The following is a 53,482-nucleotide window of genomic DNA, read 5'->3' on the forward strand; positions in this document are numbered from 1 at the left end:
CGGTGAAGTGTTCGAAGTGCGTCCCGACGCCGGCACGGCGCTGGTGCGCGGCATCAACATGGTCAAGCGTCATCAGAAGCAGACGCAGGCCCAGGAGGGCGGCATCATCTCGAAGGAGTCGCCGATCCAACTGTCCAACATCGCGTATGTCGGCAAGGACGGAAAGCCGACCCGCGTCGGATTCAAGATTCTGGCGGACGGCAAGAAGGTCCGCATCGCCAAGAGCTCGGGAGCTGAGATCGATGGCTGAGGCCGCTTACACGCCGCGCCTGCGCGCGGAATACGATGCGAAGATCCGCACGGCCATGACCGAGAAGTTCGGTTATGAGAACGTCATGCAGGTTCCGCGTCTGGACAAGGTCGTGCTGAACATGGGCGTTGGCGATTCCGTCAACGATCGCAAGAAGGCCGAGACCGCCGCTGCCGAGCTGACCCAGATCGCAGGCCAGAAGGCCATCGTGACCTATTCGCGTATCGCGATCGCGACCTTCAAGCTGCGTGAAAACCAGCCGATCGGCTGCAAGGTCACGCTGCGCAAGGCCCACATGTACGAGTTCATCGATCGCCTGGTGACGGTCGCGCTGCCGCGCGTCCGCGACTTCCGCGGCCTGAACCCGAAGAGCTTCGACGGCCGCGGCAACTACTCGCTCGGCATCAAGGAGCACATCATTTTCCCCGAGATCGACTTCGACAAGGTCACGGAAGCCCGCGGCATGGACATCACCGTCTGCACCACGGCCAAGACCGACGAAGAGGCGAGGGCCTTGTTGACCGCTTTCAATTTCCCGTTCCGGCAGTGAGACGCTGACCTAAAGCCTCTCAAACGCGGATACCCAGGAGCCAAGCATGGCAAAGAAGAGTTCAGTCGAGAAGAACAACCGGCGCAAGCGGATGGTGAAGAACGCCGCCGCCAAGCGCGAGCGGTTGAAGGCGATCATCGCCGACAAGAAGCTGCCGATGGAGGAGCGTTTCGCTGCGACGTTGAAGCTGGCGGAAATGCCGCGCAACTCGTCGGCAACCCGCATCCGCCTGCGTTGCGAGCTGTCGGGTCGCCCGCGCTCGAACTACCGCAAGAACAAGCTGTCCCGTATCGCGCTGCGCGAACTTGGCTCCAAGGGCATGGTCCCGGGCCTCGTGAAGTCCAGCTGGTAAGGAGGGTCGTTTAGATGTCTACGCACGATCCAATCAGCGATCTGATCACCCGTATCCGCAACGCGCAGATGCGCTCCAAGACCAAGGTCTCCACGCCTGGCTCGAAGATGCGCGAGAACGTGCTCGAGGTCCTCAAGTCCGAGGGCTACATCCGCGGTTACGCCACGCTCGAGCATTCCTCGGGCCGCAGCGAGATCGAGATCGAGCTGAAGTATTTCGACGGCGAGCCCGTCATCCGCGAGATCGAACGTGTTTCCAAGCCCGGGCGTCGCGTCTACGCCTCGGTGAAGAACCTGCCGCGGGTCAACAACGGGCTCGGCATTTCGGTGTTGTCGACGCCGAAGGGGATCATGGCCGACCACAGCGCGCGCGACGCGAATGTGGGCGGTGAAGTCCTCTTCACGGTGTTCTGAGAAGGATTTTTGATCCATGTCACGTGTTGGCAAAAGGCCTGTGGCGGTGCCGTCGGGTGTTACCGCGACCGTCGATGGGCAGACCGTCAAGATGAAGGGGCCGAAGGGCCAGCTTCAGTTCGTCGTTCATGACGACGTCGAGGTGAAGCTCGAGAGCGGCCAGATCAAGGTCAAGCCGCGGCTCGAGACCAATCGCGCGCGCGCGCTCTATGGTACCGCTCGCGCCCAGGTCGCGAATCTGGTCGAAGGCGTCACCAAGGGCTTCGAGAAGAAGCTCGAGATCACCGGCGTCGGTTACCGCGCCGCGATGCAGGGCAAGAACCTGCAGCTCGCGCTCGGCTACAGCCACGACGTGATCTACACGATCCCCGAGGGGATCACGATCACCGTGCCGAAGCCGACCGAGATCACGGTGGCGGGCAGCGACATCCAGCGCGTCGGCCAGGTTGCGGCCGAGATCCGCGGTTATCGCCCGCCGGAGCCCTACAAGGGCAAGGGCGTGAAGTATGTTGGCGAATTCATCTTCCGCAAGGAAGGCAAGAAGAAGTAACGGAGCCGGTCATGTCCAAAGCCAAGGTTACCAATGCCCGGCGCAAGCGGAGTGTGCGGCTGAAGCTGCGCCGCTCCGGTGGTGGTCGTCCGCGTCTGTCGGTGTTCCGCTCGTCCAAGCACATCTACGCCCAGGTCATCGACGACCTCAAGGGCGAGACGCTGGCCTCTGCCTCGTCGCTCGAGAAGTCGATGCGCGACGGCGGCAAGACCGGCGCCGACATCGATGCAGCGAAGGCGGTCGGCAAGCTGCTGGCCGAGCGCGCCGCCGAGAAGGGCGTCAAGGAAGTCGTGTTCGATCGCGGCAGCTACCTCTACCACGGGCGCGTCAAGGCTCTTGCCGACGCGGCGCGTGAGAGCGGGCTGAGCTTCTAACAGAATTTGAGGATTGAGGCGCAAGCCTCTGAAGGATTGGAAAAATGGCAGAACGCGAACAACGTGGTGGACGCGATCAACGCGGCGGCGGCGGACGTGAACGCAGGGAGCGCGAGGAGCGCGACAGCGAGTTCGTCGACAAGCTCGTCCACATCAACCGCGTGGCCAAGGTCGTCAAGGGCGGCAAGCGCTTCGGTTTCGCAGCGCTGGTCGTGATCGGCGACCAGAAGGGCCGCGCCGGCTTCGGTCACGGCAAGGCGCGCGAAGTGCCGGAAGCGATCCGCAAGGCCACCGAGTCCGCCAAGCGCAACCTGACCCGCGTCTCGCTGCGCGAGGGCCGCACGCTCCATCACGACATCGCCGGCCGTCATGGCGCGGGCCGTGTCTACCTGCGTGCAGCTCCCGCCGGTACCGGCATCATCGCCGGCGGCCCGATGCGCGCCGTGTTCGAAACGCTCGGCGTCCAGGACGTGGTCGCCAAGTCGATCGGCTCGTCGAACCCCTACAACATGGTTCGCGCGACCTTCGACGCGCTGAAGCATCAGGATTCGCCGCGTTCGGTCGCAGCCCGCCGCAACATCAAGGTGTCCACTCTGCAGTCCCGCCGTATCGGTGGTGATGCCGAGGCGGCCGCCGACTAACGGAAGCTCTGGAGTAGACTCCCATGGCCAAGGCCAGCAAGACGATCAAGCTCGAGCAGACCGGCAGCGCGATCCGCCGCCATCACTCGCAGCGCTCGACGCTGATCGGGCTCAAGCTCAACAAGATCGGTCGCACCAGCGAACTGCAGGACACCCCGGCGGTCCGTGGCATGATCGAGAAGGTTCACCATCTCGTCCGCATCGTCGACGAGAAGTAAATAAGGAGAAGGGCGATGAAGCTCAGCGATATCGCCGACAACGCCGGCTCGCGCAAGAAGCGCATGCGCGTCGGCCGTGGCATCGGTTCGGGCAAGGGCAAGCAGTCCGGCCGCGGCGGCAAGGGTCAGACCGCGCGTTCCGGCGTGCGCATCAAGGGTTTCGAAGGCGGCCAGATGCCGATGCATCGCCGTCTGCCCAAGCGCGGCTTCAACAACATCTTCCGTGTCGAGTTCGCCGAGATCAATCTCGACCGGCTCCAGGAAGCGGTTGACGCCAAGAAGATCGACGCCGGCAGCGTCGTGAACGTCGAGGCCCTGGTGAAGGGCGGCGTGCTGCGCCGCGCCAAGGCCGGCCTGCGGCTGCTCGGCCGTGGCGAGCTCAAGTCCAAGCTCAACATCGAAGTCCACGGCGCCACCAAGACCGCGATCGCCGCGGTCGAGAAGGCCGGCGGCTCGGTGAAGATCCTCGCCCCTGCCAAGGAAGAAGGCGAGGCGGCGTAACAACTGCGTCATTGGCCCGCGGCTAGCGGGCCTTTACGCGTGCGGGACGTGGACTTATCGAAGCCGAGCCCCAGATAATGTCCGGTGTCCGGTATAATGTAGCCCGGCCGCGGGCATGACGGCGCAATAGGCGGCGGGAGAAAGTCCAAGATGGCCTCTGCAGCGGAACAACTGGCAGCCAATCTCAATTTCGGTGCGTTTGCCAAGGCTGACGAACTGAAGAAGCGCATCTGGTTCACCCTGGGTGCGCTGCTCGTTTATCGGCTCGGGACCTACATCCCGCTCCCCGGCATCGATCCCAATATCTGGGAGCAGGTGTTCCGCTCCCAGGCGGGCGGCATCCTCGGCATGTTCAACATGTTCGCCGGCGGCGGCATCCACCGCATGGCGATCTTTGCGCTGAACATCATGCCGTATATCTCGGCCTCGATCATCATCCAGCTCCTCACCACCGTCTCGCCGCAACTCGAGGCGCTGAAGAAGGAAGGTGAGTCCGGCCGCAAGCTGCTGAACCAGTACACCCGCTATCTCACGGTGATCCTGGCCGCGTTCCAGTCCTACGGCATCGCGGTAGGCCTCGAGGGCGCCGGCAACGTCGTCAGCGACCCCGGCCTGTTCTTCCGCCTGTCCACCGCGATCACGCTGACCGGCGGCACCATGTTCCTGATGTGGCTGGGCGAGCAGATCACCTCGCGCGGCATCGGCAACGGCATCTCGCTGATCATTCTCGCCGGTATCGTCGCCGAGCTGCCCGCCGCGCTCGCCAACATGCTCGAGCTCGGCCGTCAGGGCGCGATGTCGACCGGCCTGATCCTGGTCGTCATCATCATGGCGGTCGCCGTGATTGCCTTCATCGTGTTCATGGAGCGGGCGCAGCGCCGTCTCCTGATCCAGTATCCGAAGCGCCAGGTCGGCAACAAGATGTTCGAGGGCCAGTCCTCGCATCTGCCGCTCAAGCTCAACACCTCCGGCGTGATCCCGCCGATCTTCGCGTCCTCGCTGCTGCTGCTGCCGACGACGGTTGCGAACTTCAACGCGGGCAGCGGGCCGGAATGGTTCCAGTGGATCACGACCCAGCTCGGCCACGGCCGTCCGCTGTTCCTGATCATGTACCTGGCGCTGATCGTGTTCTTCGCCTTCTTCTACACCGCGATCGTGTTCAACCCGACCGAGACCGCGGACAATCTGAAGAAGCACGGCGGTTTCATTCCGGGCATCCGTCCCGGCGAGCGCACTGCGGAATATATCGACTACGTGCTCTCGCGTATCACCGTGCTTGGTGCGATTTATCTCGCGATCGTCTGCTTGATCCCGGAGATCCTGATCTCCTACGCCTCGGTGCCGTTCTACTTCGGCGGTACCTCACTGCTGATCGTGGTCAGCGTCACCATGGATACGGTGGCGCAGGTGCAGGGCTATCTGCTGGCGCACCAGTATGAAGGCCTGATCCGCAAGTCGAAGCTGCGCGGCCGCCGTAGATGAGCAGGGAGCTCGCGCGCCGAATCGCTTTCACGATCGGCGCGCTGCTCCTCTTCAGGCTCGGCACCCAGATTCCGGTCGCGGGTGTCGCGGTGCATGGCGGGTTCGCGGCAAACAAGATCGCCCCGCTTTCGATCTTCTCGCTGTCCCTGTTTCCTTATCTGACTGCCGCAATTCTTGTTCAGCTCGTCGCTGTGGTGTGGCGAAGGCTGAGGGCGCTCGAACGATCGGGCGAGGCCGGTCGGCGCAAGCTGGCGCGTATCACCCTGATCCTGACGTTGCTCCTTGCTACGTTTCAGGCCTTTGGCATCGCCTCGACCATGCGGCAAATGCCGGGACTTGTCGTCCATCCCGGCGACTGGTTCGTCTTGAGCGCCACGGTCTCGCTTGTCGGCGGCGTGTTCGTTCTGATCTGGCTCAGTGAGCAGATCACGCGTCGCGGAATCGGCAATGGCCTCGCGCTCGTCCTAACCGTCAGCATCGTGGCTTCGCTGCCGTCCGATGTTGCGACCCTCCTCACCCAGCTGCGACGAGGAGCGATCTCCGGCAATGTTCTGGTGAGCAACGCGGTCTTCCTGATCGTGGTGGTCGCGCTGATCGTCTTCGTCGAGCGCGCGCGGCGTAACGTTCCGGTGCAGTTTGCCGCGCGCCGCGTCGGGGAGCGCTCGCTGCCTTCGCGTTCGGCGGTGCTGCCGCTCAAGATCAACAGCGCCGGTTACCTGTTGCCCGCGACCGTCGCGCCCTGGGCGATCTCGCTGCCAGTGATTTTTGCCGGCTTCATCTTCGGTGCCGATGACGGATCCTGGGTCGAAACCATCAGCGCGCATCTTCAGTTCGGCGAGAAGGCTCACATCGTTTTCGGATCGATCGCGGTATTCGCGCTGGCCTTCGTCTACACGGCCTTTGTCATCGATCCCGATCATGCCGCCGAATCGCTTGCCCGGCAGGGCGGCGTGATTCCCGGCGTCACGCCGGGCGAGGCAACAGCTAGCTATCTCGACCGCGTGGTGTCGCTGACCACCGTGATCGGCGCCAGCTACCTGACTGCGCTTTCGTTGATTCCCGAGGTGTTCTTGGCCTACGGGAATGCGCTAGTTTATAAAATGGGTGGTGGTGCGGCGCTGATTGTGGTTTGCACTATTCTCGATCTTCAAACACAGGTGCGCGAGGTATCGCTCACCAATCCGGGGGGCGTACGCCGATGAGAATTATACTTCTGGGACCGCCGGGGTCGGGCAAGGGGACCCAGGCGCAGCTCTTGGTGCAGCGTTATGGCATCGTCCAGCTCTCGACCGGCGAGATGCTGCGTGCCGCGGTTGCGGCCGGTACGCCGGTCGGGCTGAAGGCCAAAGAGATCATGGCCAGCGGTGCTCTCGTGCCCGACGAGGTCGTGGTCGGAATCATCTCGGATCGGATCGACCAGCCGGATGCCCGCAACGGCTTCATCCTCGACGGTTTCCCGCGCACCGTGCCGCAGGCCGAGGCGCTGGACGAGTTGCTCAAGCACAAGCACCTCAAGCTCGACGCCGTGATCGAGCTCCGCGTCAACGAGAGCGCGCTCCTGAACCGTGTCGAGACCCGCGTCGCCCAGATGCGTGAGCGCGGGGAGGAGGTCCGACTCGACGACACCCCGGAGGTTCTGACCAAGCGGTTAGCCAATTACCGCAACCAGACGGAACCGCTGATTCACTACTATTCCGAGCGGCGGAAGCTTTCGACCATCGACGGTATGATGGCCATCGACGAGGTCACCCGCGCCATCCATCGCCAGCTCCTGGCGCTGGGGGCGGTCGAGCCCAAGACCCACGCCAAAAGCGCAGCCAAGGCGGGCCCGGCCAAGAAGGCCAAGGCGAGCAAGAAGGCGAGCAAGACGGCCAGGAAAACAGCCCAAAAACCGGCCAAAACGACCAAAAAACCCGTCAAATCGGCCAAGAAGGCCGCCAAGACGGCGGTGAGGGGTCCCAAGAAGACGGCCAAGAAAGCCGGCAAGAAGGCCGCCGGGAAGACCGTCAAGAAAGCGGCGAAAAAGGCAGCCCAAAAGACCGCCAAGAAGGCTGTCAAAAAGGGTGCCAGAAAGGCCGCAAAAAAGGTCACGAAAAAGCGAGCTAAGCGCTAGCGGCGGTTGACGAAAGCCCCTGGAATCCCCTAATAAGCCCCGCATCCAAGTCGGATAGTTTCAAACGATGCCGGGCCCCAGGAAGACTAGGGGTGGGCGTCGTGTTCGCGTTTGTGAACACCTGCCCGAGAAACCAAGCACTTAAAGACCGATTCCTGACGAGGGATCGGCAACAGGAGAGAAGGCCGTGGCCCGTATTGCCGGCGTGAACATCCCGACCAACAAGCGCGTGCTGATCGCGCTCCAGTACATCCATGGCATCGGCCAGAAGATCGCCGGTGAGATCCTGGAGAAGGTGAAGATCCCCGTGGATCGTCGCGTCAATCAGCTGAGCGACGCCGAAGTGCTCCAGATCCGCGAAGTGATCGACCGCGACTATCTCGTCGAGGGCGACCTGCGTCGTGAGGTCGGCATCAACATCAAGCGTCTGATGGACCTCGGCTGCTATCGCGGCCTGCGTCATCGTCGCGGCCTGCCGGTGCGCGGCCAGCGCACCCACACCAATGCGCGCACGCGCAAGGGTCCGGCCAAGGCCATCGCCGGCAAGAAGAAGTAAACTGGCGAATCGGGAATGGCGAATGGCGAGTAGGGATTTTCCCTATTCGCCATTCGCTACTCACCATTCGCTTCCACAGGTGTAGCCGCTGGCATTACGGCGGCGTTTGAGATCTTCAGGAAAGGTAATCTATGGGCAAGGAAGCCACCCGCGTTCGTCGTCGCGAGCGCAAGAACATCGCCTCCGGCGTCGCGCACGTGAACTCGTCGTTCAACAACACGACCATCACCATCACCGACGCGCAGGGCAACACGATTGCCTGGTCTTCCGCCGGCACGATGGGCTTCAAGGGCTCGCGCAAGTCGACCCCGTACGCCGCGCAGGTTGCTGCCGAGGACGTGTCCAAGAAGGCGCAGGAGCACGGCATGCGCACGCTGGAAGTCGAAGTCGCAGGTCCCGGTTCGGGCCGCGAGTCGGCACTCCGCGCGCTTCAGGCCGCAGGCTTTACCGTCACCTCGATCCGCGACGTGACCACGATCCCGCATAACGGTTGCCGTCCCCGCAAGCGTCGGCGCGTTTGATCCCGAGTTGCGGGCGCATTGGCGCCCGCAATGACTTTTCTAAGAAGCCGCGGGAATGATCCGCGGCCTTTCTCCAACGCCAGTATTTGAGCTCTCAAATTGACTGGCCTGTATGGGTGAAACAGTGACGATCCAGAAAAATTGGCAAGAACTGATTCGACCGAACAAGCTCCAGGTCACGCCCGGCAGCGATTCGAACCGTTTCGCGACCATCGTCGCCGAGCCGCTCGAGCGCGGCTTCGGCCAGACGCTCGGCAACGCGCTGCGTCGCATCCTGCTCTCCTCGCTCCAGGGCGCGGCGGTGCAGTCGGTGCACATCGACGGCGTGCTGCACGAGTTCTCCTCGATCGCTGGCGTTCGTGAGGACGTCACCGACATCGTGCTCAACATCAAGGACATCTCGATCAAGATGCAGGGCGAAGGCCCCAAGCGCATGGTCGTGAAGAAGCAGGGCCCGGGCGTCGTCACCGCCGGCGACATCCAGACCGTCGGCGACGTCGTGGTGCTGAACCCCGACCTGCAGATCTGCACGCTCGACGAGGGCGCCGAGATCCGCATGGAGTTCACGGTCGCCACCGGCAAGGGCTACGTGCCCGCCGAGCGCAACCGCCCCGAGGACGCGCCGATCGGCCTGATCCCGGTCGACAGCCTTTACTCGCCGGTCCGCAAGGTCTCCTACAAGGTCGAGAACACCCGTGAGGGCCAGATCCTCGACTACGACAAGCTGACCATGACGATCGAGACCAACGGCGCGATCTCGCCGGATGATTCCGTGGCTTACGCCGCGCGCATCCTGCAGGATCAGCTCAACGTGTTCGTCAACTTCGAAGAGCCGCGCAAGGAAGTCGCCCAGGAGATCATCCCGGACCTCGCCTTCAACCCGGCCTTCCTCAAGAAGGTGGACGAGCTCGAGCTGTCGGTGCGTTCGGCCAACTGCTTGAAGAACGACAACATCGTCTACATCGGCGACCTCGTGCAGAAGAGCGAGGCGGAAATGCTCCGCACTCCGAACTTCGGCCGCAAGTCGCTGAACGAGATCAAGGAAGTGCTGGCCCAGATGGGTCTGCATCTCGGCATGGAAGTGCCGGGCTGGCCGCCGGAGAACATCGACGAGCTCGCCAAGCGCTTCGAGGATCATTACTGAGCGAGTTGGGAGTGGCGAATAGCGAATAGGGAAGATCATCCATTCGCTACTCGCCATTCGCTATTCGCGACCTAGGGCGAACGCAGGCAGCCCACCTGAGCAACATGTCCGACGAACCGTCGCGGCAGTTTTTACGTAAGGAATAGTCAAATGCGTCACGGCAAGGTTCATCGAAAGCTCAATCGCACCGCCGAGCATCGCCGCGCGATGTTCGCCAACATGTGCGCCGCGCTGATCAAGCACGAGCAGATCGTCACCACGCTGCCGAAGGCGAAGGAATTGCGCCCGATCGTCGAGAAGCTCGTCACCCTCGGCAAGAAGGGCGGGCTGGCCATGCGCCGCCAGGCCATCTCCGAGATGCGCGACAAGGACCAGGTCAAGAAGCTGTTCGACGTGCTGGCGCCTCGCTACAAGGATCGCCAGGGCGGCTACACCCGCATCATCAAGGCCGGCTTCCGCTATGGCGACAATGCCGCGATGGCCGTGATCGAGTTCGTCGATCGCGACGTCGATGCCAAGGGCCAGGATTCCGGTCCGGTGCAGGAAAAGGAAGCCGAGGCGGCCTAAGCCGATCGGTATTGAATTCAGAGAGCGGCGCCTTCGGGCGCCGCTTTTTTTGTTGGCCGTCGCCGATACCTTATCGGTGCTCGTCTCGTAGTCCCGGGTTTCGCCGTGGTGACGAGCCCGTGTCCTTCTCACGCGTGAGTGAGCGCCAATTGCGATCTCATGTCGAGCGCCCGATATCTCCACCGACATCGATGGAGATGAGACATGAAGGTCGACCTTTCTGGAAAGTCCGCCCTCGTGACCGGCTCGACCGCCGGCATCGGCCACGCCATTGCCAGAGGCCTAGCAGCCTCCGGCGCCAGCGTCGTGATAAACGGGCGCGGCCAGGACAAGGTCGATGCCGCCGTGCGCAAGCTGGAAGGGACGGGCGCGAAGGTGCGCGGTATCGCCGCCGACGTCTCGACCGCAGCGGGCTGCAAGGCGCTCGTTGCGGCGCTGCCCGAGGTCGACATCCTCATCAACAATGCCGGCATCTTCGAGCCCAAGGATTTCTTCGAGATTCCGGACGAGGACTGGAGTCGTTTCTTCGAGGTCAATGTCATGAGCGGCGTGCGGCTGTCGCGGGTCTACCTGAAGGGCATGCTCAAGCGCAATTGGGGCCGCATCGTCTTCATCTCATCGGAGTCCGGGCTCAACATTCCCGTCGAGATGATCCACTACGGCATGACCAAGACGGCCCAGCTCTCGGTCGCGCGCGGTCTGGCGCAGCTCACCCGCGGCACCGGCGTCACCATCAATTCCGTGCTGCCGGGCCCGACCATGTCGGAGGGCGTCGAGACCTTTGTGAAGGATCTCGCCAAGCAGAACGGCCAGTCGGTCGACGAGGCTGCAGCCAATTTCGTCAAGCAGCATCGCCCGAGCTCGCTGCTGCAACGCTTCGCCAGCGTCGACGAGATCGCCAACATGGTGGTCTATGCCGCGTCGAAGGAGGCGTCGGCGACCAACGGTGCGGCGCTGCGGGCCGAGGGCGGCATCGTCAACACCATCGCCTGAGCCGCGCATGACAGCCTATGTGATTTCCGAAGTCGAGATGCGCGATCCCGAGGGGTTCGAAGCCTATCGTGTGCTCGCCGCAGAGACGATCGCGCAGTATGGCGGGCGTTATCTCGTCCGCGGCGGCAAGGCCGAGCTTGCCGAAGGCAACCTTCCAGCGAAGGCCATCGTCATCGTCGAATTCGCGTCGATGGCGCGGCTGAAGGAATGGTACGCCTCGCCGGAATATGCCGAGGCGCTGAAGCTGCGGCAGTCGGCGCTGGAGCGGCGGCTGCTGTTCGTCGAGGGCGCGGCGGAAGCGTAGCTGCGGTAGGGTGGGCAAAGCGTAGTGCCCACCACTCCTGTCCTCGTTGAGCGTTGGTGGGCACGGCGCAAGTGCGCCTTTGCCCACCCTACGAGACCTTCGCCTACCATCCCTCCAGCACGATCTTGCCGCGCGACTTGCCGCTCTCCAAGAGCGCATGCGCGCGCTTGAGGTTGGCGGCGTTGATCGTGCCAAAAGTCTGGTCGAGCGTGGTGCGCAGCACGCCTTTGTCGACAAGGTCGGCGACGTCGTTCAGCAAATGATGCTGCGCGATCATGTCTGATGTCTGGAACGAGGAGCGCGTGAACATCGATTCCCAGTGCACCGAGATCGCCTTGCCCTTGAACGTGCTCATGGTGAATTCAGGGGGGTCGTCGATCAGGCCGAACCGGCCCTGCGGGGCCATGAACTCGACGATCGCCTTGTAATGCTGATCGGTGAAGGTGAGGCTCGCCACCAGCGCGACGGGCGGCAGCTTCAATTTTTCGATCTGCTCCTTCATCGGCTTGCCGTGGTCGATCACCGCATGCGCGCCGAGATCGAGGCACCATTTCTGCGAGTCCGGCCGCGTCGCGGTGGCGAGCACCGTGAGGCCGGTGAGGCGGCGCGCGAGCTGGATCAGGATCGAGCCGACGCCGCCGGCGCCGCCCGTGATCAGCAGCGTGCGCGGATCGACGCTCTTGCCGGGCACCGCGCCGAGCCGATCGAACAGCAATTCCCAGGCGGTGATGGAGGTGAGGGGAAGGGCAGCGGCTTGCGCGAACGACAGGCTCTTCGGCTTGTTGCCGACGATGCGCTCGTCGACCAGGTGGAATTCGGAATTGGTGCCCTGGCGCAGGATCGAGCCGGCGTAAAACACCTCGTCGCCCGGCTTGAACAGCGTGACTTCAGGCCCGACGGCGTCGACCACGCCTGCCGCGTCGTAGCCCAGGATCTTGGTCTCGCCCTCGGGCGGCGCTGCGCGCTTGCGTACCTTGTAATCGACCGGATTGGCCGAGATCGCCTTCACGGCGACGCGGATGTCGCGCCCTTTGGGCTCGGGTTTTGCGATCTCGAAATCGATCAGCGCATCCTGATCCTCGATCGGGAGCGATTTCTTGTAGCCGACGGCCTTCATGGCTTGTCTCCATCAGATGGGGCGCAGCTTGGCATGGGCGCGCCTGACCTGCTAACTGTCGCGCTGGCTCCAATTTGGCAAGTACTGTAAATTCGGGGATATAGTCCCTGTTTGGATACTATTGGGAAAATACGCATGAAACGGCGCGATTTTGCCCGTCGCCCGGGCTGCTCGGTCGAGGCGACGCTGGATCTGATCGACGGCAAGTGGAAGGGCGTGATCCTCTACCATCTGCAGAGCGGCACCCAGCGTTTCGGCGAACTGCGCCGCCGGATGCCCGGCATCACCCAGCGCATGCTGACAAAGCAGCTGCGCGCGCTGGAGGAGGACAAGCTTGTCATCCGCAAGGTCTATGCCGAGGTGCCGCCGCGCGTCGAATATTGCCTCTCCGAGCTCGGCGAGAGCCTCAAGCCGGTGATCGACATCCTGAAGGCCTGGGGCGAGAGCCACCAGCAGCGCCTGTCCTGCGCACCGGCGCCGGTCGTGGTGAAGAAGCCGAAGCGCGCGGCGTGAGTTGGTCGTAAAGCTGGCGCCTCACTCTCGGTGTCATCCCCGCGAACGCGGGGATTCATAACCCCAGGAAGAAATTGTAGCGCGAGCGGCCAACTCTGAGACTTCGCCAAACTACTCCCTGTGGTTATGGGTCCCGGGTTCGCGCTTGCGCGCGCCCCGGGACGACAGCGAGTTTAGAACGCGAACTGGGTGCGCATCGCGACCGCATCGAACTTCGAGCCGACATCTGCGGTTGAGATCGGCGAGGCTTGCCTCGACACCGTGCCGTGCAGATAGTCGAGCATGAAGCGGACGTTGCCGTTGACGTACCAGTTGAGCGCCAGCGTATAGACGGTCTGCCGTCCGCCGGCGATGCCGGTCGCTGTGCCCAACTGATTGTTGAGGTCGACCGTCGAGAAGCGCCCCGCGATCTCCCACGCACCCCAGCCGCCGCCTTCGAGCGAGAACGGATGCGCCGGCTTGACGCCGCTATAGGCCGCGTTCGCCGCGTTGTAGCTGCGGCCTTCCCCCGTCAACACGTAGCCGGCCTGCGCGTAGCCGCCCTGGAATTTCAGGCTGGGTGCGCCGACCAGCGGCACGCCGGTGTTGGCGGTCCGGTCGACATTGTACCAGAAGTACTCGCCTTGAACGATGAGCGGGCCGTAGGTCGCCGCGGCTTCGATGCTGTAGACCTGCGCACCCGAGGCATTGGCGATCGCGCCGGTCGAGATCAGCGTGGTCGGGTCGAGACGCAATTCCGGACGATCGCTGAGCGTGACGGTCTGCGTATTGGCAATGAGATTGCGCGGCGGCTGGATCAGCCACTGGGCGTCGGCGCCGATATGCACCGAATAGTCCTTGCCGCTGATCGGGTTGCCGGCAATGCGCGCCACAGCGCCGTATTGCTCGCTCGTGCCTGCCGGTGCCGCGCTGGAAGCCGAGTGGATCGCGCCGGTCGATGGCCCCGTGACGTAGCCGCCGATCCAGAGCTGGTCGTTGTACCAGCGCGTACCGGCCGCGGAGCGGAAGTCGCCGGCGGCGATATTGGTCGCGATGATGCCGGCCGAGGCGCGCTCCATGAACATGATGTCGTTGGAGCTCGTGGCCTCATCGAGCGTGTAGGGCAGGTCCATGATGCCGGCTTCGATCGCCATCTTGCCGCCGAATGGCTTCAAGCCGGTGTAGCTGAGATAGGCGTTCTCGACGCCGGAGACGCCGCCGCCCGGCAGTGATCCAGGGGCTGTGCCGCCAAAACCGTCGGACGTGCCGCCGAAATCGTAGACCAACGCGAAGTTCCAGTCGTTGAAGAATTTGCCGGTGACGCCGATGCGCGCGCGGCGGACGTTCTGGCCGCTGTCGAGCTTCTGCGGCACGGTCGCTGCCGTGTTGGGACGATAGTCATAGCCGCCGACATCCCAGTGCAGGCGGCTGGTGATGGCGACGCAATTGGCCTGGTCCGCGGTGCAGATGGTCGGCCGGTTGTTCGGCATGGTCACGACGACGCCGGATGCCGGTGCCGGGCCCTTGACCGGGATCGCCGCGTTCGCGTTGGCCACGGCGACCTTCGCCTCCGACCGCGCTTCGGCCTTGGCCTCTGCCTTTGCTTCGGCTTTGGCTTTTGCCGTGGCCGCCGTGTTCGCCGCGGTCTGGCTCTGGAGCTTGTCGAGCTTCTGCTCCAGCATCTTCAGCTGCTGCTTGAGCAGCGCGATCTCCTGCTCGCTGCTGCTTGCTGATTGGGCCTGGGCCTGCGAGGCCGCCAACGCTCCGGCGAGGCCAATCGCCGTGGCTGCAATCCTTGTCCTGCTCACGTCATGACTCCATGGTTTGACCAATTCCCCAAGTCGTAGGCGGTGAGGCTAGGAACGATTGATGACTGCCCCGCGACGACGCGCATCGGTTGCCTGGTTCCCGGTGATGTAAATTCGCCGCAACCGAATCCACCGCGAGCAAGGATGCAAGATGATGCGTGTCATGCCAATCCGCGAGGCAAGACAAATCGCCGTTCCGCACGCTTGGCTTGCAGGCCGTAGACGTCAGACCGAGGCCGAATATTGCCGCCCGGCGCCCTTCTATTGGGGGACGAACGCGCCTATATTCCGGCGTCTTTTCCAAGAGGTAGGAATGTTTCGATCGATCCGGACCGCCGTCGTCACGGCATTGTGCATAGGCTTTTCCGCCCACTTCAACCCGGCTGCTGCTCAGGACCGTCGGGTCCCGTCATCGCCGGCCGAGCTGCGGCTGTCCTATGCGCCGATCGTGCAGCGGGTGCAGCCGGCCGTGGTCAACGTCTATGCCGCCAAGGTGGTGCAGAACCGCAACCCGCTGCTGGACGATCCGATCTTCCGCCGCTTCTTCGGCGTGCCGGGCCAACAGCCCGAGCAGATGCAGCGCTCGCTCGGCTCCGGCGTCATCGTCGATGCGTCCGGCCTCGTCGTCACCAACGTCCACGTCATCGAGGGCGCGGACCAGGTCAAGGTGTCGTTGTCGGACAAGCGCGAGTTCGAAGCGGAGATACTGCTGAAGGACACGCGCACCGATCTTGCCGTGCTACGCCTGAAGGACACCAAGGAGAAATTCCCGACCCTCGATTTCACCAATTCCGACGAATTGCTGGTCGGCGACGTCGTGCTCGCGATCGGCAATCCCTTCGGCGTCGGCCAGACCGTGACTCACGGCATCATCTCGGCGCTGGCGCGCACCCAGGTCGGCATCACCGACTATCAGTTCTTCATCCAGACCGATGCGGCGATCAATCCCGGTAATTCCGGCGGCGCGCTGGTCGACATGGCCGGCAAGCTGGCGGGCATCAACACCGCGATCTATTCGCGCTCCGGCGGCTCGCAAGGCATCGGTTTCGCGATCCCTGCCAACATGGTGCGTGTCGTCGTCGCCTCCGCCAAGAGCGGCGGCAAGGCGGTGAAGCGTCCCTGGCTCGGGGCAAAATTGCAGGCGGTGACGCCCGAGATCGCCGAGAGCCTCGGCCTGCGTTCGCCGACCGGCGCGCTGGTCGCGAGCGTGGTGTCGAACGGCCCCGCCGCGAAGGCCGGCCTGAAGTCCTCGGATCTCATCACTGGGATCGATGGCCAGACCGTGGATGATCCCAACGCCTTCGACTATCGCTTCGCCACTCGTCCGCTCGGCGGCAGCGCGCAGATCGACGTGCAGCGCAGCGGCAAGCCGCTCAAGCTGACGGTGGCGCTGGAGACCGCGCCCGATACGGGACGTAACGAGCTCGTCGTCACCGCGCGTTCGCCGTTCCAGGGCGCGAAGGTCTCGACCATCACGCCGGCGGTCGCCGACGAGCTGCATCTTGACGCCGACACCGAGGGTGTCGTGATCACCGATCTCGGCGGCGACAGTGCGGCCGCAAATGTCGGCTTCCAGAAGGGCGATATCATTCTGGCGGTCAACAACCAGAAGATCAGCAGGACCGGCGACCTCGAAAAGGCGGCCGGAGAGCGCCCGCGGATCTGGCGTATCACGCTGGTGCGCGGCGGCCAGCAGATCAACGTCACGCTGGGCGGATGAGTCCGAAGCGACCACAAACGCCGACGCTCTTTGCCGCGGCGGGGCTCGACCACGACGCTCCGCATCCGCTGCCGGACCGGTTGCGCCCGCGCGCGCTGTCGGAGGTCGTGGGCCAGGACCACATCCTCGGTCCCGACGGGGCGCTGACGCGCATGCTGGAGACGCGCACGCTGGGATCGCTGGTGTTCTGGGGCCCGCCCGGCACTGGCAAGACCACGGTGGCGCGGCTGCTGGCGGATGCGACCGACCTGCATTTCGAGCAGATCTCCGCGGTGTTCTCCGGCGTCGCCGACCTGAAGAAAGCGTTCGACGCCGCGCGCGCCCGCCGCGAGATGGGCAAGGGCACGCTGCTGTTCGTCGACGAGGTGCATCGCTTCAACCGCGCCCAGCAGGATTCGTTTCTGCCCGTGATGGAAGACGGCACCGTAGTGATGGTCGGCGCCACCACGGAGAATCCGTCCTTCGAGCTCAACGCGGCGTTGCTCTCTCGTGCGCGCGTCTTGGTGTTTCGCTCGCTCGATGCCGCCGCGATCGAAAAACTGTTTGCGCATGCCGAGGAGGTCGAAGGTCGCAAGCTGCCGCTCGATGCGGAAGCGCGCGCCGTGCTGGTGCGCATGGCCGATGGCGATGGCCGCGCCTCGCTGACGCTCGCCGAAGAGGTCTGGCGTTCGGCGCGGGCGGACGAGATCTTCAATGCCGCTCAGTTGCAGGAGATTTTGCAGCGCCGCGCGCCGATCTACGACAAATCGGCTGACGGCCATTACAATTTGATCTCGGCGCTGCATAAGTCCGTGCGCGGCTCCGATCCCGACGCCGCGTTGTATTACCTCGCGCGCATGCTCGATGCCGGTGAGGACCCGCTGTTCCTGGCCCGCCGCGTCGTGCGGATGGCCGTGGAGGACATCGGCCTTGCCGATCCGCAGGCGCTCGTCATCGCCAATGCGGCCAAGGACGCGTTCGATTTCCTCGGCCATCCCGAAGGCGAGCTCGCCATCGCGCAGGCCGTCGTCTATCTCGCCACCGCGCCGAAATCGAATGCGGTCTACACCGCCTTCGGCACGGCGATGCAGGTCGCCAAGCAGGCCGGCTCGCTGCTGCCGCCAAAGCACATCCTCAATTCGCCGACCAAGCTGATGAAGTCCGAAGGCTACGGCGCATCTTACGAATACGACCACGACGCCCCCGACGCCTTCTCCGGGCAGGACTACTTCCCGGAAGCCCTGGGCCGCCAAACGTTCTACGACCCGCCCGAGCGCGGCTTCGAGCGCGAGATCAGGAAGCGGCTGGATTACTGGGCCAAGCTGAGGAAGGAGCGGGGCGGCCCGCGCTAAAAACGGCCATTTCGCCGTGACGGGACCCGGCTTTTAGGGTACGCAGGCAACCATGAGCCGCCGCATCAAGAGAATGAACCCGAAGCCCCGTTCGCGTGACGAGCGCGACGATTCTCGCCCGTTCAAGGCACGTAGCGCGTCTAAGGCTGGACCCCGGCCGGGTGGCAAGCCCGGCGGCAGCAAGCCGCCGCGCTTTGCCGGCGAGCGGGCCGAGCGGCGCGCGCCCAAGGCTAGGCTGGAGAAAGCCGAGCTGGAAAGGGCCGCGCCCGAAAAGCCCGTCGAGGCGCTGCTGCCGACCAAGGTGCAGACCGTCAAGGTGACCGCCGACGAGAACAACATGCGCGTCGATCGTTTCCTCGAGGCGCGCTTTCCCGGCCTGTCGTTCTCCCACATCCAGCGTGTCGTGCGAAAAGGCGAGCTGCGCGTTGACGGCAAGCGCGTCGACAGCAAGGACCGCCTGGAGGAGGGCCAGAGCGTCCGCATTCCGCCGCTCAAGCTCGACACGCCGAAGGGCGTCGGCGAGCTCTCGGAAGCCGCCCAGAAGACCCTCAAGGCGCTGAAGGAGATGACGATCTTTGAGGACGACGACGTCCTTGTCCTGAACAAGCCGGCCGGCCTTGCCGTGCAGGGCGGCTCGGGCATGACGCGGCACATCGACCAGATGCTGGAGGTGATGCGCGATTCCAAGGGCCAGAAGCCACGCCTGGTGCACCGTATCGACCGGGAGACGTCAGGATGTCTGCTGGTCGCCAAGACGCGGTTTGCCGCTTCGCATCTGACCGGCGCGTTCCGCTCGCGCTCGGCGCGAAAAGTCTATTGGGCGCTGGTGCCGGGCCTGCCGAAGCCGAAGCAGGGCCGCATCTCGACCTTCCTCGCCAAGGAGGAGAGCGAGGACGACACCATCATGCGCATCGCCCAGCATGGCGACGAGGGCGCCAGCCACGCGGTGACATATTACGCGGTGGTCGAGACCGCCGGCAACAAGTTGACCTGGGTGTCGCTGAAGCCGGTGACGGGACGCACCCATCAGCTGCGCGCCCACATGGAGCATATCGGCCATCCCATCGTCGGCGATCCCAAATATTTCAACATCGAGAACTGGCAGCTGCCGGGCGGCCTGCAAAACCGGCTGCATCTGCTCGCGCGCCGCATCGTCATTCCGCATCCGCGCGGCGGCGTGATCGACGCCACCGCGCCATTGCCGCCGCACATGCAGCAGTCGTGGAATCTGCTCGGGCTGGATGCAAGCCGGTTTGATCCAATCGAGAACGCGCCTGAAGAATAGCCGGGTTGAACGGGGGTGGTAGACCCACGACATATCCTCCATGACACGGCTCTCGATCTATCTTGTGCTGTTGGCCGCGCTATGTGTGGGGCAGGCCACCCACGCGCAATACGTGCTGCCGGACGCTTCACGGCTCGCCCCACCGCTGCCTCAGCCGCCACCGCCGCCGAAGATCGAGGTGCCGCAGGTTCCGCAAGTCGACGCGCCGCCGCGCTACAACTACCAGCCGCTTCCGCGTAACTCGTTCAGCGATCGCGTCACAAAGTGCCTCGACGCCGCCGCAGCTGCGGGACTGGGCCCAGCCGATCGCGGCACTTACGCACGCGCTTGCGCGAACTAGCAGCACTCATGGTCGTGGCGAAGCCATGACGAGACAGGTAATCTGACCGACGACAGGGACCGAAAAAACGATGCGCGAATTGTTCGAAGAAGCAGCAGGGCAACCCCCGCCTGACCCGCGGGAATCGGCGCGCGCGTCCGCGCGCCCGCCGCAGCGCAAGCGCTTCTACAAGGAGGCGACTACGACTGAAGCCGAAGGCGGTTTCGCCATCACGCTCGATGGCAAGCCGATCCGCACGCCCTCCGGCCGCCAGGTGGTGATTCCGTCGCGCGCGCTCGCCGATGCCGTGGCCGCAGAATGGGCGGCTCAGGGCGAGAGCATCGACCCCATGACCATGCCGCTGACGCGGATCGCCAACAGCGTGGTCGAGGGCGTTGTCGATCGCGTCGAGCTCGTCAGCGACGACCTTGCGAAATATTTCGAGTCCGATTTGCTGTTCTATCGTGCCGGCCATCCCGAAGGGCTGGTCGCCCGCGAGGCCGCGCATTGGGATCCCGTGCTGTTCTGGGCCGCGGACACGCTGGGCGCGCATTTCATCCTGTCCGAGGGCGTCATGCATGTGAAGCAGCCCGATGAGGCGGTCGAGGCCGCGCGCGCCGCGCTGCCGGGGGACGCCTGGTCGGTCGCCGCACTCCACGTGGTGACGACCCTGACCGGCTCGGCGCTGCTGGCGCTGGCGCTGGCGCATGGGGCACGCGATGCCGGCGAGGTCTGGGCCGCCGCCCATGTCGATGAGGACTGGAACATCGACCAATGGGGCGTGGACGAGGAGGCCGCCAGCCGTCGGGCCACCCGTCTCAGGGATTTCGAGGCCGCCGTGGCGGTTCTGGCGGCGGCAAAGGCGTCCGCAGCCGAAGGTCCTTAACGAGAGGTTTACGACGGTGGCCTTAGGGTGTGGCCAGCGCTCCATGGGCCCCTGAGATGCCGACGCCGGTCACTTCCATCCTCCCCGTCAGTGCCGCCAGCCCCGTGGCTGATGCGACGACGCCGGACCTCGTGCTGCAGGCCGGCAGCGTCGTCGATGCCAGGGTTGTCAGCGTGATGGCCAACAATCTGGTGCGGATCGCGATCGCCAACCTCTCGATGGACGTGATGTCGGAGGTGGCGCTGACGCCCGGGCAGAATCTCCAGCTGGCGGTCTCGCAGAACGACGGCACCATCAGGCTCTCCGTGATCAACGGGGCAGGCGAGGCCACTGCCGATCAGATCACGCTGACGCCGCGTGCGGCCTCGGTGGTGGAAAGCCCGCCGCTGGCGCCATCCGCAGCCGCGACACGCAACACGCTGACGCCATTGGAGCAGGTCGCCGTCACCGCGGCCTCGGCCGAGGCCGCCACAAAACAGGGCAGCCAGGCACCGCTGTTCGCCAATCTGGCATCCGTCGTCACCGGCAGCGATCTGCCTGCGGGCTTGAAGCAGGCCGTGCTGGACGTGCTGGCGCAGCAGACGCCGCTCAGTCCCGGGCTCGATGGCGCCGATGTCGAAACCGCGTTCCAGAAATCCGGCTTGTTTTTCGAGGCTTCGCTGGCCGCCGGCGCGAGGCCGCCCGCCGGCACGACGCCCGACCTGAAGGCGGCGCTGCTGGTGCTGCGCCAGACGCTGACCACGCTCGAAACCGCCGCGCCACAGGGCGCTGCAACTCCCGCTGCGACGACAGGGACACCGCAGGTCGCCACTGCGCCTGCTCAGGCCGCAGGTGAGGCCGCGCAGTCCGCGTCCGCTTCCGGCCCCGAGATCGCGCAGACGCCGCGCAACGCCAATCTCGCGGCCGCCGTGCTCGCGGACGTCGTCGGAAACGCTCAGCAAGCCGCGATGCCGCGCACCATGTCCGCGGGGCTTGCCGCGAGCCTCCTGCAGGAGGTCACGGAAAACCTGCCGCGCCTGACCGGCAACGTGCCCGGCTCGAACAAAGCCGTGCCCGACGGCCACATCTTCGAAGCAGCCGCACGTGCGACGCCACCGCCGTTCCGTGGTGCATTGCCCTCGCCGCAGGCGATTGCCTCGCCCTCGCTCGCGCCGGACACGCCGTTGTCCGCAACCGTGCATCGCCTGCTCGACGACACCGATGCCGCCATCGCGCGGCAGACATTGTTGCAGGTCGCTTCGCTCCCGGATCGCACCGACGCCTCTGGCCACCGCATCGACCCGGCAATGCCGCAGTGGAATTTCGAGATTCCCTTTGCAACGCCGCAGGGCACCGCGATGGCGCAGTTCGAAATCTCGCGCGATGGCGCTGGCGAATCCTCCGATGCCGCCAAGCGCGCCTGGCGCGCGCGCTTCTCGCTCAACGTCGAGCCGGCCGGCCCCGTGCACGCGCTGATCACGCTGAACGGCGACAAGACTTTCGTGCGGATGTGGGCGGAGCGGCCGGCGACGGTGCAGCAGCTGCGCGCCGGCATCGGCGAGCTCAATCAGGCGCTGACGCGGGCCGAGCTCAGGCCCGGCGACATTCTGGTCCGCGAGGGCACGCCGCCGCAGCCGGCAGCGGCCCGCGCCGGCCACTTCCTGGATCGGGCGACATGAGCGACCCATCCAAGCTCGCCATCGCGCTGCATTACGAAAAGGGTACCAACGCGCCCGTGGTCGTCGCCAAGGGCAAGGGCGCGATCGGCGAAAAGATCGTCGAGATCGCCAGGGCTCACGACATCCCGATCGAGGAGAACGAGGTTTTGGCCGGCGCGCTGTCCAAGGTCGAGCTCGGCGAGGAGATCCCGCCGGACCTTTACAAGGCTGTCGCCGAAGTGCTGGTATTCGTGCTGCGGCTGTCGGGCCGGGGGCGGTAGAGCATGATCTGTCATCGTTTCACCATGGAGCGGCGGCATGGTCGCGATCACTTTCATCGTTTGACGGACATCGCTCTTGCTCACCCGCCGCTCCACTCTCGGCCTTCTCGCCGCATCTGCCATCCTGCCATCGCGCGCGCTCGCCCATGTCGCGCCGCCGCGCAACGAGATCCGCGATAGCCTCGCAAAGCGCTTCACCGACGTCGGCACATCAGGCACCTTCGTCGGCTACAAGGTCGAGGACTATCTGGTCGTCGCCAGCGACAAGGAGCGCTCCGGCGAGGGCAAGCTGCCGGCCTCGACCTTCAAGATTCCGAACTCGCTGATCGCGCTGGAGACGGGCGTCGTCACTGACCCCGACAAGGACGTGTTTCCCTGGGATGGCGTGAAGCGTCCGATCGAGGCCTGGAACAAGGATCACACGCTGCGTAGCGCGATCGCCGTGAGCGCAGTGCCGGTCTATCAGGAGATCGCCCGCCGCATTGGCCAGGAGCGAATGCAAAAGTATGTCGACGAGTTCGACTACGGTAACCGCGACATCGGCGGCGGCATCGACCAGTTCTGGCTGACCGGGAATTTACGCATCGACCCCGTCGAGCAGATCGATTTCGTCGACCGGCTGCGGCGCCGCGCGCTGCCGATCAGCAAGCGCAGCCAGGATCTGGTCGCCGACATCCTGCCGGTGACCAAGGTCGGCGACAGCGTCATTCGCGCCAAATCCGGCCTGCTGGGCGCCGAGCGCGGCGAGCCATCGCTCGGCTGGATGGTGGGCTGGGCCGAGAAGGGCGAGACGCACACGGTGTTCGCGCTCAACATGGATTGCAAGGAGCCGCGACTCGTCGGCGAGCGCATGACACTGACGCAAGCCTGCCTTGCCGAGATCGGCGCGATCTAGCCTGTGAGTGGTGCAATCGTTCTCGTCGAGCGCAGCCGCCGTAGGGTGGGCAAAGGCGCGTAGCGCCGTGCCCACGATCTTTATGCCGTAAGCGACGATTCGTGGGCACGCTACGCTTTGCCCACCCTACGGCACCGGTGCAGGCCGAGATGCCTCTCACCCCAACTTGAACAACACCTGCAAAAACTCCTCCACCGCCTTGCGCGACTCGGCGGCCGTCTTCGGATTGCCGCCGACATGCGGGTTGAGCTCGACGCAGGCAGGGGCGACCGCCTCAGGCGGTGTCGCTCTTCTTCGCCGTCAGCGCCTGGTCGATCGCAAAGCCGCCGATCTCGCTCATCGCCTGCGAGATCACGTCGCCCTTGCGGGCAAACCCTGCGGAGAGGAAATCGAACTGCGTCCGCGCCAGCCGCAGCACCTCGATCGGCACGGAGACCGCGGTCGCGTTGAAGCTGTCGACGGAGGCGCGCAAGCTGTCCAGCTCGGTCGTGAGCTTGCCGATATGGCTCTCGGCATTCTGCATCACGCCGATCAGCTTGCCGCGCTCGGCATCGAAGGCGGCGCGCTCGGCGGCGGCTGCTGCGGTGACCTCGGCAAGCTGCGCCCGCAGCACCTCGATCTGGCCGACCATGGCATCGGAGGCGAGATCGGCGGCCTCGCGCAGCTCGGCGTTACGCGTGCTCGCATCCAGCTGGTCATGATAGAGCCGCTCGGCCGACATGGCCCGCTGCGCCAGCGACTCGATCAGGCTTGCGGCGCGCAGCAGCATCTCGCCGTTCCGCCCCGACACCATGCTGGCCATCCGCCGCAGGAAGTCGATGGTTTGCGACGACGAGTTCGGCGGCAGGGGGACGACCGTCGCGGACATCTCAGTGATGCTTGCGTGATGCTCGAGCCAAGGCGTAATGACCGCCGCCGTACCAACCGAGCTCACGCAACATTCGGCGCCTGATCGCGAGCGCGAAGCAAGCCTGAATCGGCAGGCCCGGTCAACCGGGCCGGGCGACCAAATTCGTGCGCGTCAGGCGTCTTTTTGCCGCCCGATCCGGCCCAGATGGGTGAAGCCGAACCCGGCGGAATATTTCAGGCCATAGCCGAGCGCCCGGTCGATGCCGATATGGGCGAGCCAGATCAAGGCGATGGACAAGGTGAGCGGCGAGCCGAGGCCGAAGCCCAGCGTCAGCAGCGACACCGGCGCCATGTAGCTGTGGGCGGCGTTGTAGACCAGCGCGCCGAATTTGGCGTCGGACAGGTATGCCAGGAAGCTGAGGTCAGGGACGAAGAAGAGCAGGGCAAAGACCAGCCAGGAGCCGTCCCAGGCCCAGTAAAGCATCACCATCCCGATAAACAGGGTGAGCCCCTCCAGCCGCAGCAGGATGTTGACACGGCCTGTCGCCGCACCGGTCTCGGCCATTCTCTCGTTCATGCTCGCCTCCCGGGCAAAACTTTGTAATCTCTCACGCTTTTAGCCCGGACAGGGCAGCCCTGCGGCGCGGAAAGGCGCTTTCCGGTCCGCAAAATGCCGTGTTAGAACCCCGCATCACTTAAGAACTGGCGGGAGCAAATGAAACACATCCTGGACGCCCTTGAAGACCGTCGCGCCGGCGCAAAGCTCGGCGGCGGGGAGAAGCGCATCGAGGCGCAGCACGCCCGCGGCAAGCTGACCGCGCGTGAGCGTATCGAGCTGTTGCTCGATAAGGGATCGTTCGAGGAGTTCGACATGTTCGTCGAGCACCGCTCCACCGAGTTCGGCATGGAGAAGAACAAGGTGCCCGGCGACGGCGTCGTCACGGGGTGGGGCACCGTCAACGGCCGCAAGACGTTCGTATTCGCTAAGGACTTCACGGTGTTTGGCGGCTCGCTATCGGAAACGCATGCGCTGAAGATCACCAAGCTCCAGGACATGGCGATGAAGGCGCGGGCGCCCATCATCGGCCTCTATGACGCGGGCGGCGCCCGCATTCAGGAGGGTGTCGCTGCGCTCGCCGGCTATTCCTACGTGTTCCGCCGCAACGTGCTCGCCTCCGGCGTGATCCCGCAGATCTCCGTCATCATGGGCCCTTGCGCCGGCGGCGACGTCTATTCGCCTGCGATGACCGACTTCATCTTCATGGTGAAGAACACGAGCTACATGTTCGTCACCGGCCCTGATGTGGTGAAGACCGTCACCAACGAGGTCGTCACCGCCGAAGAGCTCGGCGGTGCCTCGGTGCACGCGACGCGCTCCTCGATTGCCGACGGCGCCTTTGAGAACGACGTCGAGACGCTTCTGCAGATGCGGCGGCTAATCGACTTCCTGCCATCCAACAACAGTGACGGCGTGCCGGAATGGCCGAGCTTCGACGACATCGGTCGCGTCGACATGTCCCTGGATACGCTGATCCCGGACAATCCGAACAAGCCTTACGACATGAAGGAGCTGATCCTGAAGGTCGTGGACGAGGGGGACTTCTTCGAGATCGCGGACATGTTCGCCAAGAACATCGTCACCGGCTTCGGCCGCATCGCTGGCCGCACCGTCGGCTTCGTCGCCAACCAGCCGATGGTGCTGGCCGGCGTGCTCGACAGCGACGCATCGCGGAAAGCCGCGCGCTTCGTTCGTTTTTGTGATGCCTTCAACATCCCGATCGTCACCTTCGTCGACGTGCCGGGCTTCCTGCCGGGCACTGCGCAGGAATATGGCGGCCTGATCAAGCACGGCGCGAAACTGCTGTTCGCTTACTCGCAGTGCACCGTGCCGCTGGTGACCATCATCACGCGCAAGGCCTATGGCGGCGCCTTCGACGTCATGGCCTCCAAGGAGATCGGCGCCGACATGAACTACGCCTGGCCGACCGCCCAGATCGCGGTGATGGGCGCCAAGGGCGCGGTCGAGATCATCTTCCGCTCCGACATCGGCGACCCCGACAAGATCACCGCGCGCACCAAGGAATACGAAGACCGCTTCCTGTCGCCGTTCATCGCCGCCGAACGCGGCTACATTGACGACGTCATCATGCCGCATTCGACACGCAAGCGCATCGCACGGGCGCTGGCGATGCTGAAGGACAAGAAGGTGGAAGCGCCGGCGAAGAAGCACGACAATTTGCCGTTGTAGGGAACGTAGCCCGGATGAGCGCAGCGACATCCGGGTTTTTGCAGAGGTTCCGCATGTCGCTTTGCGCATGCGGGATACCGCGTCCTGCTGATTTGGCATCCTCGATCCAATGACCGAAGACGATCCGACCGACGAAATCTCCGATATCGAAGACCGGATCGAGGCTCTTGCCGAGATCGCCGAGCGGTGCCGGAAGTACATCCTGGCGTCCAAGATCGCGATCGGCGGTGGGGCCGCGCTGTTGCTGATCACGATCCTCGGTGTGTTTGGCTTTGGTCAGACCGCGGCCCTCGGATCGATCGCGTTGGTGCTGGGGGGGATCGTGTCGCTGGGCTCGAACGTCAGCACGTTGCGGCAGACGGACGACGCCATTAGTGCTGCGGAGGCACGCCGGGCGGCGTTGATCGGCAGCATCGACCTGCGCGTGGTCGCCGACGCGCCGCTGAAGCTGGTGTGAGGTGTAGGGCGGATTAGCGACAGCGCAATCCGCCAATGTCTTTATCGCCGGATGCAGGCGTTGGCGGATTACGGCTTCGCCTAATTCGCCCTACGAACTACGCGCGTGCCTTATCCGCCGCAGCGAAATGCGCCATCTGGTCGGCATGGGCCTTGATGAAGGCCGGGCGGGCCGTGGCGCGCGCGACGTAGGCGCGGCAGGCAGGACTGTCCGCCAGGCCACCAAAACCATCGACGACGCGCAGCACGTCCGACATCAGGATGTCGGCGACGGAGAAGGAGCCGGCCAGCCATTCGCGGCCGGCCAGCACCGGCTCGAGATGCTTCAGCCGCAGCTTGAGGAAGTCGTCGACGAATTTCCACGCCGCCGTGTCGGTCGGATGGCCCATGAACTTCGACATTCCCCAGGGCAGGCTGGCCATCTCCACCGAATTGAGCGCCGCGAACACCCATTCCGTCGCTTCAGTGCGGCCGCGCGGATCTGATGGCATCAGTTTCTCGCTGAGCCCGCCGAGATGCAGCAGGATCGCGCCGGTCTCGAAGATCGAGAGGTCGCCGTCGGTCAGCCAGGGCACCTGGCCGAAAGGCTGATGCGCGAAATGTGCGGCGCCGCGATCGTCGAATGGGGCGCTTGCGACGCGATAGGGCAGCGCGGCCTCTTCGAGCGCCCAGCGCACGCGAAGGTCGCGCACGAATCCTCGCGGCGGTTCGGGAACCCAATTGAAGGTGGTCAGGGTGAGGTCGGCCATTTGCTGTCTCCGTGTCCTGGTTCGAAACAAAGGACGAGCGAAGGGCGTCCGTTCCGACACCCGCGCCAACTCTTTTTGTCGGCGGCGGCTTATCCGGCTAGGTTCGCGCCAAACAACAGGAGGAAACCCGATGCCCGCTGCCTTCTTCGTCGTTCGCGCCATCGTCACCGATCCCGGCAAGCGCGCCGCTTTTGACCGATGGTACGAGACGGAACATGTGCCCGACGCGGTGAAGGCATTCGGCGTGAGCAAAGCCTGGCGATTCTGGAGCCTGGACGATCCCTCGCTGCATCAGGCGATGTATCAGTTCGATGACGAGGCCAAGCTCGCGGCGATGCTGAAGGGCGATGCGCTCAACCAGCTCGTCGCCGATTTCAACCGCGACTGGCCCGATGTCAGGCGTTCGCGCGAGACGCTGGTGCTGGCGCAGGAGTTTGCGAAGTAGCGAGGTCCATCCAGGCTACGAATTCTCCATCTCACTTCATTTCTGAATCTGAACACAGGATTCAGCCTTGGTTCATGTCGTGACCGCGACACTCCCTCTGCATCACTTGCTCGATAGCCTAGAGGACATGTCATGGAGCGCCGGAACTTTTTGAAACTTGCATTGGGAGTGACGGCGGGCGCCGCCGCCTTCGCCGCGACCGCGCAGGCCGCGCCGTTGTCGCCGCAGCCGGTCGGCGATCCCGCGCGCATGCCGCAAGGCAACCCCGACGCTCATCCTGCCGTCACCACCAGCGAGGAAGCCGCCAAGCTGACGCCGGAACAGGTTCACTGGCATGGCCGCCACCGGGGCTGGGGTCACCGTCATTGGGGCTGGCGTCGCCGGCGCTGGCACCGCCGCCACTGGTGAGCCGCGGCAAGCCGCGAATTGGACGGGGACCGCAGCCGCGGTCCCCGTTTCGATTCCAGGCCGCTCAAAATCCACGGCGGACGATTAGTCGGCGGCAAGCCTGAAAACGAACAAGCCTGAAAACGAAAATGGCCGCGCAGGCTGAACCTGCGCGGCCATCTTTGCGATGCAAAGAGATCAGAACGGGCGGCAGCGGCCGGCGTACCAGCGGAAGCCATAGGGGCACACACGCGCGCGCGGCACGACGACGACTGGCGGAGCGACCACCACCGGGGCGGGGCGCACGACGACCGCGCCGCGCATCGGGCGGCAGCCGCCGTAGGCGCCACGATACCAACCCGGGCCGCAACCCTGCGCGGCGCTGGCGGCCTCGCTGAAACCGACAACCGCGCTGGCGAGCATGGCGGCGGCGAACAGGTATTTCATGTGATCTTCCTTCTCGTCCTTGGGGCAAGTCTTTGGGGGCAAGTCTTTGGAGGCAACTCTCGGGAGGCAGGTCTTTGGAGCAAGTCTTTGGGAGCTTGGCGCTTGCGGCGCACAATGAATCAAAAGACACGATTCGACATGTTAATTTTGCAACATGCCGGCACGGCGCGATCCAAACCTGCCAATCATGACCTGAATGCGGCATGAACGTTCCCGGCATGCGGCTTGGCGCGACAGACACTGGCGTCGGCGGCCGGCCCGGCAGCAATCCTCTACGACGCCGGGGCCGGGAGCATTTGAGGCGCGCACTTCCGGTGTGGCGGCGCGCGGATCAGTCCTTCCCGTCGCCGAACAGCGCGGCAAACTGCTTCTCGCCGGTGCGGGTGAAGTTGACGACGCGGCTGCCGGGTGTGGCGTCGCGCGCCGCCCATTTCAGCTCGGCGAAGCGCTGCATCATGGCGGCCCCCAGTGTGCCGGCGAGATGATGGCGCCGTTCGCTCCAGTCGAGGCAGGCCTTGCACACGGGCCGCCTCGGATGGGTGAGCATGCCGGGCGAGATCTGCAGATGCCTGGCGAGAAAGCGTTCGCCCTCGGCCGTCAGCTCGATGTCCTGCTTCTTCTGCTTGACCAGATGCCGTTCGCGCAGGGAATCGAGCATCTGCACGCCGAGATCGCCGGCGAGGTGGTCGTAGCAGATCCGCGCGCGCCGCAAGGCGGGATCCTTCGGCCCGGTGCGCACGCGCATGTGGCCGGTGCGCGCGGCAAGGCCTGCAAGGCCCTCGAGCACGCTGGCGACGTCGTCGTCGGTGAGGCGATAGTAGCGGTGGCGGCCCTGCTTCTCCGGCTCGACCAGCCCGCCGGCCTCGAGCTTGGCCAGATGCGAGCTCGCAGTCTGCGGCGTGATGCCGGCCTCCTGCGCCAGCTCGCTCGCCGTGAGCGCGCGGCCGTTCATCAGCGCGGTGAGCATGTTGGCGCGCGCGGGATCGCCGACCAGCGAAGCGACCAGGGCGATGTCGGGTCCTGATTTCATGCTTCGATGGTAGCCGAAGCATTGTGGTCGGGCAAGGGCGTAGCGTGTTGCTGCAAACACGTCATTGCGAGGAGCCGAAGCCGTAGGGTGGGCAAAGCGTAAGCGTGCCCACGTTCTGTTGCTATTACGAAGAAATGGTGGGCATGGCGCTGACGCGCCTTTGCCCACCCTACGAGACCGCGCTCGCAGTGACGGAAGAAAACAGGAGCCATCATGTCCGTCACCGTCTTCATCCGCTACCAGATCGACCCGTTCAAGCGCGCGCAGTTCGAGGAATATTCGAAGCGCTGGCTCACCATCATCCCGAAATGCGGCGGTGACCTGATCGGCTATTTCATGCCGCATGAGGGCACCAACAACATCGCCTTCGGGCTGATCAGCTTCGAGAGTCTGGCCGCATACGAGGCCTATCGCGCGCGGCTGCGGCAGGATGCGGAGGGCATGGCGAATTTCCATTTCGCCGAGGAACACAAATTCATCCTCGCTGAAGAGCGCACCTTCCTGCGCAAGGTGGTATTGTAGGCCCGATAGCAGCAGGAGATGCCCATGATCGCCGTGATCTTCGAGGTCTGGCCGAAGCCGGAACACCGCCAGGACTATTTCGACCTCGCAGCCGATCTGAAGCCGATCCTGCAAACCATCGACGGCTTCATCTCGGTCGAGCGCTTCGAGAGCCTGACCGAGAAGGGCAAGATCCTGTCGGTGTCGTTCTGGCGCGACGAGGCGGCGGTGCAGGCCTGGCGCAACACGATGGAGCACCGCCGCACCCAGGCGAAGGGCAGGGCGCAGATCTTTGCCGATTATCATTTGCGCATCGCCAGCGTCGTCAGGGACTACGGCATGAATGATCGCGAGCAGGCGCCGAAGGACAGCCGGGCGGTGCACGACGCGCACTAGCGCTGCCGGGCGCGCACTGGCGCTGCCGTGTTAGCGCGCCTATGTCTGCGCGGCCAACAAGGGAGAAGAAACATGCACGTCACGACCGCGGACAAGCGCGCGACCTTCAAGAAGATGCACGAAAGCGGGTGCTTCATCCTGCCCAATCCGGTCGATAACGGCAGCGCCAAGGCATTGCAGCATCTCGGTTTCAAGGCGATTGCGTCGTCGAGCGCGGGCTTCGCCTGGACCATCGGCAAGGCCGACAACCACGTCAGCGTCGAGGAGGTCTGTCAGCACCTGGCAGCATTGAGCTCGGCCGTCGACATCCCCGTCAACGCCGATTTCGAGGGCGGCTTTGCGGTCGAGCCCGACAGGGTCGCGGACAATGTCGAGCGCTGCGTGCGCACCGGCGTCGCCGGCTTGTCGATCGAGGATTCCACCGGCGACAAGGACAGGCCGCTCTACGATCGCGCACTCGCGGTCGAGCGCATCAAGGCCTCGCGCAAGGCGATCGGCGACAGCGGCACGCTGCTGGTCGGCCGCTGCGAAGCGTATTTGTGGGGCGTGACCGACTTGAAGCTGGTCATCGACCGGCTCACCGCTTACGCCGATGCCGGCGCCGACTGCCTCTATGCGCCGGGCCTGAAGACCCGTGAGGACATCAGCGCCGTGGTGAAGGCGGTGCATCCCAAACCGTTCAATCTTCTGATCGGTGCCTCCGGCCTATCATTGCAAGAGGCCGCCGATCTCGGCGTCCGCCGGATCAGCGTCGGCGGCTCGCTCGCCCGCGCTGCCTGGGGCGGCTTCATGCGCGCCGCAAAGGAGATGGCGGAGAAGGGTACGTTCACCGAGCTCGGCAGCGGTTATCCCGGCGGCGAGCTGAACAAGATGTTCAGCTAGAGGCGACGATCAGCCCAGGAAACGAAAAGCGGCGGGACTTTTTGAGTCCCGCCGCTTACACGCGCTATTGCTAAGTGTTACTTCGCGCCGTCAGACGGCTTCTGCGTATCCGGGGCCGGCTTGCTCGGCGCCGCACCCGTGGTCACGCCCGGCTCGGCGTTGTTGCGCGGTGGCGTCACGTCGCGCATGCCGGGAGGCGCGGCCGGATTGGTGGGCTGCGTCTGTGCCGTCTGCGAGGCCGGTGCGTTGCTGGCCTGGTTGCTAGTGGTGGTATTGTTCAGGCCGTAGAACACGGCACCCAGCACCAGCGCAATCGCAACGGCGAACAACGCAACCTTGCCGCTGGAGGCGGGGCCTTCGCCAAGCTCGGGATCGGCCTGAAGGTCGGCATCCCGGCGCGCCGCGCGAAGATACTCATCGTCGGCGAGGTTCGGGCGGTACGGATCGTTGGGAAAACGGTCGTCAGCCATCGATTCAATCTCCTCGTTGATTGCGCCGTGACAACCCGGGGATGCGAGATTCTGTTCCGCCCGTTTTATGCTTTCGTCGGATGTTGCCCTCCCGGCGGGAATCGGGAACCTGTCTGGCTGGGAACTGGGCGCGGTTCCATGGCCGCGACGAAGGGAACAAGCCGATGTGGAGCCTGCCGCCAACGGATAGCGTGCTGCATCTTCTGGGACTCGTCGCCATCACGGCAGAGGGCATGACGGCGGCACTCGCCGCCGGCCGGCGCAGCATGGACTATGTCGGCGTTTGTCTTCTCGCCTGCGTGACCGCGCTCGGCGGCGGCACGCTGCGCGACCTGTTTCTCGGTCACTACCCGCTGGTGTGGGTGGCGAGCCCAATCTACCTCGCGCTGCCGGGTGGCGCGGCGCTGCTCACGATCCTGATCGCGCGGCTGGTGCATCGGCTGCACCTCGCGTTCATCGTGCTCGATGCCATCGGCCTCGTCGTCTTCACCATGATCGGCTGCAATGTCGGCTGGCAGATGGATGCCTCGCTGCCGATCGTGATCGTGTCGGGCATGGTGACGGGCTGCGCCGGCGGCGTGTTGCGCGACGTGCTCTGCAACGACGTGCCGCTGCTGTTCCGATCCGAACTCTACGCCAGCGTCTCGGTCGTGACGGGACTGTTCTACGCCACCGCCTTCGGCCTCAACCTCAATGCCGAGCTCTGGACCATCCTGACCTTCGTGCTCGGTCTCAGCTTCCGCCTGCTCGCGGTGCGCTACAAATGGGAGATGCCGAAATTCGTGTTCACCGGGGATGAGGAGAGGTGAGCGCCGCGCGCGCGAACGGCGAATAGCGGATAGATCTGGCTATTCGCCACTCCCCATTCGCCCCTGCTTCCTGGCCTTCGCCACCTGCGCCGGCGTCACCAGGGGGGCCGCATTGCCCCAGGCGTTGCGGATGTAGTTCGTCACCGCAGCGATCTCCTCATTGGACAGCCTGTCATAGGGCGGCATCTCGCCGGTGTTGGGCGCGCGCGGGGTGGTCACGGTGTGGGCGCCGTCGAGGATGATGCGCAAGGTGGAGGACGGATTGATCGATTGCAGCAGCGCATTGCCGGGCAGCGGCGGATAGATCCGCTGCGCGCCCGTGCCGTCGGCTTCATGGCATGCGATGCAGAGCTTGGCGTAGACCGCCTGGCCCGCCTTCATCTCGGCATCATCGGGCGGCGTCACGATGGTCTCGCGCCGCGACGGCGGCAGGCTCTTCAGGTACACCGCGATCGCGCGCACATCGGCATCGCTCATCTTCGCGGTCGAGTCGACGACCACCTCCGCCATCAGCCCGCCGGCATGGCTCCTGGCATTGCGCCCGCTCTGCAGATATTCGGCGATGTCCGCCTCGCTCCACGACTTCAGGCCCGTGCGGGAGGCGCCGTCGAGCCTTGGCGCGTACCAGCCGCCGACCTCGTTGCCCGAGAGCGCCTGCGCCGGTTTGTCCGCGCCAAAATAGTTCTTCGGCGTGTGGCAGGCGCCGCAATGACCGAGCCCGGTGACGAGATAGCCACCTCTGTTCCAGGCCGCGCTCTGGCCCTGGTCCGGCTCGAACAGGCCGGGCTTGAAATACATCGCGTTCCAGATCCGCATCAGGCCGCGATAACCGAACGGCCAGCGCAGCTCCGGCGGCTTGTTGCGGCTGACGACGGGCGCAAGCGTGCCGAGATAGGCGCGGATCGCCAGCGTGTCGTCCTTCGTCATCTTCGTGAAGTAGGGATAAGGGAACGCCGGATAGTAGTTTGAGCCGTCGGGCGCGACGCCGGTGCGCAATGCGCGGGTGAAATCGGCATCTTTCCAGGCGCCGATCCCGGTGTCGCGGTCCGGGGTCAGGTTCGGCGCATAGATCGCGCCGAACGGCGTGTCGATGCGCTTGCCGCCCGCGAACGGTTTTGCCGGATCGGCGGTGTGGCAGCCCGCGCAGTCGCCGGCCTCGACCAGCGTCTTGCCGTAGGCGATCAGCTCCGGCGACGGCTCGGCGGCGCGGGCTGCGCTTGCAACCGCACTGCACAACGCCAAGCCGACAACAGCCGCGCCAGCCAGAATCGTCCGCATCGAAAGTCTCTCCTGCGACCAATCGCCCGCATCCCGGCACGACAGGGGCATCAGTTCATTTCGCCACAGTGGGGGTATGGTGACACAAATTGAAAATGCCCAACGTGTTTCAGGCCACGAAATTGCGATTTTTACCCAGGCCTCCCTTTGGTCCAGATTTGTGATGCGGATCGTGAAATATCCGACATAGAGTGGCGAGATTGGTCGGCGCGCCCTAGCTAAAAACAACGGGAAGGCAACGGCTTAAGTCGGAAAGACCTGAAACAGGGCGATAAAGAGGACAGCATGGGAATCAACCAGGGTCCGATCAGTCTCGATCAAAAATACACCCAGGAAACCGGGCACGTCTTCACCACGGGCATCCAGGCCCTGGTCCGCCTGCCTATGGCCCAGATCCGGCGTGACCGCGCCAGCGGCCTCAACACCGCGGGCTTCATCTCCGGCTATCGCGGCTCGCCGCTCGGCGGCTACGACCAGCAGCTCTTTGCCGCCCGCAAGCATCTCGAACAGTACAACATCAAGTTCCAGCCCGGCGTGAACGAGGATCTGGCTGCCACCGCCGTCTGGGGCTCGCAGCAGCTTAACCTCTCGCCCGGCGCGAAATATGACGGGGTGGTCGGCATCTGGTACGGCAAGGGCCCCGGCGTCGATCGCTGCGGCGACGTGTTCCGCCACGGCAATGCCGCAGGCTCGGCCAAGAACGGCGGCGTGCTCTGTCTCGCCGGTGACGACCACGGCGCAAAATCCTCGACGGTCCCGCATCAGTCCGACCATGCCTTCATGTCGGCCTTGATGCCGTATCTCTATCCCTCGAGCATCCATGAGATGATCGAGATGGGCCTGCTCGGCATCGCGATGTCGCGCTATTCCGGCTGCTGGGTCGGCATGAAGGTGATCACGGAGACGGTGGAGACCACCGCCGAGATCGACCTCACCGACGAGATGAAGCCGTTCATCATCCCCACCGATTTCGAGATGCCGCAAGGCGGACTCAACCTGCGCTGGCCCGACGACCGCTTCGAGCAGGACCGCCGCCTGCAGGACTACAAGGGCTTTGCCGCGATCGCCTTTGCGCGCGCCAACAAGGTCAACCGCGTCACCATGGATTCGCCGAACGCCCGCTTCGGCATCATGGCGTCAGGCAAAAGCTATGAGGACGTCCGTCAGGCGCTGCGCGAGCTCGGCGTCACCGAAGAGGTCGCTGCCAAGATCGGCCTTCGCCTCTACAAGATCGGCATGCCGTGGCCGCTGGAGCCGGAAGGCGTGCATGAATTCGCCGTCGGCCTGGAGGAGATCTTCATCGTCGAGGAGCGCCGCGAGATCGTCGAGAACCAGGTCAAGCAGGTATTGTTCAACTGGCGCGACGACGTGCGCCCGCGCATCGTCGGCAAGATGGACGAGCACGACAAGCGCTTTTTGACCTTCGCCGCCGAGCTCAGCGTCGCCTCGCTTGCGACCTCGCTTACCGAGCGACTTCTCAAGCTCGATCTCAATCCTGAGATTGCTTCGATGCTCCGCGCCAAGGCCGACTGGTTCAACGGCCGTCAGGCCACCCAGATGCAGGCGGTCGCACCTGTCTCCCGCACTCCGTATTTCTGCTCCGGCTGTCCCCACAACACCTCGACGAAGGTCCCCGAAGGCAGCCGCGCGCTCGCCGGCATCGGCTGCCACTTCATGGCGCTGTGGATGGACCGCTCGACCGAGACCTTTACGCATATGGGCGGCGAGGGCGTGCCGTGGGTCGGCATCGCACCCTTCACCAACGAGAACCACATTTTCGCCAATCTCGGCGACGGCACCTATTTCCACTCGGGCCTTCTCGCCATCCGCCAGGCGGTGGCATCCAAGACCAACATCACCTACAAGATCCTCTACAACGACGCGGTGGCCATGACCGGCGGCCAGCGCCATGACGGCGATCTCTCGCCGCAGCAGATCACCCATCAGCTCCACGCCGAAGGCATCCGCGAGATCTATCTTGTCTCGGAGGCGCCCGATGCCTATCCGGCCGGCACCATCGCGCCGGGCGTGAAGCTCTATCATCGCGACGAGCTGCAGAACGTCATGAAGATGTGCCGGGAACACAAGGGCACATCGGCGATCGTGTTCGTGCAGACCTGCGCCGCCGAAAAACGCCGCCGCCGCAAGCGCGGCCTGATGGAAGATCCGGCGCGCCGCGTCATGATCAACCCCGCGGTCTGCGAAGGCTGCGGCGATTGCTCGGTGCAGTCGAATTGTATCTCGGTTGAGCCGCTGGAGACCGAGTTCGGTCGCAAGCGCGCCATCAACCAGTCGTCCTGCAACAAGGATTATTCCTGCCTCAAGGGCTTTTGCCCATCCTTCGTCACCGTGGACGGCGGCAAGCCGCGCCACCGTGCGCCGGCCGAGCTTGCCGATATCGGCGCGCTACCCGAGCCGGCCTCGCGCCCGACGCTCGACAAGCCCTATAACATCGCGGTCGGCGGCGTCGGCGGCACCGGCGTGCTCACTATCGGCGCGCTGCTCGGCATGGCCGCCCATATCGAGGGCAAGGCCTCGATGATCCTCGACATGTCCGGCCTTGCACAGAAGGGCGGGGCGGTGCTCAGCCATGTCCGCCTGTCGGATCACCCCGCGGAAGTGACCTGCTCGCGCATCGTCACCGGCACGGCCGATCTCGTGCTCGCCGCCGATGAGGTGGTCGCGGTCGCCAAGGACACGATCTCGCTCTGCGACTCCACGCGGACGCGCGGCATCATCAACAGCCACGTCATTCCTACCGCCGATTTCGTCCTTAACCGCGACTTCAACTTCCAGACCCGCAAGCTGAACGGGCTCTTGGAGACCGCGCTGCACAAGGACTCGGTGTTCTTCGATTTCACCAAGCCGGCCGAGCAGCTGCTCGGCGACAGCATCGCCACCAACATGATGATGATGGGCTACGCCTATCAGAAGGGCTTGTTCCCGCTGTCGGCGGAGTCGATCGAACAGGCGATCGAGGTCAACGGCGTCTCGATCAAGATGAACAAGGAAGCCTTCCGCCTCGGCCGGCTCGCGGTCGCCGATCCCGCACGTCTTGCCAACATGCTGAAGGGTACGGACCAGGTGGCTGCGCCCAAGACGCTGGACGCCATGAGCCTCGACGAGGTCATCGAGCACCGCGCCAAGCACCTCGCTGCCTATCAGAACAGCCGTCTCGCCAAGCGCTACCGCAAGCTGATCGACCAGGTGCGCGATGCCGCAGTGAAGGGCGGTTATGGCGATGCGCTGCCGCGCGCGGTTGCGGTGAACTACGCCAAGCTCTTGGCCTACAAGGACGAATACGAAGTCGCGCGCCTCTACACCGACGGCGCCTTCGCCCAGCAGCTCCGCGATCAATTCGAGGGCGACTTCAAATTCAGCTTCAACCTGGCGCCGCCGATCCTCGGCGGTGGCCTCGACGCGCTGGGACGCCCGAAGAAGCGCGCCTTCGGCCCCTGGATGCTGAACGTCTTCGGCGTGCTGGCGAAACTCAAATTCCTGCGCGGCACGCCGCTCGACATCTTCGGCCGCAGCGCCGACCGCAAGCTCGAACGCGACCTGATCGCCGGCTACGAGAAGGACGTCGCCACCGTGCTCGGCCTGTTGTCGCCGGTGACGATCGACACCGCGGTGGAACTGCTGTCGCTGCCCGACCGCATCCGCGGCTACGGCCCGGTGAAGGAGAAAGCGGTCGCGGACGCCAAGGCCCGCTACGCCCAACTCGCCGCGGACTTGGCCAACCCGCCGCCCGCGCCAAGGCAGATCGCGGCGGAGTAGGCCGGTCTCGTAGGGCGGATTAGCGACGCGTAATCCGCCACATCCGTTGCCGTGGCGATCAATACGGCGGATTACGCCTTCGGCTAACACTACTGAGTCAGCGGACGACAATTCATCCGTTTGACAAGAGTTGTGGCGCCGCGATATCAGCAACTTGCGATAGTGAGGCGCGCCGGGCGATGCGGCCCTGCGCTATGCGGGGCGATGATCGATGTCATTGCGCACTGTGTTGATGCTGTTTCTGGCCGTCGGTGTTTTGGCGGCGTTGGGGATGTTCTGGAATCAGCATGCCATCGAACGCGTCATGCGCGATGGCTATGGCACCACCGGAAAGATCATTTCGGCCAAAGTCGTCTCGCCGCGGTTTCCGTTCGTGTTTGACGGCGGCTGGCCGCGCTATGTCGACGAAAATCTGTCGATCGGATTGCAGTGGACCGGCAGGGATGGCGTCCAGCGCGAGCGCACGGGCATTGCGGTCAGTGCTGCCTATGCGGCGCGGATCATGGTTGGCAACCAGCTCAAGCTCCTGACGATTCCCATTCAGGCTGTTGACGACGATGCATCGCTTCCGGTCATTGTCGAGGATCTCGACGACCATCTGAACCATATCCGGTCCACGTCCAGGTTCATGGCGGCGGGAGCAGGCGTTTGCGCCGTGCTCCTGATGCTCGTGATCGGATGGCAGACATGGTCGGCGCGTCGAGGCGGGCCGAGGAGTGCGACGATCGCCGCCGGAGCAAGGCGTCCCTTTCCTTACATCCTCGGGACCCTGACTGCTGTGATGCTTCCATTCGGCGGCTACATGCTGGTGAACTCCTACATTGAGCAAAGCACGTTGAATGAGATCCTCGCCCATGGCGATGACGCCACCGCCGATGTGACCCGCGCCTACGGTGAGGTGAACAAGGCCGGTGAGGCCCCGAGCTATCTCGTGACGCTGGCGTGGACCGACAAGAGCGGACGACAGCGGGCCTACGGACCGACCCATATCAGCCCGGCGTTCTGGCGGCAGATCACGCGCAACGGCGTCCAGACCGTCAGACAGATCAGGATCCGCTATCTCACGGGCAGACCTGATGCGCGGCCCCTGATCGTCGACGACGCGGCCGAGCGCCAACACCAGGACAGTTTTGGCGTGAAGGGAGGCGCTGTGTTTCTCGTCCTCGGCCTGATGTTCGCCGGGCTGACCGCGTTCCGTTATCGCGCGCGCCCGAGCACCGCCTCGTAGCGAAGAGTCTGTCTTTCACCCCTCGTATCGGACGAGCGAGCAATGTTCACAGCCCTTGATGCGCCTCCCGATCGGCTCGATAAGCACGAGCAGAATTTCGTCGAGAAAGTTCGCAATCACGGCTGGTTCGGCACGCATGTCTTCCCCGATGGCGAAGGACCGGGCTTCGCCTACACGACCGGATTCTGGCTGAAGTTCAGGTTTCCGGAGATGATCGTGTTTTCAATGGGGCAGCAGACCGCCCAGGATACGTTCTGGACGATCTACCACGAACTCGACGCAGGACGGCGACCGCTGGTCGGCGAGCCCACCGATGCGCTGTTTGAGAATGTCGCCGCCGTGCTCCTTCCGGTGTCGTTGCAGCACTACCGCTCGCATCTCGGATGGAGCAGATGGTTCTACGGCAATGATGAGTTCGAATGCCTGCAAGTCGCGTACCCCGATCCGACGGGCATTTTCCCTGGGCTGCGGAGGCATCCGCTGAGGCCCGTGCCGCACAGCCCGACCTGACGGAAGGCAACTGGCTGGGACGGCGCAAGGTCCCGTAGGGTGGGCAAAGGCGCGAAGCGCCGTGCCCACGACCTCGCCATGATTGCGCAAAAGACGTGGGCACGCTTCCGCCTTCGCTCTCCGAGCTACGGCGGACAAGTCGCTTTGCCCACCCTACGGCACCATCCCTTGTGTTGCCCGTCGGGCAAAACACCCACGCCGTGGGTCAATCCGCTTACGCAAAAACATTCCGCTTTACCGAAATTCGGAAACGTCGTATTTCCTTGGCCACCTCATCCCTCTCAGAGGGGCGTATCGCGATCGTCACGAAACGCGGGGTGAGTGGCGGTGGACGCGGGCTGCGTCGCGCGGGCGATTGGCTCGTGCACGACGGGCGCGGTCTCGCGTACGGCAAAATCGTGTGGTCCTGACGCCCGCAGGCTGGCGTCAAGTCTTGCGAGTAATTGCAAGGCGACGGGGGCAATAGTGCATCGCTCCCCGGGGAGAGCACGACATAAGCCGTAAAGCCACTGCGCAGGGAAGGCCAGATGTTTGGCCGCACCTGTATGCCGCTGTGCATCTGTTCTTCGCGCAATCGCGCACAGCGGACCGTGCGTGCCCAGCCGGCACCCGGTCTTCCCTGCGCCCTCTGTTCAAGGAGGGAGCGAGACGGAAGCAAAGCTCGGGCGAGATGGGCCGCGAGGATGCGGGGGTGTGTCTGCGATGTGAGAGCGAGCCGGTCATCTAGACCGTCACCCTGAGGCGCTCGCCTCTTCGGCGAGCCTCGAAGGGCGACGGCCCGGCTGTCGCTCAGTGGGCGTCGAGATAGCTTGGCCGTGCATCCTTCGAGGCTCCTGATGGGGCGCGCTGCGCCCCATCACTCGCACCTCAGGATGACGGGATTGGGAGTTGCGCCGACCCGCTGCCCTCTCGCGGGGCGGAATATTTCCGCGCTTGCCAATCTGCCCAGTGCGGTTCAGAAAAACGGGGCAATCAAGAAACGCCAGCGGAGACCTGAAGTTTGACCATCAAGGGCAAGGCCTACATTGCCGGGATCTACGAACACCCGACCCGGCATGCGCCGGACAAATCCACCGCCCAGCTCCACGCCGAGGTCGCCAAGGGCGCGATCGAGGATGCCGGGATCAGCAAGGACGATGTCGACGGCTATTTCTGCGCGGGCGATGCGCCCGGCGGCGCCTGGCCGATGGTCGACTATCTCGGCCTGAACACCAAGAAGCTCCGCCACGTTGACTCCACCGAGACCGGCGGCTGTTCCTACATCATCCATCTCGGCCATGCCGCCGAGGCGATCGCGGCGGGCAAGTGCTCGATTGCGCTGATCACGCTCGCCGGCAAGCCCCGCACCGGTGTGATGCCGCCGCGTGCGGCCGGTGCCGAGGTCGATTTCGAATCCGCTTACGGGGCGACCACGCACAATGCCTATGGCATGTGTGCCATGCGCCATATGCACGACTACGGCACCACCTCGGAGCAGCTCGCCTGGATCAAGGTCGCGGCCTCGCATCACGCGCAATACAATCCGCATGCGATGCTCAAGGACGTCGTCACCGTCGAGGACGTCCTGAACTCGCCGATGATCTCCGATCCGCTGCATCGCATGGATTGCTGCGTCGTCTCCGACGGCGGCGGCGCGCTGATCGTGACGACGCCGGAGATCGCCAGGAGCCTGAAGAAGCCATTGGTCAAGCTGATCGGCCATGGCGAGGCGATGAAGGGCCCGCGCGGCGGCAAGGATCTCGATCTCACGTACTCCGCCGGCATCTGGTCCGGCCCGCGTGCGTTCGAGGAAGCCGGCATCACGCCGAAGGACATCAAATACGCCTCGATCTATGACAGCTTCACCATCACGGTGCTGATGCAGCTCGAGGATCTCGGCTTCTGCAAGAAAGGCGAGGGCGGCAAGTTCGTCGCCGACGGCAATCTGATCTCGGGCGTCGGCAAGCTGCCGTTCAACACCGACGGCGGCGGCCTCTGCAGCAACCATCCGGTCAACCGCGGCGGCATGACCAAGATCATCGAGGCCGTGCGGCAGCTGCGCGGCGAGGCGCATCCGAAGGTGCAGGTCAAGAATTGCGATCTCGCCATCGCTCACGGCACCGGCGGCCTTTTGGGAGTTCGCCACGCCGCCTCGACGGCCATTCTGGAGCGCGTGTGATGAGCGAGACGAAGAAATATCCGGCACCGGTCACGAACCCCGAGACCGCCGCGTTCTGGGATGCGGCGAAGCAGGGCAAGTTCATGATCAAGCGCTGCACGGCGTGCGGCGAAGCGCACTATTTCCCGCGCTCGATCTGCCCGTTCTGCTACTCCGACAAGACGGTGTGGGAGGAAGCCTCGGGCGAGGGGACGATTTACACCTGGAGCCTGATGCGGAAGTCGCCGACCGGCCCATACGCCATCGGCTACGTCACGCTGAAGGAGGGGCCGTCGGTGCAGACCAATTTCGTCGACTGCGATCTTGAGAAGCTCAAGATCGGCCAGAAGGTGAAAGTGGTGTTTAAGCCGACGGATGGTGCGCCACTGCCGTTCTTCACGCCTGCCTGACACGAAGCAAGATGTAACCCTCTCCCCTTGTGGGAAAGGGTGGCAGCTGAAGGCTGCCGGGTGAGGGGTCTCCCTCCGCACGAGAAGTGTCAATGCGGAGCCAACCCCTCACCCACGTGACTTTGTTGCAAGAGCGGTGCTGCCCTCTCCCACAAGGGGAGAGGGCACATTCACGGGCATCGCCGCCTGCGGATAAGAAACTCGGGAGGAAGACAAACAACATGTCCGCCAGATACGAAGAGCTCAAAGGCCTGAAAAACCTCGGCCAGAAATACGCCTACACCGATCGCGAGGTGATGCTCTACGCCTACGGCATCGGGCTCGGCGCCGATCCGATGGACGAGAATGAGCTCGCCTTCGTCAACGAGGGCACGCTGACGCCGCGGCCGCTCAAGGTGGTGCCGACATTCGCGTCCGTCGCGGCGTGGGGCGCGGGTCCCGGCGAGATGAACCTCAACCGCGTCATGGTGGTCGATGGCGAGCGCGACATCACCTTCCACCAGCCGCTGCCGGTCGCCGCGCACATCACCGCCGACTCTTCCGTCGTTGAAGTCTACGACAAGGGCAAGGACAAGGGCGTCGTCATCGCCCACCAGACCGTGCTCAAGAACGAGAAGGGCGAGAAGCTCGCGACCCTCGTCGCCTCGCGCTTCGCCCGCGGCGACGGCGGCTTTGGCGGGCCGAGCCTGACCCAGCCCGATCCGCACAAGATCCCGTCACGCGCACCCGACAAGACCATCGACATCACCACGCGCCCCGACCAGGCGCTGGTCTATCGCCTCTGCGGCGACCGCAACCCGCTGCATAGCGATCCCGAGTTCGCCAAGAAGGCCGGCTTTCCGCGTCCGATCCTGCACGGCATGTGCACCTACGGCATCACCTGCCGCGGCGTGCTGCAGACCTACGCCGACTACGACGCGAGCGCCTTCCGCCAGCACGTCGCGCGGTTCTCTTCGCCGGTCTATCCCGGCGAGACCGTGACCATGGACCTCTGGAAGGACGGCAACGTGATCTCGTTCGAAGCCAAGGTGAAGTCGCGCGGCGTCACCGTGATCAAGAACGGCAAGACGGTGCTGGGTTAGGCGGGCACTGGTGCTTCACTCCCTCGCCCCGCTTGCGGGAAGAGGGTGGGGTGAGGGGGAGTCTTCCCGGGGACGGTGAGTTGAGCTCGCGGGGGCTCCCCCTCACCCTGAAATCAAGCTGCGCTCGATTTCAGGCCTCTCCCCGCACGCGGGGAGACGCGAAGAAAAACAAAACAGGGAGAAGCCACCATGGGACTACTCGACGGCAAGGTCGCGCTGATCACCGGCGCGGGCGGCGGGCTCGGTGAGGCCTACGCGAAGCTGTTTGCGCGGGAAGGGGCCTCGGTCGTCGTCAATGACCTCGGCGGTCCCCGTGACGGCTCCGGCGCCGACAAGTCGATGGCGCAACTCGTGGTGGACGCGATCAAGGCCGAAGGCGGCAAGGCGATCGCCAACGGCGCCGACATCTCCACCATGGAGGGCGGCCAGTCGGTGTTCGACGACGCCATCAAGCATTTCGGTCGCGCCGACATCCTGGTCAACAATGCCGGAATCCTGCGTGACCAGACCTTTCACAAGGCTTCCGAAGCCGACTGGGACAAGGTCATCAAGGTGCATCTGAAGGGCACCTTTTGTTGCACCATGCCGGTGTTTCGCTGGATGCGGGAAAATGGCGGCGGCGTCATCGTCAACACCTCCTCGACCTCGGGCCTGATCGGCAATTTCGGCCAGACCAATTACGGCGCGGCCAAGGGCGGCATCTGGGGCCTGTCCAACGTGCTGGCGATCGAGGGCCGCAAGTACAACATCCGGATCTGGACGCTGGCCCCGGGCGCCCTGACCCGCATGACCGCAGACCTGCCCCGCTATAAGGAGAACCCCTTCGCGGCGCTGGGGCCGGACGGCATCGCGCCGGCCGTGCTATACATGGTCAGCGACTTGTCGGGCGACCAGACCGGCAAGGTGCTGGGTGTGTCCGGGCCCCGCGGCGTGCGCGAGATGCGGATGATGGAAATGGAAGGCTGGAAACCGCCGCACACGGGCTGGAAGGCCCAGGACATCGCCGATCATGCCAAGGAGATCTTCTTCTCCGAGGAGCAGATCAAGATGGGCGCGCGGAGGTTTTAGGCTGTTGTTGTCGTTCCGGGGCGATGCAAAGCATCGAACCCGGAACCTCGAGATTCTCAGGTGCGCAATTGCGCACCAGAGTTCGGCTCTGCGAGCCGCCCCGGAATGACGAACAGAGACGAGGACTAAATGAAACTGACCGCCGACGCCAAGGGCACTTTCGCAATCGCCCCGACGCCGTTCCACGACGACGGCCGGATCGACGAGCGCTCGATCGACCGCCTGACCGATTTTTACGAGGAGGTCGGCTGCGACGGCGTCACGGTGCTGGGCATCCTCGGCGAGGCGCCGAAGCTGGACGCGGCTGAGGCCGAGCAGGTGGCGGTGCGCTTCGTCAAGCGCGCCAAGAAGATGCAGGTGATCGTCGGCGTCTCCGCGCCGGGCTTTGCCACCATGCGCTCGCTGGCGAAGACCTCGATGGACGCGGGTGCGGCCGGCGTCATGATCGCCCCGCCGCCGTCGCTTCGGACCGACGACCAGATCGTCGGCTATTTCAAGCAGGCGGCGGAAGCGATCGGGCCGGATGTGCCCTGGGTGCTCCAGGACTATCCGCTGACGCTCTCGGTGGTGTTCACCCCCGCCGTGATCCGCAAGATCGTCATGGACAATCCGAACTGCGTGATGCTCAAGCACGAGGATTGGCCGGGCCTGGAGAAGATCACGACGCTTCGCGGCTTCCAGAAGGACGGCTCGCTCCGTCCGCTCTCGATTCTCTGCGGCAATGGCGGCACGTTCCTGGACTTCGAGATGGAGCGCGGCGCCGACGGCGCCATGACCGGCTACGCCTTCCCGGAGCTTCTGATCGATGTCGTCAACCTCTCCAAGGCCGGCAAGCGCGATGCCGCGCATGACCTGTTCGACGCGCATCTGCCACTGATCCGCTACGAGCAGCAGCCCGGCGTCGGCCTGACCATCCGCAAATACGTGCTGCAGAAGCGCGGCATCATCGCCTCCAGCGCCCAGCGCAAGCCCGGCGCGACCATCACGGCGACGGCGAAGGCCGAGGTCGAGTACCTGCTGTCGCGCGTCGCCCGTGTCGACAAGCGCGCCAATCTCGGCCCGCAATCCAGCGCCGCAGGTTAGTTGGATGGCCGAGACATCAGCATCACGCCCGGCGTCGACGATCCTCCTGCTGCGCGATGGCGCCAAGGCCGACGGCAAGGGCCGCGGCGAAATCGAAGTCTTCATGATGGTCCGCCATCATCAGATCGAGTTCAACTCGGGCGCGCTGGTGTTTCCCGGCGGCAGCGTCGATGCCGGCGACAACGAGATCGTCGCCCGCGCGGACCTGTATTCGGGCGGTGAGGGCCTCAGCGAGGCGGATCGCGGTTTTCGCATCGCTGCGATCCGCGAGACCTTTGAGGAGAGCGGCATCCTGCTGGCGCGGTCGAAGGGGACGGGCGCGCCTGTCGATGCCAGGCGAGCCGGCGAGATCGCCGACAAGCACCGCGTCGCGCTCAACGAGCACAAGGTCAGCTTCCTGAGCATCCTGGTCGACAACGACCTTCAGCTCGCGCTCGACACGCTGGTGCCTTACGCGCACTGGATCACGCCGGAGGGCATGCCCAAGCGCTTCGATACCTGGTTCTTCCTTGCGGCGGCGCCCCCGGATCAGCTCGGCGCCCATGACGGAAGGGAGTCGACCGATTCGATCTGGGTCTCGCCGCGCGAGGCGGTGGAGGGCGGCGAGAGCGGCCGCTTCAAGCTGCCGTTCCCGACCACGCGCAATCTGATTCGCCTTGCGAAACAGGGCAGCGTGAAAGACGCGCTCGACCATGCCCGCGGCATGTCGATCATCACGGTGATGCCTGTCATGACCAAGACCGAAACCGGCCGCCAGCTGCGCATTCCCCGCGAGGCCGGCTATGACGGCGAGGTGTTCGAGGTCGGGGCGGTGGGCTGATACACTTCGACACGTAACGAACTATCTGCGACCGCAGACGCGCTAGGTTCCGTCCTGACAACGGGACGGACCGCGCGAAATGGACAGCCGGCAGGATACCAACATCGCCGTCGAGCTGGCGCTCCTGGTCGCGCTCGCAACGCTGTGGGGCGGCTCCTACACCTTCATCAAGCTCGGCGTCGCCACCATTCCCCCGATTACCTTGATCGCGGCGCGGACCACGATCGCAGGCCTCCTGTTGCTCGCCGTGATGTGGGCGCGCGGCATCAGGATGCCCACGGACGCAGCGACCTGGCAGCGCTTCGCCTTCCAGGCCGTGCTCAACAGCGTCATTCCCTGGACGCTCATCGCCTGGGGCGAGCGCCATGTCGATGCCGCGCTCGCCACCATCCTCAACTCGGCCGGCCCGATCTTCACCTTCCTGCTCACGGCGGTCGTCACCCGCCACGAGGCGACGAGCCCGCGAAAGCTGTTCGGCGTCATCGCCGGCATGGCCGGCATCCTGCTGATCGTCGGCGTCGATGCCTTCCACGACATCGGCAGCGGTCTCCTCGCGGAGGCGGCTATCGTCGCCGCCACCATCTGCTACGCCTGCGCCGCGATCTTCGGCCGCAGCTTCAAGGGCCTCGATCCGATGGCGCCCGCAGCCGGCTCGCTGCTGGCGGGGGCGGCGGTCCTGATCCCGGCCTCGCTCGTGGTCGAGCAGCCCTGGACGCTGTCGCCTTCGCCGAACTCGGTGCTGGCACTGCTCGCGCTCGCATTGTTCTCGACGGCGGCGGCGTTTGCGATCTATTTCCGCCTGATCCAGACCCTGGGCTCGGTCGGCACCACCGCGCAGGCCTATCTGCGGGTGCCGATCGGGGTCGCCATCAGCGTCGCCTTGCTCGGCGAGAGCCTGAGCCGGACCGCCTGGATCGGGCTTGCCTGCGTCGTCCTCGGCGTCGCCGCCATGACGATCCCGGCCCGGCGGCAGGCAAGCGTCAAACCGTCATAGATCGGGCAAGGGGGCTCCGAGGCCAATATTAAGGATAAACGGCGGCCCGAGGCATGTTTCCCCGGGGCCGCAATACGTCGTATATTGGGCCTCCAATATCCCGGTCCCTCAAAGCCCAATGTCCGCCGAATTGACGCCGACCCCTGAGAAAAAGCGAACATTCTCGCTCTCCATCGGCCAGCTCACTTTCGGCAGCTTCCTGTTGGTGCTGGCGGTGATCATCGTCACGTCGACCGCGAGCGTGATCGCGATCCGGCACATCGATACGACCTTCGCCGAGCTGCAGCGGCTCCAGAGCGTCGGCGACCTCGCCGAGGACATCGATCGCCGCATGAACGAGCTGCGGCTCGCCGCGCGCGACTTCGTCACCGATCCCGGCGCCGGCATCCAGTTCAAGCAGGTCGGCGAGGCGGCCTCGACCCTCAGCGACATCCTGAAGAAGACCCGCATCGAGCTCGCCCCCGAGCAGCAGGACATGATCGACGGGGTGACCGAGCGGCTCGCGACCTATCGGACCGGCCTCGAGCGGATCTCGACCCTGATCGACCGCCGCGCCCAGCTGCTCGCCGGCCTGCCGCCGCTGCGCGAACAGTTCGATGTGGCCGTCTCCGGCACCGCCGACCGTGAGCTGGCCTCGCGCCTGTCGGAGGCGCAGAGCCGGATCGCGCTCGGGCTTCTCGCGCGCAACCCGTCAGCGGCGGAGCAGGCCGCGCAGAACATGCGGGGACTGAACATTGCCGATGCCAAGCTGAAATCGGCGGTGAACGATTACGCCGAGGCCATCATGGCCGTGGCCGTCCGCGAGCGGCAGATCGCCGACATCGACCGCGAGGTGCTGGGAACCGAGGGCCGGCTGATCGGTCGCGTCACCGAATTGCTGCGCGAGGTCAGTGATCGGCGCGGCCACGTGCTGTCGCGCGACTTTGCCCGGACGCTGACGGAAGCGCGATGGCAGAGCATCGTGCTCGGCACCATCGGCGTGCTGATCGGCATCGGCGCTGCCTTGTTCGTGGTGCGCAGGACGGTGCGTCCGCTCGCCCAGATCGCCCGCTCGATCCGCGCGCTTGCGGCGGGCCGGAAGGACACTTCGATCCCGTCCGCCGACCTCGACAACGAGATCGGCGACATCGCCCGCGCCGCCGAAGTGTTCCGCCGCGCGCTGGAGGAGGCCGACACGGCGCGGGAAGCGGCGGTGCGCGCGCTCACCGAGCAGCGGCTCGCCGAAGAGAGCTACCGGAAACTGTTCGAGGGATCGGTCGACGGCATCTACGTCACGACGCCCTCTGGCGATCTGCTCAACGCCAATCCGGCACTGGCGCGGATGATGGGCTATGACAGCCCGCAGCACCTCATCGACAGCATCAACGACATCGCCCACACCATTTACGTCCATCCCGAGGCACGCGTCGAATATCAGCGGCTGATGGCGCGCGACGGCATGGTGCGCGAGTTCGAGTACCAGGTGCGCCAGCGCAGCGGCAACATCCTGTGGCTCTCCGACAGCGCCACCGGCGTGCGGGACGAAGCGGGCAACATCGTCCGCTACGAGGGCACGCTGCGCGACATCACCGACCAGAAGCGGGCGGAAGACGCCATCGCCGAAGGCCGGCGCCTGCTCCAGCAGGTCATCGACACCGTGCCCGCGGTGATCAACGTCAAGGATCGCGACCTGCGCTATGTGCTGATGAACCGCTACATGGCCGGCATCTTCGGCATCGAACCCGGCGACGCGCTCGGCCGCACCACGGCCGACCTGATGTCGCGCTATGGCGCGGCCAAGTCCGACGAGAGCGACAAGCGGGTGCTCAAGCTTCGAAAAGGCCTCGGCTTCTACGAGGAGGAATACAAGGACGCCTCCGGCAACATGCGGCAATGGCTGGTCAACAAGCTGCCGCTGCTCGATGCCGAGGGCGAGATCGAGCGGATCGTCACCGTCGCGCTCGACATTGGCGAGCGCAAGCGCGGCGAGCAGGAGATGCGCAAAGCCAAGGAGTCCGCCGAGACGGCGCTGCGCAATCTGCGCGAGACCCAGGCCTCGCTGATCGAGGCCGAGAAGCTCGCCGCGCTCGGCCGCCTCGTCGCCGGCGTCGCCCACGAGGTCAACAATCCCGTCGGCATCAGCCTCACGGTCGCCTCCGCGCTGGAGCGCAAGACCGCGATGTTCACCGCCGAGGTCGAGCGGGGCGAGCTGCGCCGCTCCACGCTCAACGACTTCCTCAGCACCAGCCGCGACGCATCCTCGCAGCTCGTCTCCAATCTCAACCGCGCAGCCGAGCTGATCCAGTCGTTCAAGCAGGTCGCCGCCGACCGCAACTATTCGGACCAGCGCAGCTTCGATCTCGGCGACCTCACCGAGCAGGTGGTGATGAGTCTGAGGCCGGGCCTGCGCAAGCACAATCTGACGCTCAACGTCGAGTGCCAGCCGGATCTGACCATGAACAGCTATCCGGGCCCGTACGGCCAGGTGCTGACCAATCTGTTTCTCAATTCGGTGGCGCACGCCTTTCCGGACGGCCGGCCGGGGACGATCGACATCCAGGTGCGCGAGTCCGGCAAGGACAATGTCAAGATCATCTTCTCCGACAATGGCTGCGGCATGTCGCTCGACGTCCGTCGCCGCGCCTTCGATCCGTTCTTCACGACGCGGCGCGACCAGGGCGGCACCGGTCTTGGACTGCACATCGTCTACAGCATCGTCACCAACCGGCTCGGCGGGCGGCTCGATCTCGATTCCGAACCGGGCAGCGGCACCCGCATCCAGATCATCCTGCCGCGCACGGCGCCGCTGGAGCAGGCTGCCGAGTAGTTTCTATTGTTTGAGCATGATCTTTTCGGAAAACCGCAGCACACTTTTCCGGATCATGCTCCTAATCAGCTTCAGCAAGCTTGTGCAGCGTTGCGCCGAAAATCAGGCTGGCCTTGCCGACCAGCGCCGTGCCCGTCATTTCCGCGCGCGTGTCCGTGTAGGTCCCGCTGACGCCGATACCCACGGGAGCAGGACCGCCGAACAGCGGATTGTCGTCGCCGCGCGGCGAGGTGTGTCGTTGCACCAGCACCTCGCCTTTGAAGGTGGTGTCGTCCTTCACCACGTAGCTGCCGGTGTAATAGAGGTAGGCGTCGCCGCCAAGGATCTTGCCGTCGCGAAAAAGGATCACGCCGCTGCCCTTGCCGGCTCGACCATCGAGCAGGGTCACGTGAATCGAGTAGAGACCGTTTTTCATAACGTCCCGCAGGCCGGCCGCCATCGCCCAATGGCGTAACCGGTCCCGCTTTTATGCCAAAGCGCATCCTCTCGCGCAACGCGGCAGTTTGCCGGCCGACCACGGGAAGTTGCCGCCGCGAGCCGTAGTTGTCCCGGCTTGTGCGTGACGCCGTCATGACGGTCTGATGATGAGGCGAGGCCGGCCGCCTGCGAATCAGGGTTGGCCCGCGAAATGCATAACAATTGTTGCACTGGCCGCGGGGTGCTGGAGCAAGACGATGAGCAACTGGATCGATTCCGGCGGCGATGAGCCGCGTCTGTACAGTGCGCGTCCCACCAATTGCAAAAGCGAACGACGGCGTTCCAGCAGCGCAACACGCTGGCGAAGCGTGACGCGGCTGGCAGGCGCCCTGGTCCTGGTTGCACTCGCAGCCCCCTTCGGGCACGCGCGCGACCGCGGCCAGTTCGTCAACACCAATGCCGATCTGAAGGCCTGGTTCGATGGCCTGCGCAGCGGCAAGGGGCCATGCTGCTCCGATGCCGACGGTTCGGCGCTCGCGGACACCGACTGGGACAGCAAGGACGGGCACTATCGTGTCCGCCTCCCGCGCTATGGCTCCAGGCTCGAAGGGCAGCCGCAGGAACTCGTCTGGGTCGACGTTCCCGAGGAAGCCCTGATATCCGAGCCCAACCGGGTGGGGCGCACCATGGTATGGCCGATCTACGGCTATATGGGCGTCAGCATTCGCTGCTTCATGCCCGGCAGCATGACGTAGCCGCGCCGGCTGCGTGTCGCCTCTGGTGAGGCGCTCGCCGGATCAGGTGTATTTCTTGTCGCGCTCGAGCAGCTCGATGGAGATGCCTTCGGGGCCGCGGATGAAGCAGATGCGCACGCCGGGCCGGATCGTGGTCGGCTCGCGCGTGAACGTGACGCCCTTGGCCTTGATCTCGGCCGCAACGGCGTCGATGTCCTTCACCGTCAGGCCAAAATGGTCGAGCCCCTGATGCGGGTGCGGAGGCGGCGGGTTGACGGCGTTGTCGCCCTCGAGCGGCGCGATGAAGATCCTGGCGCCGCCCAGATTCACATCGATCCGTCCCGGCGCATGCACGATCTCGCCACCGAGGATGTCCCGCAGCCAGGCCGCCGTGGCCTCCGGATCGGGGCTGCGCAGATGGACGTGATCCCAAGTGACGACTGGCATTTCAATTCTCCCAACGGGCCTTCGGCGATGTTGCAGCGCATGTTAGCGGCCGCAGGCGGTGATCGCCACCGTCCTTGCCGATTCGCCACTGCGCGGGAACCTTAGTTCCTGTTCCGGATTAAGGTAAGCAGTGGCCGGGTCCGTCGTTGAATGGGCTTTGGCCGCGATCGGTGATGCAACCATGAACGCCAGGCTCGACCGGATCGGATTGAGGCGCTTCGCCGGGACCGGCGAACGAGTGGCGCGGGCCGTGACAATTGCGAGCGTCTCATTTGGCCGCAGCCTTCTGTGGCTGATCGCGGCCATCATTGTCGGCTGCGGCGTCTGGATGCTGCTGCCTCTGTCCAAGGGAAACAGTGCTGAGCCGGTGAAGGCGGAGCTGGCGGCCGTCGAGGCGGCTCCTTCGGCCGATGCGGCCGCAGCGTTGTCGCCGGTCTCGGAAGCCCAGGCACCGGCGATGGCAGACCTCGGTCGTCTCAGGATTTCATCGCAGACCTGGCGCCGCGGCGGCCTTGGCTCGAGAGCCCTGGTGACGTTCACGCTGCGAAACGACAATGACTATGCCGTAAAGGATGTCGAGATCATCTGCGCGTTTGCGCGGCGCGACGGCAGTCATCTCACCAACCGCAGCCGCGTGCTGGCGGATCCGGTCAGCATGAAGAGCCGCAAGACCTTTGCGCATATCCCGGTGGGCTTCATCAACGTGAATGCCGATCAGGCGAAATGCTCGCTGGTTGCAGCACGCCGTGCTTAACGGCGGAATGTTCCGGTAGCGGAAAAGTTACCCTCATTGGTCCTTGGCGAAAAAACCTCGCATCGCCATTTGAACCGAAGGGCCGGGCCAGGAACCAAATAAATAAGAGATCGCCTGTTGAGGCGGAGAGCCCACGCGGGGATGCGGGGGGCGGAGCGCGGCCAATGCCCATCTTTCGATATTTCACCTTTGTCGGTGGAGCTTTGCTTGCACTGTTGTTCGCGGTGAATTTCGCTTTCCCGGCGGCACCCGTGGCGCAAGCCGTTGCGACCATAAGCAACGATCAGCCCCTGATCCGAATCCGGTCCGATCGGCACCTGCCTGAGCGCGTCGTGCTCGACACCAGCCAGCCGACGATTGCCGCGCCGGCTGTGAAGACCGCCGCGGTTGTGGCTCCCCAGCCGCCCGTGCAGGAGGCCCAGTCGGCGGCCTTGGCCGAGCAGTCAGCCAAGGCGCGGGTGCGCGAGACCTTCGCCCAGTTCACGCCGCCGCTGAAGACTGATACCGCCGCCAAGGCTCCGGTTCAGCCCAAGCGCAAGGTCGCCAGGACGCATCCGGCGCCGCAGCAGGGACGGCCGATGATGCTGGTCGCTCAGCAGCCGCATTTCGGGCTCTTCAACACCACATGGTGAGAGCGCCTTCGATCCGCCTCGAAACGAGGCGGGGAGGGCTTTTTATTGGTCGGCCTCTCTGCTAATTCGAACCCATCCGAACCGCCGTCCAGTGTGCTGGCTCGTCAGCTGCCGGTCTGGCAAGTCTCGGTTTGTGGCCCGGTGTCCGGGCCAGGGCGCTCGTAGCTCAGCTGGATAGAGCATCGGATTTCGATTCCGAGGGTCGGAGGTTCGAATCCTTCCGAGCGCGCCAATCATCTCATGTCCGGCCCGAAGAGATGGGTAACGGATCGTACCTAAGAGATGGGTGACAACCTCGTGCCGAACGGGTTGTCGAGGGGTTGCAGGGTCTTCTGC

General features: G+C 64.7%; 60 protein-coding genes, 1 tRNA gene and 1 pseudogene (1 of these 62 running past the window's edge). 50 read left to right on the forward strand and 12 right to left on the reverse strand.

Going from position 1 to position 53,482, the window contains the following annotated elements:
• From rplX to GGD67_RS37240, 18 genes are all read left to right on the forward strand, one after another.
• Window positions 1-250 carry the 3' portion of a 50S ribosomal protein L24 gene (gene rplX / locus GGD67_RS37155; RefSeq protein ID WP_007603031.1) on the forward strand. 65 nt of this gene lie to the left of the window's left edge, so 250 of the gene's 315 nt are visible here — the last part of the coding sequence; its start codon lies beyond the left edge, outside the window; its stop codon occupies window positions 248-250.
• Complete coding sequence (gene rplE, locus GGD67_RS37160) at window positions 243-800, forward strand: 50S ribosomal protein L5 (protein ID WP_018322267.1); 558 nt, start codon at window positions 243-245, stop codon at window positions 798-800. The genes rplX and rplE overlap by 8 nt, the downstream gene beginning before the upstream one ends.
• A gap of 46 nt (window positions 801-846) precedes the next feature.
• Entirely contained in the window at window positions 847-1,152 is a 306-nt protein-coding gene (gene rpsN / locus GGD67_RS37165; RefSeq protein WP_018322268.1) for a 30S ribosomal protein S14, read from the forward strand.
• Between the two features lie 14 nt (window positions 1,153-1,166).
• On the forward strand, window positions 1,167-1,565 hold the full coding sequence (gene rpsH / locus GGD67_RS37170; protein WP_018322269.1) for a 30S ribosomal protein S8: 399 nt from the start codon (window positions 1,167-1,169) through the stop codon (window positions 1,563-1,565).
• A gap of 16 nt (window positions 1,566-1,581) precedes the next feature.
• Window positions 1,582-2,115, forward strand: a complete 534-nt coding sequence (gene rplF / locus GGD67_RS37175) for a 50S ribosomal protein L6 (RefSeq protein ID WP_018322270.1) — start codon at window positions 1,582-1,584, stop codon at window positions 2,113-2,115.
• 11 nt (window positions 2,116-2,126) lie between these two features.
• Window positions 2,127-2,489 carry a 50S ribosomal protein L18 gene (gene rplR / locus GGD67_RS37180; protein ID WP_007603036.1) on the forward strand — a complete coding sequence of 121 codons (363 nt, stop codon included), beginning with the start codon at window positions 2,127-2,129 and terminating at the stop codon, window positions 2,487-2,489.
• A gap of 44 nt (window positions 2,490-2,533) precedes the next feature.
• On the forward strand, window positions 2,534-3,130 hold the full coding sequence (gene rpsE / locus GGD67_RS37185) for a 30S ribosomal protein S5 (protein ID WP_018322271.1): 597 nt from the start codon (window positions 2,534-2,536) through the stop codon (window positions 3,128-3,130).
• A 23-nt stretch (window positions 3,131-3,153) separates the two neighbouring features.
• Entirely contained in the window at window positions 3,154-3,348 is a 195-nt protein-coding gene (gene rpmD, locus GGD67_RS37190) for a 50S ribosomal protein L30 (RefSeq protein ID WP_018322272.1), read from the forward strand.
• Between the two features lie 15 nt (window positions 3,349-3,363).
• Window positions 3,364-3,849, forward strand: a complete 486-nt coding sequence (rplO, locus tag GGD67_RS37195; protein WP_018322273.1) for a 50S ribosomal protein L15 — start codon at window positions 3,364-3,366, stop codon at window positions 3,847-3,849.
• 150 nt (window positions 3,850-3,999) lie between these two features.
• The gene (gene secY / locus GGD67_RS37200) at window positions 4,000-5,331 is read left to right on the forward strand and encodes a preprotein translocase subunit SecY (RefSeq protein WP_018322274.1); all 1,332 of its coding nucleotides are present in this window, start codon (window positions 4,000-4,002) and stop codon (window positions 5,329-5,331) included.
• A gap of 89 nt (window positions 5,332-5,420) precedes the next feature.
• Window positions 5,421-6,533, forward strand: coding sequence for a SecY family transport protein (locus GGD67_RS37205; protein WP_312009993.1), 1,113 nt, complete (start codon window positions 5,421-5,423; stop codon window positions 6,531-6,533).
• Window positions 6,530-7,444, forward strand: coding sequence for an adenylate kinase (locus tag GGD67_RS37210; protein ID WP_179739859.1), 915 nt, complete (start codon window positions 6,530-6,532; stop codon window positions 7,442-7,444). The genes GGD67_RS37205 and GGD67_RS37210 overlap by 4 nt, the downstream gene beginning before the upstream one ends.
• Window positions 7,445-7,631: 187 nt before the next feature.
• Window positions 7,632-8,000 carry a 30S ribosomal protein S13 gene (rpsM, locus tag GGD67_RS37215; protein ID WP_008549231.1) on the forward strand — a complete coding sequence of 123 codons (369 nt, stop codon included), beginning with the start codon at window positions 7,632-7,634 and terminating at the stop codon, window positions 7,998-8,000.
• A gap of 131 nt (window positions 8,001-8,131) precedes the next feature.
• The gene (gene rpsK / locus GGD67_RS37220; RefSeq protein WP_007603045.1) at window positions 8,132-8,521 is read left to right on the forward strand and encodes a 30S ribosomal protein S11; all 390 of its coding nucleotides are present in this window, start codon (window positions 8,132-8,134) and stop codon (window positions 8,519-8,521) included.
• Window positions 8,522-8,633: 112 nt separating this feature from the next.
• Window positions 8,634-9,665: a DNA-directed RNA polymerase subunit alpha gene (locus GGD67_RS37225; protein WP_008136316.1), complete on the forward strand. Its 1,032-nt coding sequence runs from the start codon at window positions 8,634-8,636 to the stop codon at window positions 9,663-9,665.
• 150 nt (window positions 9,666-9,815) lie between these two features.
• A complete protein-coding gene (rplQ, locus tag GGD67_RS37230; protein ID WP_018322277.1) occupies window positions 9,816-10,232 on the forward strand; it encodes a 50S ribosomal protein L17 in 417 nt (138 codons plus the stop codon).
• A 204-nt stretch (window positions 10,233-10,436) separates the two neighbouring features.
• On the forward strand, window positions 10,437-11,225 hold the full coding sequence (locus GGD67_RS37235; RefSeq protein ID WP_179739861.1) for an SDR family NAD(P)-dependent oxidoreductase: 789 nt from the start codon (window positions 10,437-10,439) through the stop codon (window positions 11,223-11,225).
• A gap of 7 nt (window positions 11,226-11,232) precedes the next feature.
• A complete protein-coding gene (locus GGD67_RS37240) occupies window positions 11,233-11,529 on the forward strand; it encodes a DUF1330 domain-containing protein (RefSeq protein ID WP_018322279.1) in 297 nt (98 codons plus the stop codon).
• Between the two features lie 103 nt (window positions 11,530-11,632).
• Here GGD67_RS37240 and GGD67_RS37245 read toward each other — a convergent pair whose 3' ends face one another.
• Window positions 11,633-12,646, reverse strand: a complete 1,014-nt coding sequence (locus GGD67_RS37245; RefSeq protein WP_179739863.1) for a zinc-binding alcohol dehydrogenase family protein — start codon at window positions 12,644-12,646, stop codon at window positions 11,633-11,635.
• A 135-nt stretch (window positions 12,647-12,781) separates the two neighbouring features.
• Between GGD67_RS37245 and GGD67_RS37250 the strand changes: the two genes are divergently transcribed.
• On the forward strand, window positions 12,782-13,159 hold the full coding sequence (locus GGD67_RS37250) for a winged helix-turn-helix transcriptional regulator (RefSeq protein ID WP_018322281.1): 378 nt from the start codon (window positions 12,782-12,784) through the stop codon (window positions 13,157-13,159).
• Window positions 13,160-13,332: 173 nt separating this feature from the next.
• Here the strand turns inward: GGD67_RS37250 and GGD67_RS37255 are convergent, their stop codons facing one another.
• Entirely contained in the window at window positions 13,333-14,946 is a 1,614-nt protein-coding gene (locus tag GGD67_RS37255) for an OprO/OprP family phosphate-selective porin (RefSeq protein WP_179739865.1), read from the reverse strand.
• Window positions 14,947-15,259: 313 nt separating this feature from the next.
• Between GGD67_RS37255 and GGD67_RS37260 the strand changes: the two genes are divergently transcribed.
• The 8 genes from GGD67_RS37260 (at window position 15,260) to blaOXA (ending at window position 23,300) form a co-directional block, all read left to right on the forward strand.
• Window positions 15,260-16,666 carry a DegQ family serine endoprotease gene (locus GGD67_RS37260; RefSeq protein ID WP_018322283.1) on the forward strand — a complete coding sequence of 469 codons (1,407 nt, stop codon included), beginning with the start codon at window positions 15,260-15,262 and terminating at the stop codon, window positions 16,664-16,666.
• A complete protein-coding gene (locus tag GGD67_RS37265) occupies window positions 16,663-17,997 on the forward strand; it encodes a replication-associated recombination protein A (protein ID WP_018322284.1) in 1,335 nt (444 codons plus the stop codon). The genes GGD67_RS37260 and GGD67_RS37265 overlap by 4 nt, the downstream gene beginning before the upstream one ends.
• Before the next feature lie 52 nt (window positions 17,998-18,049).
• A complete protein-coding gene (locus GGD67_RS37270) occupies window positions 18,050-19,282 on the forward strand; it encodes an RluA family pseudouridine synthase (RefSeq protein ID WP_179739867.1) in 1,233 nt (410 codons plus the stop codon).
• A 40-nt stretch (window positions 19,283-19,322) separates the two neighbouring features.
• Window positions 19,323-19,622 (forward strand): hypothetical protein, encoded by a 300-nt coding sequence (locus GGD67_RS37275; RefSeq protein WP_179739869.1) that lies wholly within the window; start codon window positions 19,323-19,325, stop codon window positions 19,620-19,622.
• Between the two features lie 70 nt (window positions 19,623-19,692).
• Window positions 19,693-20,487, forward strand: coding sequence for an ATP12 family chaperone protein (locus GGD67_RS37280; protein ID WP_179739871.1), 795 nt, complete (start codon window positions 19,693-19,695; stop codon window positions 20,485-20,487).
• 56 nt (window positions 20,488-20,543) lie between these two features.
• Window positions 20,544-22,145 (forward strand): flagellar hook-length control protein FliK, encoded by a 1,602-nt coding sequence (locus GGD67_RS37285; protein ID WP_179739873.1) that lies wholly within the window; start codon window positions 20,544-20,546, stop codon window positions 22,143-22,145.
• Window positions 22,142-22,405 (forward strand): EscU/YscU/HrcU family type III secretion system export apparatus switch protein, encoded by a 264-nt coding sequence (locus GGD67_RS37290; protein ID WP_179739875.1) that lies wholly within the window; start codon window positions 22,142-22,144, stop codon window positions 22,403-22,405. Before GGD67_RS37285 ends, GGD67_RS37290 begins: the two co-directional genes overlap by 4 nt.
• Window positions 22,406-22,481: 76 nt before the next feature.
• Entirely contained in the window at window positions 22,482-23,300 is an 819-nt protein-coding gene (gene blaOXA / locus GGD67_RS37295) for a class D beta-lactamase (protein ID WP_179739877.1), read from the forward strand.
• A gap of 156 nt (window positions 23,301-23,456) precedes the next feature.
• On the opposite strand, the pseudogene GGD67_RS39650 reads toward blaOXA, so the two are convergent.
• The 3 genes and pseudogenes from GGD67_RS39650 to GGD67_RS37305 form a co-directional block, all read right to left on the reverse strand.
• Window positions 23,457-23,564: pseudogene (locus tag GGD67_RS39650) on the reverse strand (carboxymethylenebutenolidase); the annotation flags it as partial.
• Window positions 23,565-23,574: 10 nt separating this feature from the next.
• Window positions 23,575-24,168, reverse strand: coding sequence for a hypothetical protein (locus tag GGD67_RS37300; RefSeq protein WP_179739879.1), 594 nt, complete (start codon window positions 24,166-24,168; stop codon window positions 23,575-23,577).
• Window positions 24,169-24,321: 153 nt separating this feature from the next.
• Window positions 24,322-24,726, reverse strand: a complete 405-nt coding sequence (locus GGD67_RS37305) for a DUF4260 domain-containing protein (protein WP_179739881.1) — start codon at window positions 24,724-24,726, stop codon at window positions 24,322-24,324.
• A 138-nt stretch (window positions 24,727-24,864) separates the two neighbouring features.
• On the opposite strand from GGD67_RS37305, the gene GGD67_RS37310 reads away from it, so the two are divergent.
• Together GGD67_RS37310 and GGD67_RS37315 are read left to right on the forward strand one after the other, a co-directional pair.
• Window positions 24,865-26,397 (forward strand): acyl-CoA carboxylase subunit beta, encoded by a 1,533-nt coding sequence (locus GGD67_RS37310; protein ID WP_091957395.1) that lies wholly within the window; start codon window positions 24,865-24,867, stop codon window positions 26,395-26,397.
• Between the two features lie 109 nt (window positions 26,398-26,506).
• Window positions 26,507-26,854: a hypothetical protein gene (locus GGD67_RS37315; protein WP_179739883.1), complete on the forward strand. Its 348-nt coding sequence runs from the start codon at window positions 26,507-26,509 to the stop codon at window positions 26,852-26,854.
• A gap of 97 nt (window positions 26,855-26,951) precedes the next feature.
• On the opposite strand, the gene GGD67_RS37320 is transcribed toward GGD67_RS37315, so the two are convergent.
• Window positions 26,952-27,602: a glutathione S-transferase family protein gene (locus GGD67_RS37320; RefSeq protein WP_179739884.1), complete on the reverse strand. Its 651-nt coding sequence runs from the start codon at window positions 27,600-27,602 to the stop codon at window positions 26,952-26,954.
• Window positions 27,603-27,732: 130 nt separating this feature from the next.
• Here GGD67_RS37320 and GGD67_RS37325 point away from each other — a divergent pair, with 130 nt between their 5' ends.
• On the forward strand, window positions 27,733-28,047 hold the full coding sequence (locus GGD67_RS37325; RefSeq protein WP_179739887.1) for a hypothetical protein: 315 nt from the start codon (window positions 27,733-27,735) through the stop codon (window positions 28,045-28,047).
• A gap of 132 nt (window positions 28,048-28,179) precedes the next feature.
• Window positions 28,180-28,455, forward strand: a complete 276-nt coding sequence (locus GGD67_RS37330) for a twin-arginine translocation signal domain-containing protein (RefSeq protein WP_104461113.1) — start codon at window positions 28,180-28,182, stop codon at window positions 28,453-28,455.
• Window positions 28,456-28,632: 177 nt separating this feature from the next.
• On the opposite strand, the gene GGD67_RS37335 is transcribed toward GGD67_RS37330, so the two are convergent.
• The gene (locus tag GGD67_RS37335) at window positions 28,633-28,881 is read right to left on the reverse strand and encodes a GCG_CRPN prefix-to-repeats domain-containing protein (RefSeq protein ID WP_026202719.1); all 249 of its coding nucleotides are present in this window, start codon (window positions 28,879-28,881) and stop codon (window positions 28,633-28,635) included.
• 331 nt (window positions 28,882-29,212) lie between these two features.
• Window positions 29,213-29,911, reverse strand: a complete 699-nt coding sequence (locus GGD67_RS37340; protein ID WP_177237286.1) for a helix-turn-helix transcriptional regulator — start codon at window positions 29,909-29,911, stop codon at window positions 29,213-29,215.
• A gap of 213 nt (window positions 29,912-30,124) precedes the next feature.
• On the opposite strand from GGD67_RS37340, the gene GGD67_RS37345 reads away from it, so the two are divergent.
• The 3 genes from GGD67_RS37345 (at window position 30,125) to GGD67_RS37355 (ending at window position 31,690) form a co-directional block, all read left to right on the forward strand.
• Window positions 30,125-30,433, forward strand: coding sequence for an NIPSNAP family protein (locus GGD67_RS37345; RefSeq protein WP_018322300.1), 309 nt, complete (start codon window positions 30,125-30,127; stop codon window positions 30,431-30,433).
• Between the two features lie 24 nt (window positions 30,434-30,457).
• Window positions 30,458-30,808, forward strand: a complete 351-nt coding sequence (locus GGD67_RS37350; RefSeq protein WP_026202720.1) for an antibiotic biosynthesis monooxygenase — start codon at window positions 30,458-30,460, stop codon at window positions 30,806-30,808.
• A gap of 72 nt (window positions 30,809-30,880) precedes the next feature.
• Window positions 30,881-31,690 carry an oxaloacetate decarboxylase gene (locus tag GGD67_RS37355; protein WP_179739889.1) on the forward strand — a complete coding sequence of 270 codons (810 nt, stop codon included), beginning with the start codon at window positions 30,881-30,883 and terminating at the stop codon, window positions 31,688-31,690.
• A gap of 77 nt (window positions 31,691-31,767) precedes the next feature.
• On the opposite strand, the gene GGD67_RS37360 is transcribed toward GGD67_RS37355, so the two are convergent.
• Window positions 31,768-32,160 (reverse strand): hypothetical protein, encoded by a 393-nt coding sequence (locus tag GGD67_RS37360; RefSeq protein ID WP_018322303.1) that lies wholly within the window; start codon window positions 32,158-32,160, stop codon window positions 31,768-31,770.
• Between the two features lie 164 nt (window positions 32,161-32,324).
• Between GGD67_RS37360 and GGD67_RS37365 the strand changes: the two genes are divergently transcribed.
• On the forward strand, window positions 32,325-32,969 hold the full coding sequence (locus GGD67_RS37365) for a trimeric intracellular cation channel family protein (protein ID WP_018322304.1): 645 nt from the start codon (window positions 32,325-32,327) through the stop codon (window positions 32,967-32,969).
• 39 nt (window positions 32,970-33,008) lie between these two features.
• On the opposite strand, the gene GGD67_RS37370 is transcribed toward GGD67_RS37365, so the two are convergent.
• A complete protein-coding gene (locus GGD67_RS37370) occupies window positions 33,009-34,247 on the reverse strand; it encodes a cytochrome c (protein ID WP_179739891.1) in 1,239 nt (412 codons plus the stop codon).
• A gap of 285 nt (window positions 34,248-34,532) precedes the next feature.
• On the opposite strand from GGD67_RS37370, the gene GGD67_RS37375 reads away from it, so the two are divergent.
• The 11 genes from GGD67_RS37375 to GGD67_RS37425 all read left to right on the forward strand — a co-directional run bounded on the left by GGD67_RS37375 (window position 34,533) and on the right by GGD67_RS37425 (window position 50,162).
• On the forward strand, window positions 34,533-38,024 hold the full coding sequence (locus GGD67_RS37375) for an indolepyruvate ferredoxin oxidoreductase family protein (RefSeq protein ID WP_179739893.1): 3,492 nt from the start codon (window positions 34,533-34,535) through the stop codon (window positions 38,022-38,024).
• A gap of 232 nt (window positions 38,025-38,256) precedes the next feature.
• A complete protein-coding gene (locus tag GGD67_RS37380) occupies window positions 38,257-39,252 on the forward strand; it encodes a hypothetical protein (protein ID WP_246784514.1) in 996 nt (331 codons plus the stop codon).
• A 42-nt stretch (window positions 39,253-39,294) separates the two neighbouring features.
• Entirely contained in the window at window positions 39,295-39,762 is a 468-nt protein-coding gene (locus tag GGD67_RS37385; RefSeq protein WP_246784513.1) for a DUF4262 domain-containing protein, read from the forward strand.
• A 1,000-nt stretch (window positions 39,763-40,762) separates the two neighbouring features.
• A complete protein-coding gene (locus tag GGD67_RS37390; RefSeq protein WP_018322309.1) occupies window positions 40,763-41,920 on the forward strand; it encodes a thiolase domain-containing protein in 1,158 nt (385 codons plus the stop codon).
• The gene (locus tag GGD67_RS37395; protein ID WP_018322310.1) at window positions 41,920-42,309 is read left to right on the forward strand and encodes a Zn-ribbon domain-containing OB-fold protein; all 390 of its coding nucleotides are present in this window, start codon (window positions 41,920-41,922) and stop codon (window positions 42,307-42,309) included. Before GGD67_RS37390 ends, GGD67_RS37395 begins: the two co-directional genes overlap by 1 nt.
• A 221-nt stretch (window positions 42,310-42,530) precedes the next feature.
• Window positions 42,531-43,391 (forward strand): MaoC family dehydratase, encoded by an 861-nt coding sequence (locus tag GGD67_RS37400; RefSeq protein ID WP_092260165.1) that lies wholly within the window; start codon window positions 42,531-42,533, stop codon window positions 43,389-43,391.
• Between the two features lie 189 nt (window positions 43,392-43,580).
• On the forward strand, window positions 43,581-44,459 hold the full coding sequence (locus GGD67_RS37405) for an SDR family oxidoreductase (RefSeq protein ID WP_179739895.1): 879 nt from the start codon (window positions 43,581-43,583) through the stop codon (window positions 44,457-44,459).
• Between the two features lie 129 nt (window positions 44,460-44,588).
• On the forward strand, window positions 44,589-45,542 hold the full coding sequence (locus GGD67_RS37410; protein WP_179739897.1) for a dihydrodipicolinate synthase family protein: 954 nt from the start codon (window positions 44,589-44,591) through the stop codon (window positions 45,540-45,542).
• 4 nt (window positions 45,543-45,546) lie between these two features.
• The gene (locus tag GGD67_RS37415) at window positions 45,547-46,362 is read left to right on the forward strand and encodes an NUDIX hydrolase (RefSeq protein ID WP_179739899.1); all 816 of its coding nucleotides are present in this window, start codon (window positions 45,547-45,549) and stop codon (window positions 46,360-46,362) included.
• A 79-nt stretch (window positions 46,363-46,441) separates the two neighbouring features.
• Entirely contained in the window at window positions 46,442-47,356 is a 915-nt protein-coding gene (locus tag GGD67_RS37420; protein ID WP_179739901.1) for a DMT family transporter, read from the forward strand.
• 118 nt (window positions 47,357-47,474) lie between these two features.
• On the forward strand, window positions 47,475-50,162 hold the full coding sequence (locus tag GGD67_RS37425) for a PAS domain S-box protein (RefSeq protein WP_179739903.1): 2,688 nt from the start codon (window positions 47,475-47,477) through the stop codon (window positions 50,160-50,162).
• 61 nt (window positions 50,163-50,223) lie between these two features.
• On the opposite strand, the gene GGD67_RS37430 is transcribed toward GGD67_RS37425, so the two are convergent.
• Window positions 50,224-50,577 carry a GrlR family regulatory protein gene (locus GGD67_RS37430; protein ID WP_026202721.1) on the reverse strand — a complete coding sequence of 118 codons (354 nt, stop codon included), beginning with the start codon at window positions 50,575-50,577 and terminating at the stop codon, window positions 50,224-50,226.
• A 259-nt stretch (window positions 50,578-50,836) separates the two neighbouring features.
• Between GGD67_RS37430 and GGD67_RS37435 the strand changes: the two genes are divergently transcribed.
• Window positions 50,837-51,334: a hypothetical protein gene (locus GGD67_RS37435; RefSeq protein ID WP_179739905.1), complete on the forward strand. Its 498-nt coding sequence runs from the start codon at window positions 50,837-50,839 to the stop codon at window positions 51,332-51,334.
• A 42-nt stretch (window positions 51,335-51,376) separates the two neighbouring features.
• Here GGD67_RS37435 and GGD67_RS37440 read toward each other — a convergent pair whose 3' ends face one another.
• Entirely contained in the window at window positions 51,377-51,760 is a 384-nt protein-coding gene (locus tag GGD67_RS37440) for a VOC family protein (RefSeq protein ID WP_028140965.1), read from the reverse strand.
• Between the two features lie 181 nt (window positions 51,761-51,941).
• Between GGD67_RS37440 and GGD67_RS37445 the strand changes: the two genes are divergently transcribed.
• The 3 genes from GGD67_RS37445 (at window position 51,942) to GGD67_RS37455 (ending at window position 53,378) form a co-directional block, all read left to right on the forward strand.
• On the forward strand, window positions 51,942-52,514 hold the full coding sequence (locus GGD67_RS37445; protein WP_179739907.1) for a hypothetical protein: 573 nt from the start codon (window positions 51,942-51,944) through the stop codon (window positions 52,512-52,514).
• Between the two features lie 164 nt (window positions 52,515-52,678).
• On the forward strand, window positions 52,679-53,146 hold the full coding sequence (locus GGD67_RS37450) for a hypothetical protein (RefSeq protein WP_179739909.1): 468 nt from the start codon (window positions 52,679-52,681) through the stop codon (window positions 53,144-53,146).
• A 155-nt stretch (window positions 53,147-53,301) separates the two neighbouring features.
• Window positions 53,302-53,378: transfer RNA gene (locus GGD67_RS37455), tRNA-Arg, on the forward strand.
• Window positions 53,379-53,482 lie beyond the last annotated feature (104 nt).

Origin of the sequence: Bradyrhizobium sp. IAR9 (assembly GCF_013408065.1) — a bacterium.
Classification (GTDB): domain Bacteria; phylum Pseudomonadota; class Alphaproteobacteria; order Rhizobiales; family Xanthobacteraceae; genus Bradyrhizobium.

What these genes read in the sequence shown, in the direction of transcription:
- rplE (WP_018322267.1), top strand. Translation starts at nt 243, where the DNA reads ATGGCTGAGGCCGCTTACACGCCGCGCCTGCGCGCGGAATACGATGCG.
- rpsN (WP_018322268.1), top strand. Translation starts at nt 847, where the DNA reads ATGGCAAAGAAGAGTTCAGTCGAGAAGAACAACCGGCGCAAGCGGATG.
- rpsH (WP_018322269.1), top strand. Translation starts at nt 1,167, where the DNA reads ATGTCTACGCACGATCCAATCAGCGATCTGATCACCCGTATCCGCAAC.
- rplF (WP_018322270.1), top strand. Translation starts at nt 1,582, where the DNA reads ATGTCACGTGTTGGCAAAAGGCCTGTGGCGGTGCCGTCGGGTGTTACC.
- rplR (WP_007603036.1), top strand. Translation starts at nt 2,127, where the DNA reads ATGTCCAAAGCCAAGGTTACCAATGCCCGGCGCAAGCGGAGTGTGCGG.
- rpsE (WP_018322271.1), top strand. Translation starts at nt 2,534, where the DNA reads ATGGCAGAACGCGAACAACGTGGTGGACGCGATCAACGCGGCGGCGGC.
- rpmD (WP_018322272.1), top strand. Translation starts at nt 3,154, where the DNA reads ATGGCCAAGGCCAGCAAGACGATCAAGCTCGAGCAGACCGGCAGCGCG.
- rplO (WP_018322273.1), top strand. Translation starts at nt 3,364, where the DNA reads ATGAAGCTCAGCGATATCGCCGACAACGCCGGCTCGCGCAAGAAGCGC.
- secY (WP_018322274.1), top strand. Translation starts at nt 4,000, where the DNA reads ATGGCCTCTGCAGCGGAACAACTGGCAGCCAATCTCAATTTCGGTGCG.
- GGD67_RS37210 (WP_179739859.1), top strand. Translation starts at nt 6,530, where the DNA reads ATGAGAATTATACTTCTGGGACCGCCGGGGTCGGGCAAGGGGACCCAG.
- rpsK (WP_007603045.1), top strand. Translation starts at nt 8,132, where the DNA reads ATGGGCAAGGAAGCCACCCGCGTTCGTCGTCGCGAGCGCAAGAACATC.
- GGD67_RS37225 (WP_008136316.1), top strand. Translation starts at nt 8,634, where the DNA reads ATGGGTGAAACAGTGACGATCCAGAAAAATTGGCAAGAACTGATTCGA.
- rplQ (WP_018322277.1), top strand. Translation starts at nt 9,816, where the DNA reads ATGCGTCACGGCAAGGTTCATCGAAAGCTCAATCGCACCGCCGAGCAT.
- GGD67_RS37235 (WP_179739861.1), top strand. Translation starts at nt 10,437, where the DNA reads ATGAAGGTCGACCTTTCTGGAAAGTCCGCCCTCGTGACCGGCTCGACC.
- GGD67_RS37240 (WP_018322279.1), top strand. Translation starts at nt 11,233, where the DNA reads ATGACAGCCTATGTGATTTCCGAAGTCGAGATGCGCGATCCCGAGGGG.
- GGD67_RS37245 (WP_179739863.1), bottom strand. Translation starts at nt 12,646, where the DNA reads ATGAAGGCCGTCGGCTACAAGAAATCGCTCCCGATCGAGGATCAGGAT.
- GGD67_RS37250 (WP_018322281.1), top strand. Translation starts at nt 12,782, where the DNA reads ATGAAACGGCGCGATTTTGCCCGTCGCCCGGGCTGCTCGGTCGAGGCG.
- GGD67_RS37260 (WP_018322283.1), top strand. Translation starts at nt 15,260, where the DNA reads ATGTTTCGATCGATCCGGACCGCCGTCGTCACGGCATTGTGCATAGGC.
- GGD67_RS37265 (WP_018322284.1), top strand. Translation starts at nt 16,663, where the DNA reads ATGAGTCCGAAGCGACCACAAACGCCGACGCTCTTTGCCGCGGCGGGG.
- GGD67_RS37270 (WP_179739867.1), top strand. Translation starts at nt 18,050, where the DNA reads ATGAGCCGCCGCATCAAGAGAATGAACCCGAAGCCCCGTTCGCGTGAC.
- GGD67_RS37275 (WP_179739869.1), top strand. Translation starts at nt 19,323, where the DNA reads ATGACACGGCTCTCGATCTATCTTGTGCTGTTGGCCGCGCTATGTGTG.
- GGD67_RS37280 (WP_179739871.1), top strand. Translation starts at nt 19,693, where the DNA reads ATGCGCGAATTGTTCGAAGAAGCAGCAGGGCAACCCCCGCCTGACCCG.
- GGD67_RS37285 (WP_179739873.1), top strand. Translation starts at nt 20,544, where the DNA reads ATGCCGACGCCGGTCACTTCCATCCTCCCCGTCAGTGCCGCCAGCCCC.
- GGD67_RS37290 (WP_179739875.1), top strand. Translation starts at nt 22,142, where the DNA reads ATGAGCGACCCATCCAAGCTCGCCATCGCGCTGCATTACGAAAAGGGT.
- GGD67_RS37300 (WP_179739879.1), bottom strand. Translation starts at nt 24,168, where the DNA reads ATGTCCGCGACGGTCGTCCCCCTGCCGCCGAACTCGTCGTCGCAAACC.
- GGD67_RS37305 (WP_179739881.1), bottom strand. Translation starts at nt 24,726, where the DNA reads ATGAACGAGAGAATGGCCGAGACCGGTGCGGCGACAGGCCGTGTCAAC.
- GGD67_RS37310 (WP_091957395.1), top strand. Translation starts at nt 24,865, where the DNA reads ATGAAACACATCCTGGACGCCCTTGAAGACCGTCGCGCCGGCGCAAAG.
- GGD67_RS37315 (WP_179739883.1), top strand. Translation starts at nt 26,507, where the DNA reads ATGACCGAAGACGATCCGACCGACGAAATCTCCGATATCGAAGACCGG.
- GGD67_RS37320 (WP_179739884.1), bottom strand. Translation starts at nt 27,602, where the DNA reads ATGGCCGACCTCACCCTGACCACCTTCAATTGGGTTCCCGAACCGCCG.
- GGD67_RS37325 (WP_179739887.1), top strand. Translation starts at nt 27,733, where the DNA reads ATGCCCGCTGCCTTCTTCGTCGTTCGCGCCATCGTCACCGATCCCGGC.
- GGD67_RS37330 (WP_104461113.1), top strand. Translation starts at nt 28,180, where the DNA reads ATGGAGCGCCGGAACTTTTTGAAACTTGCATTGGGAGTGACGGCGGGC.
- GGD67_RS37335 (WP_026202719.1), bottom strand. Translation starts at nt 28,881, where the DNA reads ATGAAATACCTGTTCGCCGCCGCCATGCTCGCCAGCGCGGTTGTCGGT.
- GGD67_RS37340 (WP_177237286.1), bottom strand. Translation starts at nt 29,911, where the DNA reads ATGAAATCAGGACCCGACATCGCCCTGGTCGCTTCGCTGGTCGGCGAT.
- GGD67_RS37345 (WP_018322300.1), top strand. Translation starts at nt 30,125, where the DNA reads ATGTCCGTCACCGTCTTCATCCGCTACCAGATCGACCCGTTCAAGCGC.
- GGD67_RS37350 (WP_026202720.1), top strand. Translation starts at nt 30,458, where the DNA reads ATGATCGCCGTGATCTTCGAGGTCTGGCCGAAGCCGGAACACCGCCAG.
- GGD67_RS37355 (WP_179739889.1), top strand. Translation starts at nt 30,881, where the DNA reads ATGCACGTCACGACCGCGGACAAGCGCGCGACCTTCAAGAAGATGCAC.
- GGD67_RS37360 (WP_018322303.1), bottom strand. Translation starts at nt 32,160, where the DNA reads ATGGCTGACGACCGTTTTCCCAACGATCCGTACCGCCCGAACCTCGCC.
- GGD67_RS37365 (WP_018322304.1), top strand. Translation starts at nt 32,325, where the DNA reads ATGTGGAGCCTGCCGCCAACGGATAGCGTGCTGCATCTTCTGGGACTC.
- GGD67_RS37370 (WP_179739891.1), bottom strand. Translation starts at nt 34,247, where the DNA reads ATGCGGACGATTCTGGCTGGCGCGGCTGTTGTCGGCTTGGCGTTGTGC.
- GGD67_RS37375 (WP_179739893.1), top strand. Translation starts at nt 34,533, where the DNA reads ATGGGAATCAACCAGGGTCCGATCAGTCTCGATCAAAAATACACCCAG.
- GGD67_RS37380 (WP_246784514.1), top strand. Translation starts at nt 38,257, where the DNA reads ATGCTGTTTCTGGCCGTCGGTGTTTTGGCGGCGTTGGGGATGTTCTGG.
- GGD67_RS37385 (WP_246784513.1), top strand. Translation starts at nt 39,295, where the DNA reads ATGTTCACAGCCCTTGATGCGCCTCCCGATCGGCTCGATAAGCACGAG.
- GGD67_RS37395 (WP_018322310.1), top strand. Translation starts at nt 41,920, where the DNA reads ATGAGCGAGACGAAGAAATATCCGGCACCGGTCACGAACCCCGAGACC.
- GGD67_RS37400 (WP_092260165.1), top strand. Translation starts at nt 42,531, where the DNA reads ATGTCCGCCAGATACGAAGAGCTCAAAGGCCTGAAAAACCTCGGCCAG.
- GGD67_RS37405 (WP_179739895.1), top strand. Translation starts at nt 43,581, where the DNA reads ATGGGACTACTCGACGGCAAGGTCGCGCTGATCACCGGCGCGGGCGGC.
- GGD67_RS37410 (WP_179739897.1), top strand. Translation starts at nt 44,589, where the DNA reads ATGAAACTGACCGCCGACGCCAAGGGCACTTTCGCAATCGCCCCGACG.
- GGD67_RS37415 (WP_179739899.1), top strand. Translation starts at nt 45,547, where the DNA reads ATGGCCGAGACATCAGCATCACGCCCGGCGTCGACGATCCTCCTGCTG.
- GGD67_RS37420 (WP_179739901.1), top strand. Translation starts at nt 46,442, where the DNA reads ATGGACAGCCGGCAGGATACCAACATCGCCGTCGAGCTGGCGCTCCTG.
- GGD67_RS37425 (WP_179739903.1), top strand. Translation starts at nt 47,475, where the DNA reads ATGTCCGCCGAATTGACGCCGACCCCTGAGAAAAAGCGAACATTCTCG.
- GGD67_RS37430 (WP_026202721.1), bottom strand. Translation starts at nt 50,577, where the DNA reads ATGAAAAACGGTCTCTACTCGATTCACGTGACCCTGCTCGATGGTCGA.
- GGD67_RS37435 (WP_179739905.1), top strand. Translation starts at nt 50,837, where the DNA reads ATGAGCAACTGGATCGATTCCGGCGGCGATGAGCCGCGTCTGTACAGT.
- GGD67_RS37440 (WP_028140965.1), bottom strand. Translation starts at nt 51,760, where the DNA reads ATGCCAGTCGTCACTTGGGATCACGTCCATCTGCGCAGCCCCGATCCG.
- GGD67_RS37445 (WP_179739907.1), top strand. Translation starts at nt 51,942, where the DNA reads ATGAACGCCAGGCTCGACCGGATCGGATTGAGGCGCTTCGCCGGGACC.
- GGD67_RS37450 (WP_179739909.1), top strand. Translation starts at nt 52,679, where the DNA reads ATGCCCATCTTTCGATATTTCACCTTTGTCGGTGGAGCTTTGCTTGCA.